Origin of the sequence: Vibrio sp. D404a, from assembly GCF_030248535.1 — a bacterium.
GTDB lineage: Bacteria > Pseudomonadota > Gammaproteobacteria > Enterobacterales > Vibrionaceae > Vibrio.
The window spans coordinates 1-57671 of record NZ_JAHGAJ010000010.1; the positions used below are offsets into that span (position 1 = coordinate 1).

Genomic DNA, 57671 nt, shown 5'->3' on the forward strand with positions numbered 1-57671 from the left:
ACCCACATTCACCGTCAGTGTATCGGTACCACCTTGGCCGTCAGAAACGATGACCGTAAAGCTGTCGCTGCCGTTGTAGTCGTCATTTGGTGTGTAGGTCCAGTCGCCATTTTCATCGACAGTCACTGAACCATTAGACGGATCGCTGCCTTTTGAGAAGCTAAGCGAATCATTGTCACCGTCTGATGCAGAAAGTGAGCCGCTGACTGGTGTATCTTCGTCGGTCGTTACCGCTACACTGTCACCTAGTGGGTCACCGTTACCATCAACAAGTGTTGGCGCATCGTTAACTGGGGTTACGCCGACGTTGACTGTCAGTGTATCGGTTCCACCTTGGCCGTCAGAAACGATAACGGTAAAGCTATCGCTGCCGTTGTAGTCTTCATTTGGTGTGTAGGTCCAGTCGCCATTTTCATCGACGGTGACAGAACCATTAGACGGATCGCTGCCTTTGGAGAAGCTTAGTGAATCATTGTCGCCATCGGAAGCAGACAGAGAGCCGCTGACTGGGGTATCTTCATCGGTCGTTACGGCAACACTGTCACCTAGTGGGTCATCATTTTCATCTACCAGTGTGGGTGCATCGTTGATTGGATTCACGCCCACATTCACTGTCAATGTATCGGTACCGCCTTGACCATCAGAAACGATAACCGTGAAGCTATCGGTGCCGTTGTAATCTGCGTTTGGCGTGTAAGTCCAGTCGCCGTTTTCATCGACAGTGACAGAACCATTAGAAGGATCGCTACCTTTTGAGAAGCTGAGAGAATCGTTGTCGCCATCAGATGCAGAAAGAGAACCGCTGACTGGCGTATCTTCATCGGTCGTGACCGCAACGCTGTCACCAAGTGGATCACCATTACCATCTACTAATGCTGGTGCGTCGTTAACGGGAGTTACACCGACATTGACTGTCAGTGTATCTGTGCCACCTTGGCCGTCAGAGACAATAACCGTGAAGCTATCGCTGCCGTTGTAATCTGCGTTTGGTGTGTAAGTCCAGTCGCCATTTTCATCGACAGTCACTGAACCATTAGACGGATCGCTGCCTTTTGAGAAGCTAAGCGAATCATTGTCACCGTCTGATGCAGAAAGTGAACCGCTGACTGGGGTATCCTCATCAGTTGTAACGGCAACGCTGTCACCTAGAGGGTCGCCATTGCCATCGACAAGCGTTGGTGCGTCATTAATTGGGGTCACACCGACATTGACGGTCAGTGTGTCTGTACCCCCTTGACCATCAGAAACGATAACTGTAAAGCTATCACTGCCGTTGTAATCTGCGTTTGGTGTGTAGGTCCAGTCGCCATTTTCATCGACAGTCACTGAACCATTAGACGGATCGCTGCCTTTTGCAAAGCTAAGCGAATCATTGTCACCGTCAGATGCAGAAAGAGAGCCGCTAACAGGGGTATCTTCGTCGGTCGTTACAGCAACACTGTCTCCTAATGGATCACCATTCCCATCGACAAGTGTTGGCGCATCGTTAACCGGGGTTACACCCACATTCACCGTCAACGTGTCTGTGCCACCTTGGCCATCAGAGACGATAACCGTGAAGCTATCGCTGCCGTTGTAATCTGCGTTTGGTGTGTAAGTCCAGTCGCCGCTTTCATCGACAGTGACAGAACCATTAGACGGATCGCTGCCTTTTGAGAAGCTAAGCGAGTCATTGTCACCGTCAGATGCAGAAAGTGAGCCGCTGACTGGTGTATCTTCATCGGTCGTTACGGCTACACTGTCACCCAGTGGATCATCATTTTCGTCGACGAGTGTTGGCGGATCGTTAACTGGCGTCATACCCACATTCACCGTCAGTGTATCGGTGCCACCCTGGCCATCAGAAACGATAACGGTAAAGCTGTCGCTGCCGTTGTAATTATTATTTGGTGTATAAGTCCACTCACCGTTTTCATCGACGGTGACAGAGCCGTTAGATGGATCGCTTCCTTTTGAGAAGCTAAGAGAATCATTGTCGTCATCGGACGCAGAAAGAGAGCCACTGATTGGGGTATCTTCGTCGGTCGTTACGGCAACACTATCACCTAGTGGATCACCATTACCATCGACAAGTGTTGGCGCGTCGTTGACCGGGGTAACGTCAACATTAACCGTAATTGTGTCTGTACCGCCTTGTCCATCAGAGACAATGACAGTAAAGCTATCGCTGCCGTTGTAGTCAGCATTCGGTGTGTAAGTCCAACTGCCGTCTTCTTCGAGAACCAGTTGACCGTTCGAAGGAGCTTGACCTTCTGTAAATGTGACCGCGTCACCATCAGCATCTGTTGCTTCTAGTTGGCCACCAACTGACGTATCTTCATCTGTTGTAATTGAAAGACTATCACCAATCAATGAGCCGTCAGATTCAGTAAAGGTAGGCGAGTTGTTTTCAGAGGTAAGTGTACGGTATGCATCTAACAGAGTAAGGCTTTGCGTTTCAGATAGACCGAGAGATTGGAATCCTGTCGTAATGAATTCTGTCTCAGGGATGGTTTCTTCGCCATCACGTTCAACTGTACCGCTGTTTACTAGGCTAGATCCACTTTCACCGGCAGCCGTTGCGAACTCATCGCCCAGCTGAGTCGGGTCAGCACCTTCTTCTAATGCTGCAAAGATATTCGCAATATCAGGGTCGAGCTCTACTTCAACGTCATCTTCGAAACGCTTAGCTGATAAACTTGGTTCTGTAGACTCATTTTGGCTTTCTAAAATCAGATCGCCCGGTTGTAATGCTTCACCGGCTTCTAAAACGCGTACGTTGCCATCTAGGCCTATAACAATACGTTGTCCAGCACCTAGTGCGCCTACTAGGCTTAAAATTGTCATATCCATATTTACCCCTAAACCCACTTTTAAGTGGCGTGTCAAAAAAGCGACACGTAAAAAATGCTAATTAGATAAAATATAACACCTAACCCAATGCAATTCATAGTTCACACTCATTCATTTAACAAAAACATATACAGACTAATGACAAAGATCACACCAAATGATAGTCTTCACACCCTAAACAGCGACATAAGTTATTGTGTTTCTTGAAGATAAAGAATATGGCAACTGGTAAGATTTGTTAAAACAATCGACAAACGGTTTACCAAAATGCTCGCCCAAAATCTTTGCTTCTTGTGGTCAAAGCTAGGCTGAGATCGTTAATTTTTTGGCGCTACATTTATAAACTTGCTGAGCGTTATTGGTTTGCAATTTGGACAGAACGGAGATGTCAGTGAATAGGATTAAAACAGCAACATTAGGGCTTGCTGCACTCATGAGTTTACCTTCAAATGGTCAAACCCTTGAGCAGGCGGTTGCGTTTACTCTTGAGAACAACCCTGAGATAAAAAGCGCGTATAACGAGTACATAAGTAAGCGATATCTCAACGATGCTTCAGGAGGCGCCTACAGGCCCAGTATCGATATCGATGCGGGTATTGGCTATGAACACACTGATCTCGCATCTAACTCAGGTCCAACCGATCTTACTCGAAAAGAAGCTACCTTGACTCTGACTCAATTGATTTGGGATGGCTCGAATACACTGAATGACATCGACCGCACCGCTGCCGATGCCGAATCTGTTCGTTACCAACTTTTGGCCACAGCGCAAGACACAGCTTTAGAGGTGACGAAAGTCTATTTGGATGCAGTAAAGGCCTATGAAGTCCTATCTCTTTCAGAAAGCAACCTTGCGACTCATAAAGACATTTATCGTGACATTAAGAAGCGTGTCGATTCAGGAATAGGCTCTACGGCAGACATGTCCCAAGTCGAAGCTCGTATCGCAAAGGCGCATGGTAATCTGTTGGCTGCACAAAATAATCTCTTCGACACGCACACTCAATTTAAACGTCTGGTTGGGCAAAATCCGTTAGCTTTAACCTTTCCTAGAGCCGATGCCGCAGCGATCCCATATACCATTGATGGCGCACTTGAACTCGCACTTCAAAGTCACCCAGTTATTCAAATTGCCCGTGCTGACGTCGATTCAGCCAAGTTTCAATACAAGCAATCGAAAAGTACGAATTACCCAACCTTATCAGTTGAAGCAGCACAAACATGGCGTGATGACGCAGGCGGTACTGAAGGTAGCAGCGATGAATTCTCGGCAATGCTTCGTTTAAGATACAACCTCTATAACGGCGGTGCCGATCAAGACAGAGCAGAAAGTGCTGCGTACCAACTCAACAAAGCCAAAGACCTAAGAGAAAGCGCATACAGAAATGTAGAAGAGAGTCTAAAGCTGTCTTGGAGTGCACTTGACCTAACAGTTCAACAGAAAGAGTTTTTATCGGATCACGTTGATTCTGCCTCTGACACAGTGATTTCTTATGAGAAGCAGTACCGCATTGGCAAACGTACCCTACTCGATCTGCTCAATACCGAAAACGAGCTGTTCGAAGCAAGAAAGGGATATCTCGATGCTAAATATGACGAGCAATACGCCAAATACCGTGTGATGAACGCCACTGGCAATCTACTAGCAGCATTACGAGTACAAACGCCCGAAGAGTGGCGCGAAGAAGTGGAGTACTAGACCATGAAGACACCAATGATCCTCTCTACCTGTCTATTGGTTATGTCATCTTCGGCTGCCGCTAATCAATTTGACGATGAATACGCTTATCGAGCGACACCAAAACCAGAACAGATTTACGACCTGTTAGACGAAGACAACGATGGCGTGATCAATGCGCGAGACCTATGCCCCGGAACACCTGTTGGTGCAGAGATCGATAATGATGGCTGCGGCTCATATTTCGAATCTTCGGAGCAAAAACAGCTGCATATCTTGTTTGCCAACAATTCGACAGAGATTAATCCAGCCTTCTTAAACCAAATTCGTCAAATGGCGGCATTTTTGAAGCGTTATGAAACCACGACCATTCAATTACAAGGCTATGCAAGTAAGACTGGCAACACTGAGCACAACTTGATGTTGTCTAAAGAACGGGCTGCAAATGTACGAAGAGCGCTGATCAGCAATGGCATTGTTCCCTCTCGAATAAACATTGTTGGCTATGGTGACTCCGCATCTGGTGGAGTTAACCAAGACAACATAAGCCACGCACTTAATCGTAAAGTCGTCGCCTCCGTGGCCGGCTTCAAAGGGCACATCAAAGAAGAGTGGCACATTTTCACTAAGATAGAAAAGTAGCCTTAATATTCCGGTAACTTGAAGGTTAAATACTCTGAAATAAACCATTAAAGAGATAGGTTATCCCATTTCAGCCATGTACCTAAGGCGACGTTAATGGTAACCTTGCCACGTTATCAATATAGAGAACTATTTCATGAGCAAACTAACAGCTGATACTCAAGCAAACCTTGATCTATTCGTTTCTGAATCAAAAGAAACCAAACTTGTATGGGGCCTTCGCAACGAAGAAGGTTGGCTAGCATGTGACTCTACAGAATTTGAAAATAGTGAAGTAATGCCGTTCTGGTCTTCAAAAGAAGATGCTCAGACGCACAACGTGGAAGAGTGGGCTGATTTCGAAGTTCTAGAAATCCCTCTTGATATCTTCGTTGAAGATTGGCTGCTAACACTAGCTGAAGATGGTGTACTAGTGGGCGTTAACTGGAATGCTTCTCTAGAAGGCAAAGAGCTAGAGCCTTCTGACCTAGCTAAGCTGTACATCTAACTAGCTAAGCTAAACATTTAAATCTTAAAGAATGGTCGCTAAATAGCGGCCATTTTTTTATCTGTTACTAGGCAAGCTCCCTCAAGACAGAGAGTTCACTCACACATTTTTAGCACGTTGCCACAGATTATTTGAACCAAGATCAAACTAATTCTAGAATGCTGTTCTTTATCTGAATTAGACCATTCCCAGTGATTCGCCTACTTTCTTTTTTCTTAATGATATTCATTAGTTTACCCTCTCAATCAGGCATTGACGGGGTGAATAGTAATGCTCTAATCAACCATGGCGAAACACCCAATTTAAGTTGGAACAACTTGTACCTTTCGACACTTAGCTCCTCTCCCTCTCGTGCATTAAACATGCTCAAAGCCCGATATGCGAGTGCAGAAAGTGATGGCGAGAAACTCTATATCTCAGCTCTACTCTATGCCTATATGAATCAGCATAACCAACCTTTCTATGGCGGTAGCTCTGGAGATGCGCACTATCAAAAGTTAGAGACACAATTTATTGAAGCTCTGACTTTAGATGGACAAGGTCAGTATCAAGTTGCACAGCAAAGTTTCATCCAATTGCTCAAGCAGATGAAAAAGCAGAACGATGAAACGGGTCGACTGCTGCTCAAATACCAGTTATGTCGCTCTCTCAACGAGCAATCGCGTTACCATCAAGCTAACTACTACTGCTCTATCCTTGAAGCGGAGATTAATGATATCGCCGACCCAGTAGTGCCAAAATCTATCGCTTATCGAGTGATTGCTAACAACCAGTACTTTAGAAGTGATTACCAAGCAGCATTGAATACCTATATGATCTTGGTTGAATCCTTCCCTAAAGGGCAAAACATATCCGGCATCTACAATGATTTAGGCAACCTTTTCAAAGAGATGAAACAGTTTGAAAAGTCGGAACATTACCTAAAGATGGCGCTCGAGTTACGCTCTGAGTCTTCCGAACTGCAACAGGCTCAAGTTCGTCACAGCTTAGCCAAGCTATACATGGCACAAGCTAAGCACGATCTGGCCATTTCTCAATTTCTACAAGCTAAAACGCTACTCCAATCATCCAAACACACATATGGAACGGCAATAACGACACTCGGTTTAGGGCGAGCTTACACTGCAACGAAGCAGTACGATTTAGCTCGGACTTACTTAACCGAATCTTTAAGTGTAGCCACTACTCTCAATAACCAAGTGATGCGCATTCACGCTTATCTTGCCATCAGTGACATGTTCGAAGATCAGCAACTGTTAACAGAGGCACTCGATTATGCTGAGCGCGCATTACAGATCGCACAAAAGGTGAAACGTGAGAGTTACACCGCAGATGCACTCAAACAGTTGTCTGAGTTATATCGCTCTCAACGAGATTACCAAACCGCACTCTCATATTATGAGCAGTATGCTGAGCTACAAATCTCGACTCGCAATACAGATAACCGCTTGGCACTGGAAGCGTTAAGCTTAGCGCACAGCCAATATGAACAAGAATTAGAGAGCTCTGAGTTGCGCAGCCAACTTCATCTCGACCAGCTACAAATAGAGAAAATGCAGCATCAAAAAATGATGTATAACATCATAGTCCTACTGCTTATTGTCGCGGCCAGTTTCACCTTTTACTCAAACAGGAAGATACGTCGCAAAGCCTCTATTGATGCGATGACCCAGGCATACAGCCGTGCTGAGACAATCAAACGAGTTAAAGAGACAAAAGCATCGACACAACCTGACAAGCAGCACATCTTAATTCTTCTCGATCTCGACAACTTTAAGTCCGTCAATGACGAGCATGGTCATCCTACCGGTGATCGCGCATTGGTCCATGTCAGTCATCAAATATCTAAACACCTTAACCGAGGTGAACTATTTGGTCGTCTAGGGGGCGAGGAGTTTCTGGTTCTGCTTAAAGAGACTGATATTGAAGATGTTCGTGAGCGAGTGGAAGAGATTCATTACGCCATCTCGTCGAGCGAATTTCTCTCAGAAACAAAAAAGCCACTCACGATTACTGCAAGTTTCGCCTATTTAGCGACTCAGAAATCATTGAGTGACTTTGATATTCTCTATTCAGTTCTCGACCAAGCGCTCTATCAAGCTAAGAGCAATGGCCGAAACTGCATCATCGATGCGTATAACGACCCTATCGATGCAAGTAGCGCTAGCAATTCACCGATTGTTTACGAACTAACTCAGCCATGATCTGTTCGCGGTTGCCTAGGTAATCATTAAGACCCACTTTACGCAGTTCACACGCTGGACAATCGCCACAACCATCACCAATGACGCCGTTGTAGCAAGTCAGTGTCTTACCACGAACCAACTCAAGTGCATCATACTGGTCAGCCAGAGCCCAAGTTTCCGCTTTGTTTAGCCACATCAGTGGAGTCTTGATATCCAGCTTTTTATCCATGCCCTGCTCTAGTGCAGAATTCATCGCTTTTACAAAGTCATTACGGCAATCTGGGTAGCCAGAGAAATCTGTCTCACATACGCCTGTAATCACCGTTTCCGCACCAATTTGGTACGCGTAAATGCCTGCAAGCGTTAAGAACAAGATATTACGGCCTGGTACAAATGAATTCGGAAGTCCGTTTTCTTGCAGTTCATGCGACACAGGAATGTCATCACGCGTAAGCGAGCTAATTGCAAGCTCATTAAGTAAGGTTACATCCATAACCTTGTGCGCTTTGACCCCAAGCTCTTTTGCTAGGCTCTGCGCAACTTCGATTTCTAATCTATGACGCTGACCATAATCAAAGGTGATTGCATGAACTTCATCATACTCTTTAAGTGCTTGAACCAAACAAGTAGTTGAATCTTGTCCACCACTAAATACAACAACGGCTTTTTTCATTTTTAATCCTTTTCAACAATGTTGATTCTGTGCTTAAGCAATACTCAAATACTTATGCGTTTGAATAGATAAACGCCAATTACGTTCAATACAAGTATCAATACAGAGTTGAGTTGCTCGATCTTTCTGGCTAATCGGTTGCAGCGCAATCACCGTTTGTTCAGAGACATCCGCGCGCTCTAGTAGGTGATCCAATTGGTCAATGTCTTTAGACGTGCCTACCGGATGTTTAATTTCATCGGCACGATGCAGAGCACTGTCTAGAATCTCTAGCTTCGCCTTCATTGCCACTTTAGGTGACACTGTCACCCATGTGTTAGGCGTTGCTTTGATTTCTGATGTACCACTGGTCTCAATCTGACAGCGGCAACCCATTTTTTCAAAGGCTTCAGTTAATGGTACAAGATCATAGATGCACGGCTCACCACCAGTGATGACAATATGTTTAGCATTAAAGCCCTGCTTTACATACTGATCAACAATACCTTGGGCATCAACGGCTGACCAAGTTGGCGAGTCTTCTGTTTTCACCATAATATCGCCAAGAGAGGTTTCATCTTCAGCGAGTGCTTCCCATGTCTGTTTAGTGTCGCACCAAGAGCAACCTACCGGACAGATTTGCAGGCGAACAAACACCGCTGGAACACCAGTAAAGACACCTTCACCCTGAATGGTTTCAAACATTTCATTAATCTTGTACAACTTTCCCTCAGCTCGAATCATTTCGTAAAACAAATTAGGCGGAGACGATAAAGCACTTAAAGGCTTGGGTCAAACAAATGAGTATTACAAAATCCGTTGATCAAATCCCTAGCTTGCTTTTTCGACTTGCCTTATCCTTGCCACAGATATTTTTGTTAGCTTTTTATTTTTAGTAAGTAAGGAACCCCATGTACAAACTGATTGCTCTGGATATGGATGGCACACTATTAAACAGTGAAAAAGTCATCTCACAAGAGAACAAAGATGCGATTGCCAGAGCACGAGCTGCTGGTGTAAAGGTCGTACTTGCGTCAGGTCGCCCTCTAGAAGGAATGCAGAGTAAGCTAGACGAGCTCAACATTAATGGTGAAGATGACTTCGTACTCTTCTACAACGGCTCGATGGTACAGAACGTTTCAAGCAAAGAAGTGATTCATAGCGAGATTAGCCACGGCAAAGCCGCAAAAGAAATCGCGAATATCGCGAACGAGCTTGGTGGCTATGTTCATGCGTTCAGTAAGGTTCATGGTCTAATCACGCCTGAAAACAATGAGTACACAGGCATTGAAGCACGTATCAACGGTCTAGACATTACCGAATACGACTTTGCTCAACTTGAAGATGAGCACGAGATCATCAAAACCATGATTGTTGCAGAGCCAAGCAAACTAACAGAGATCATCGGTAAGCTACCAGAACAATTGAAGTCACAATTTACCATTGTTCAGAGTGCGCCATTCTTCCTTGAGTTCTTGAACCCAAAATCTAACAAGGGTGTGGGCATTGAGGCTATCGCTAACCACTTAGGTATTCATGCAGAGGAAGTGATTTGTATGGGTGACGCTGAAAACGACCACCACATGTTAGAATACGCTGGCCTTGGTATCGCAATGGAAAATGCGATGGATGAGACGAAAAAAATTGCTAGCTACATTACCGCTAGCAATGATGATCACGGCGTAGCAAAAGCAATCGACAAGTTTATCTTCGACAAGTAATCGCTTTGACGTGTTAGAGAAACTCTAAACAACAAAAACGAAAAAGGCTGTCATCACAGCCTTTTCTTTTATCTAAACTCTCTTCCAAGGTAATCGAAACCCGACCACACCAAGTAAGATGAGCAATGGAAAGCGCAAGGTTTCGACAATCAATGACCCGATACCGCTGAACGACACAAAACTACCAGCCCAACTGATCAAACCGTTTGTCATCAATAGCAAGGCGATAACTCCGACAACAATCTTAAAAGAGAACTGCCCTGTTAGTGGCTTAGCGTGAGTGAGTGTCACCAAACAAGCAATGGTCATCAGAACCGCCACCCAAAAACTGAACGTCGGCAGTGGCCAAATTACGGTCAAAACAATCGAAATCACCACCAGCCCCCACCACACCGATCTTGAGCTAAGCAGCTCACTAATATTCACGTCTGGTTTAGCATCCAGTCTCACAATATGCCAAGTGGCTAACCCGCCAAGTACGGCACCCATCATCACATCACTGAAGAAAGCACTACCAGAATAAGCTTTGAACAAGGTAATCCATAACAAACCAATACCAATCCACATCCAAGCTTTCTGATCATCCAGCTTCTTCAGTTTCCACACAGCTAGGCTCGTCAAGCTCACCCAAATTCCAGCTAGCATACTTGGGAAGCTATAACCACTGCTCTCCACCAGCTTTAACGTCGGGAGATAAGCGTGTGGACGCGGCAGGCCAAAACCTTGGTGAGCAATGAGAGTAAGCAAGGTCACAGAGATCAGCGTGAAGCCAAATTTTAACGCGAAGTTACGACCAAAGTGCCACGCAACCAAAGGTAGGATAATGATAAATATCCACGGCTGAGCAAATAGATTCGTCGCCAAAATCGTATTACCGATTAGGCTAGGTAGTGAATTGATTCCATTTTGCAGCATCGTAATTGCACTAAGTTCAGCTTGGTGAATCGCAGGGGCCGCTCCAACCAACTCTGATACATAGGTCACTGGTTGATCTGAGGCACGGCCAAACATCTCGACTATCATTCCCCACTGTTCAGGGTAGCGATATTCACTCGCGTCCAATGTTTGTGGCGCCAACAACATAGCGCGACTCACCTCGACACCGTAATGAGGTGCAAACCAAATCGGTAATTCGAATCCGCCAAGTTCATTCTTGGTATCGTAGCTAATGATCTCTGAATCGGAGATACAATCAAAAATGACTGCCCCATCTGTGTAACCCAGAACGTCACCAACCGTTACAGCTAAGCCAGCCTCTTCCCATGTCTCTCGTTGAGCGGCGACATAGGCAGGCTCACCAGAAACAATCGTACCGCCCGGAAGTGACAGTTGCCCTGTAATGAGTTCATCAACCAAAACGATTTGGTCATCAGCACGGACTAGGCAAAGCGCACCCGCTAAGTTGTCCGGCAATTGCTCTTGTGCGGACGCATTGGTCACACCTAAAATAGAAACCAATAAAACGAGAAAGAATCGATATAACAACGAAAGTACCTACAAAACCAAAAACAGATAAAAATAGTAACGAAATGAACGCAGTGTAATAGAGTGGCTCTTTAAGCGCAGCCTAGCTTTTAACCAATGACTTTCTCCACCATTGAATGTGCGGTATGAACCCCATTTTTTGATAGAAGTGCTTGGCATTGCCGTTGAAATCCCATACCTCGACGAACACCTGTTGCACTCCGTAATCGTCAAACGTGCTCTCTAGCTTATTGAAGAGCTTCTCTGCGATTGACTGGTTACGGTAATCAGGCAACACAAACAGCTCATCGATACTACCCATCTGCACAGGTTTACTCACCGTAGACACCAACTCACAGAAGTGTCCCGTGACAAAGCCAACAATCAACTGCCCTTTGACGGCGACGTAAACCAAGCATTGAGGGTCATCAAGATACCGAGCGATACTCTTTTCCTGTTCAATTTCTTGTGCCGTTTTAAAGTGCTCAGGGCTAGCCAGATGATGAAAATGGTGGAGGTCGAACATCATCTCGTTCAGCTGCTCAAGGTCAGAATTTTGCGCAGCTCTCAATGTTAGGCTCATGGTGTAGCGTCTTCTTTTATTTCACAAAATATCACTATAGCCTAGTTTACTTGCGCCGGGCATCGTTACAAGCCCAGATCCTCACTTAGAGTACGATATTCAACATTGCACTCGTGCTTTTTCATCGGTGAAGGGATTGAAATAGACAACTAAAAAGAAAACCGCCTAATGTTTATTATTAGACGGTTTAGTTTGAAGCGGGATCTCATCATGACGGTAAAGCTATGTCTCCTTAGAGAGTCGCGTCTCGATCTCTTTTAAGCTGGATGGATCATCGATAGTTGAAGGCACCACATACTGCTCACCATCAGCTATCTGGCGTATCGTTTTACGCAAGATCTTACCCGAACGAGTTTTCGGTAAGCGCTCAACCACCAGCGCTTGTTTAAAGCAAGCTACCGCACCGATTTCGTCACGCACCTTACCGACCAGCTCACCTTGAAGCTCAATATCGTCGACTCTCACGCCATCTTTGAGTACCACTAATCCAAGCGGAAGCTGCCCTTTCAAGTCATCGTGAATTCCCACAACCGCACATTCAGCAATAGCAGGATGACCACCGACAATTTCTTCCATTTCACCGGTCGACAATCTATGACCTGCAACGTTAATCACATCGTCGATACGTCCCATAATGAACAGGTAACCTTCTTCATCTAGGTACCCTCCATCGCCCGACACGTAATAACCGGGAAACTGACTCAAATAGCCCGTTTCGAAGCGATCATGGTTGCGCCAAACCGTAGGCAAGCAACCGGGAGGCAGAGGACGCTTAATCGCAACAAAGCCTTGTTGGTTTGGTTGAGTCCTTTCTCCTAACTCATCAAGGATCTCGACTTGATAACCCGGAACAGGTTTAGTCGCTGAACCAGCTTTCACAGGCATCAGCTCTAAACCGGTCGGATTACCCGCTATCGCCCAGCCTGTCTCGGTCTGCCACCAATGATCGACAACCGGTTTAGCCGTTTTACTTTCAACCCATTCTAGGGTTGGTGGGTCTAAACGCTCACCGGCCATAAAAATGGTATCGAGCTTTGATAGGTCATATTGCTTGAGACATCCACCCTCTGGGTCTTCCTTCTTGATAGCGCGAAATGCCGTGGGAGCAGAAAACAGAACATTCACTGAATACTCTTCACAGACTCGCCAAAATGCACCCGGATCGGGCGTGCGAACTGGCTTGCCTTCAAACAAAATCGTTGTACAGCCGTGAATCAAAGGGGCATAGACAATGTAAGAGTGACCAACGACCCAACCAACATCCGATGCTGCCCAGAAAACACCATCTTGAGGCATGTTGTAGATAGTGCTCATCGAGTACTTCATCGCAACCGCATGCCCACCATTATCACGCACAACCCCTTTCGGTTTGCCCGTGGTGCCTGAGGTATACAAGATATAAAGTGGGTCAGTCGCTAACACAGGTACACATGCATGCGGCAACGCCTGTTCCATCTGCTGTTGCCAATCAAGATCGCGCTCGTTATTCAGATCAGCGGGACATTCAGGTCTCTGAAGCACCAGTACATTTTGTGGTTTCCAGCGACTATCCATGATTGCTCTATCAACCAGTGGCTTGTACGGAATAACTTTATTGATTTCGATACCACAGGAAGCCGTGATCAACACTTTGGGCTCTGCATCCTCGATACGCACCGCCAGCTCATGAGGAGCAAAACCACCAAATACCACTGAGTGAATCGCACCGAGTCTCGCACAAGCAAGCATCGCCATTGCTGCTTCCGGAATCATTGGCATGTAGATAACCACACGGTCGCCTTTCTCAACGCCTTGCGCCGCGAGTAACCCAGCCACTTTTGCGACTTGGTCGCGTAACTCCACATAGCTGTAGCGCTGTTTTATGCCAGTTACAGGTGAATCATATATCAATGCAGTGGTGTCACCTCGCCCTTGCTCACAATGATAATCAAGTGCAAGCCAGCAGGTATTCATCACGCCATCCGCAAACCAGCGCTCGATACCATTGTCATCTTTCTCTAAAATTCGGGTAGGTTCTTCAAACCAGTCAATACATTGAGCTTGGCTCTGCCAGTATTGCTCAGGGTTACGCGTCGCAAAATCATAAGCAGCTTGGTAAGCACCTGTTTGCGTCGCGCTTTGGTTTGAAGTTTCAATTGATTGCTTTTTTTGCTCTAGTGTAGAAGACATAACGCCTCCTCCTTGAATTCGTCAGAAAACGATCAGCCGTATACTCGGCTTGTTGACCTTTTGTCCTTACGTGTTATTTCCCGTATTGAATAGCCTATTCGGGTCTAAGCACAGCCAATGTAGTAATAAACAGATCGTGCCATGACCCAAGCATTTACAATGGGCAAGGCACGCGCACTAACCCTTCCATCAGGATCCGAGCGCTTCTGCTCATCATGGCTTTCTCTACCGCCCACCCTTTAGGGGTTAACGAAGCACCAGCTCCCACTTTTAATGTTCCAGAAGGGTGTCCAAAGGTCGTAAAATCGCGTTCACCACCGCCTGCAGCGCGATTAACCAGTGTTCCGGATATCGCAGCGGCCGACGCAATGGCAACGGCTGCCGTTCCCATCATGGCGTGGTGCAGTTTGCCCATGGACAGCGCTCGAACCAAGACGTCAATCTCAGCCTCTTCCACCATCTTCCCACTCGATGTTTTATACGGTTTTGGTGGCGATACAAACGCTACCTTCGGCGTGTGCTGACGCGTTTGCGCCTCACTGATATCCTCAATCAAGCCCATGGCAACAGCGCCATGTGCTCGAATCGACTCGAATAGTGCCAACGCTTTCGCATCAGAATTTATATCATCTTGCAGTTCAGTACCCGTGTAACCCAGTACCGAAGCGTCGACGAAAATGGTTGGGATCCCCGCGTTGATCAAACTCACTTCAATGCAACCTAACTCGGGTACATCAAGCCAATCGACCGCTTGTCCCGTTGGTAATACACTGCCAGCCTCACCAGCAGGCTCCATGAAATCGACTTGGATCTCTGCAGCAGGAAAAGTCACGCCATCCAACTCAAAATCACCGACCTCTTGAACTTGACCATCAATCATTGGTACATGGACAATAATCGTCTTCTCGATATTGGCTTGCCAAACCCGAACTTCAACAACGCCATTCATTGGGACTCGTTCAGGATCAATAAGACCAGCATGAATAGCATAAGGCCCGATAGCAGCTGATAAGTTTCCACAGTTACCGCTCCAATCGACAAAGGGTTTATCAATTGCAACCTGACCAAATAGATAATCGACATCGTGACCGGGTTGCTCACTCTTAGATGCAATCACAATCTTACTGGTACTGGATGTCGCTCCTCCCATACCGTCTGTCTGTTTGCCATAAGGATCTGGGCTACCAATAACGCGCATCAGTAACTTGTCTCGATACTCACCGGGCGTTTGCGCACGCTCTGGCAGGTCAACAAGATTAAAGAAAACACCTTTACTAGTGCCGCCTCGCATGTAGGTGGCCGCAATTTTCAATTGATGAATACTCATAATGCCTCCCTACTGAGCCAAAAAGTCTTTGGCAAAGCGTTGAAGTACGCCGCCAGCTTGATAGACATGCACTTCGTCTTCGGTATCCAGACGACAAGTCACTGCCACATCCATTCGGCTACTATCCTGACGTGTAATAACCAACGCGAGATCAGCGCCTGGTGTGATATCTCCATGGACATCAAACAGTTCTGTGCCATCTAGCTTGAGCGTATTGCGATTTTCCCCTGCTTTAAATTGCAGTGGCAGCACGCCCATGCCGACTAGGTTGGTGCGGTGGATACGCTCAAAACCTTCAGCAACAATCGCTTCTACACCCGCCAAGCGAACACCTTTAGCAGCCCAATCTCGAGAAGAGCCTTGACCATAGTCGGCCCCAGCAATCACGACCAGCGGTTGCTTTCTGTCCATGTAGGTTTCGATTGCTTCCCACATGCGCGTTACCTTGCCTTCAGGTTCGACACGAGCAAGTGAGCCTTGTACCACTTTGCCATTTTCTTGGACCATCTCATTAAAGAGCTTAGGGTTAGCAAAGGTGGCACGTTGAGCGGTTAAGTGATCGCCTCGGTGAGTCGCGTAAGAGTTAAAGTCCTCTTCTGGCACATCCATTTTGGCTAGGTATTCACCGGCTGCGCTGCTCGCAAGAATCGCATTAGACGGAGAAAGGTGATCCGTGGTGATGTTGTCACCCAGAATTGCCAGTGGTCGCATTCCTTTCAGCGAACGCTCCCCTGCCAAAGCCCCTTCCCAATAAGGAGGGCGGCGGATGTAGGTACTCTTCGGGCGCCAATCGTAAAGAGGCTCACTGGCAGACAGCCCTTCATCCAACTTAAACATTTGAATGTAGATGTCGTTAAACTGCTGTGGTTTCACATGCTGCGCTACAACTGCATCGATCTCTTCGTCACTTGGCCATAAGTCGCTCAAATAGATCGGATTGCCCGACGCGTCATTGCCGAGGCTGTGCTTCTCAATATCAAAGCGCATTGTCCCTGCAAGCGCATAAGCCACAACAAGTGGAGGAGATGCAAGAAACGCTTGCTTGGCATAAGGGTGGATGCGACCATCGAAGTTTCGATTTCCAGATAGCACCGCTGTGGTATACAGATCTCTGTCGATGATTTCTTGTTGAATCTTAGGATCTAGCGCGCCACTCATACCATTACAGGTAGTACAGGCATAGCCGACAATACCGAAACCCAGCGTTTCAAGTTCATCTAAGAGGCCTGCCGATTCAAGGTAAAGCTTGGCCACTTTCGACCCCGGAGCAAACGAGGTTTTCACCCACGGTTTACGAACAAGCCCCAACTGATTGGCTTTTTTAGCGACTAAGCCCGCTGCAACCACATTTCTTGGGTTACTGGTATTGGTACAAGACGTAATAGCAGCAATAATCACTGCGCCATCTGGCATTTGACCGTCATCCCTCGCATTCAGCTCTTCATGGCTGATTCCTTGTTGCTGTAACTCAGAAGTAGGTAGTCGACGATGAGGGTTAGACGGGCCAGCAAGATTTCGCTCAACCTGAGACAAATCAAACTCAAGCACACGCTCATATTTCGCTGAAGTCATATCATCAGCCCAAAGCCCAACTTGCTTAGCATAGCGCTCTACCAAATCGACTTGCTCTGGCTCACGACCCGTTAGCTTGAGATACTGAATGGTCTGCTCATCGATGTAGAACATACCCGCAGTGGCGCCATATTCCGGTGTCATGTTAGAGATCGTGGCACGGTCGCCAATAGAAAGAGCACGAGCACCTTCGCCAAAGAACTCTAGGTAACTAGAAACAACGCGCTCTTGACGCAAGAACTCGGTAATTGCCAACACAATATCGGTGGCGGTGATCCCCTCTTGGCGCTGACCAGTGAGCTTAACACCCACAATATCAGGCAAACGCATCATTGATGGTCGACCCAGCATCACGGTTTCAGCTTCTAGTCCGCCAACGCCAATCGCGATAACGCCCAGAGCATCAACGTGAGGAGTATGGCTATCGGTACCGACACACGTATCTGGATACGCAAGCCCGTTTTTGTTTTGAATAACTGGCGACATCTTCTCAAGGTTGATCTGGTGCATGATCCCGTTACCTGCGGGAATTACATTGACGTTTTTAAAGGCCGTTTTACACCACTCGATAAAATGGAAGCGGTCTTCATTACGGCGCTCCTCAATTGCACGGTTTTTATCAAAAGCGTTATTTTCAAAGCCAGCGTGTTCAACAGCCAATGAGTGGTCAACAATCAGTTGTGTCTCAACTACAGGGTTTACTTTGGCTGGATCGCCGCCCTGATCCGCAATTGCATCTCTCAAGCCGGCGAGATCAACCAATGCGGTTTGGCCAAGGATGTCGTGACAAACAACGCGAGCAGGATACCAAGGGAAATCACGCTCTCGTTTTCTTTCGATGATCTGCTCTAGGCTGGCTTGTAGTGAATCGATATCACAACGTCTTAGAATCTGCTCGGCCAGCACTTTAGAGGTGTAAGGTAAGGTATCGTAACTACCGGGAGCAAGTTGCTCAACCGCGTCACGTACGTCATAAAATTCAAGGTTAGTTCCCGGCAACACTTTTCGAAACTGATTTCGATACTGCTCACGGTCTTGGGTATATTCGGTCATAATCGCCCCTCCATATTGGGCGTAACTTCACTGCTCGATAAAGGTGGATGACGCCTAGATAGAACCAAACGACATCCATTACCGACAGAGCAATCACTCTGTCTATCGTCACAGTTAACGCAAATGGATAGGCAACCACTCTTGGTGCTCAGGGCCAGTGTAGTCAGCACTTGGGCGAATAATTCGGTTGTTGGCTCTCTGCTCAAACACATGTGCAGCCCAGCCAGTTAAACGGCTCATCACAAAGATCGGAGTGAACAGCTTAGTTGGGATATCCATGAAGTGATACGCCGAAGCATGGAAGAAGTCCGCATTACAGAATAAGCCTTTCTCGCGCTTCATGACTGACTCTACGCGCTCAGACACGGTATAGAGTTTTGTGTCACCTACTTCTTCAGAGAGCGCTTTAGACCATTGTTTAATCAGAGCATTACGTGGGTCGCTTTCGCGGTAGATAGCGTGACCAAAACCCATGATTTTGTCTTTATTGGCAAGCATCTGCATGATATTGGATTCAGCTTCCTCTGGTGTCTGCCAATCTTGAATCATCTCCATCGCAGCTTCATTCGCACCACCATGCAGAGGCCCTCGCAACGTACCAATCGCTGCGGTCACACAAGAGTGAATATCGGACAAGGTCGAAGCACAAACACGTGCCGCAAATGTTGAAGCATTAAACTCATGCTCAGCGTAAAGGATAAGTGAACAATGCATCACCTGCTTATGTAGCTCAGTTGGAGTTTCGTCGGTTAGCATTTTCAAGAAGTAACCGCCGATACACGCCTCGCTGTGATCTTCAGTATCCACTCTTACGCCATCGTGACTAAAGCGATACCAGTAACAAATGATGGCTGGGAACAACGCAAGCATTCGCTCTGTAGCATTAAGCTGTTGAGTAAAATCTGTCTCTTGTTCGATATTTCCCAGCATGGAACAACCCGTGCGCATCACATCCATTGGGTGGGCATCCGCAGGGATCAGCTCTAGCGCTGCTTTTAATGAATCAGGTAAGCCGCGTAAGCCAACAAGCTTAGTCTTGTAATCATCAAGCTCTTTCGCATTCGGTAGGTGACCTCTAAGCAGCAGGTACGCCACTTCTTCAAACTGGGCATTATTGGCAAGGTCTGTAATGTCGTAACCGCGGTAAGTCAGGCCTGTACCCGATTTACCTACAGTACACAAAGCGGTCTCGCCTGCACTTTGGCCTCGAAGACCCGCGCCGCCGAGCGGTGCCTTAGCTGGTGCTTTCTCTTCGACACTTGCTTTGTTGCTCAATGTAGTGGTCATGATGAACTCCTTCTCTGTGTTAGCTGCCTGCACTCTTTGGTGCGTTTTTGATTCAGTCCTAAGCGCATATTTCATCCAAAATATAGAGTCACTTGGCTGTTAAAGGTCGAACTAACCGTTTCACGTTATTGGATTAAGTATTCTTAATTTTTCTTTAAATTCGTTATTTCTAATTACGTTACTGAGCCGCTCTATTAGCTCTCGTCACTCGCAAACAGCTGATCGAGCTTATTCTCGTAATCGTGGTAATTTAGGTGCTGGTAAAGCTCTTTACGTGTCTGCATTGAATCAAGCAGCGCCTCTTGATTGCCTTCGACTAACAAGTGCTTGTAGACGTTTTCTGCCGCTTTATTCATCGCTCTAAAGGCGCTCAACGGGTAAAGAACCATGTCGACATGAGCCTCTGCCAGTTCTTTGCAGTTGTATAAGGGTGTCTGACCAAACTCAGTAATATTGGCCAAGATCGGAATATGGCGGCCTATTGCCGATTGCAGCGCTGTTGAGAACTTCACGTATTGATCAAGCTGATTCATCGCTTCAGGGAAGATCATGTCTGCACCTGCTTCAACACATGCAATCGCGCGTTCAATAGCACTATCGATGCCTTCAACGGCCAAAGCGTCTGTTCTCGCCATGATCACAAAGTCACTGTCTACCCTTGCATCGGCCGCTGCTTTTACTCGGTCGACCATCTCAGCTTGGCTCACAATGGCTTTGTTTGGGCGGTGACCACAGCGCTTCTGCGCCACTTGATCTTCCATGTGAACCGCCGCGGCTCCTGCTTTTTCCATCGCTTTGATAGTACGAGCGATATTGAATGCCCCGCCAAAACCAGTATCAATGTCGACCAACAGTGGCAGGTCACAGGCGTTTGTAATACGCTCTACATCCACCAGCACGTCGTGTAATGTAGTGATACCTAAATCTGGTAGTCCGTAAGACGCATTGGCAATACCACCTCCTGACAAATAGATAGCCTGATGCCCTAGGTTTTTCGCCATCATGGCGCAATAAGGGTTAATGGTTCCGACGATCTGCAGCGGATGGTTGTTTGCAACCGCTTCACGAAACTTAGCTCCTGGCGATAGATTCATGATTTCTCTCCCTGATGTGTTCGATTTCTGTTGGTGTTACTGCGAACTGGTGCAGTCACCACGATTTAATTAGTCACTCTAGGTTCGCTCTATTTATTGAGCGTCCTGTTTAACTTGCAATCGCTGCTCGATAAGGCGGCGACTGCCTGATATATGTCGTCTCATCAACATTTCTGCTAACTCTTCATCTCGCTGACTGATTGCTTGCAGAATAAACTTGTGTTCGTTGAGTGCTTCAATAGGGCGTGATTGAGCGCGAGGAGATTGGTAACGATACATGCGTAATAGATGGTACAGCTCGTCACACAACAGAGACTCTAGCTTGCTGTTGCGGCTGGCTTTAATGATTCGATAGTGGAAATCAAAGTCGCCATGCTGATGGAAGTAGGAAGCACCATCGACTTGGTCAATGTGCTTTGAGTGGGTCAGTAGCAGCCCTTCTAAACCCATCAACTCTTCGGCTGTGATGTATCGAGCCGCCAATCTCGCTGCCATACCCTCAAGCGCTTCTCGCACGGAATAGAGCTCGATAAGCTTCTCTTCGCAAAGAGTAATTACGCGAGCACCAACATGAGGAATACGTTCAATCAGCCCAAGCCCTTCCACTCTCATCATCGCTTCACGCAATGGCCCTCGGCTGACCTCAAATCGCTTAGCCAACTCCGGCTCGGAGATTTTTGCGCCCGGCTCAAGTTCACCACTGACAATTGCTTCTATCAGATACTCGGTCAGGCTGGCTGACTTAGTATGCTCTTTGTCGCCCCCTTTTAACTTAGGGTCATCATTAAACAAGGTATTTACTGCTATCGTTGCCATCTTCTTTCCACCCTAATTCTTTGTTCTTTCTTTGATGATTTCACTTCAACCTAGGCTTATGTGTTAACAATCATTCAACATTGATGACAAAATAACCTGCAAAGCTGTCAACAATCAAGCATATTGTCGACAATTTAGACTAAGGTATAGGTTCATCGATAATGAACAACCACCTATAAAAACCAACCAGAACATAGTTAAAATGTTGATTATTAATAATTAATTTTGATAAACCATTAGATTTAGCGATTAACGGCAACAAATTACAGTGTCGACAATGTTGTAAGGATGCCATTTTAAGGAATCGGACTGTCAACAAAAGCAATCATTGAACGGCCTGAGAAGAATATGAATGGGTAAAATAGGAAAACGAAAACAAAAAGGCGCACCCTTGGGTTCGCCTTTCGTTCTAAAGTCTGAACTAATTCATCTGAAGTTTTACACCGCTTTTAGCAGCGCCTCCTTCTCTAAGTACTTAGAGATATCAACCTCATCGTTCTGCTCAGGTTTGAGATACTCTTGAGCGTATCGAACATGGGTACCACTGGTTAAGAACAACCTAAACAGATCCAGATCTAAGTGCTCGTCTAACGCCATCTTATACATGATATCCACCGCTACACTGATAGGCTTGGCCTTCTTATAGGGTCTATCTGCGGCCGTGAGCGCTTCAAAAATATCTGAGATCACTAGGATGCGTTCTGGTATTGAAAGATCATCAGCAGTCAGCTTGCGCGGGTAGCCTGTTCCTTTTAGAGTTTCATGGTGCGTTGACGCATAGCGTGGCACACGGCTGAGCTCTTCAGGGAACGGTAGGTTCTCTAGCATCTTAATGGTGCTGATCATGTGTTCATTAATCTTGAAGCGGTCTTCTGCCGTCAGCGTGCCACGCGCAATGCTGAGGTTATATACCTCTCCTTGATTGTACAGATGCTCTGGCACATCCATATTAATGCCATGCTGCGGGTCAAACTCAATAGGGCGATCGCGTTTAACAATGTGCTCCGGTTTATCCGACAACAGTTTTTCTGTCGCAGGTAAGCTGCTACTGCTCTGTTTGTTCAGCTCTTCAACCGGTGAAAGACCAAGGTTGTCATCGAAATGACGTGTCCAAGTAATTTCAGCTATTTGTTTAATGCGTTCGACCTTGTCTGAACTCATGAACTCGCCACCAACATTAGAAGTCGCAATGAACGTGAAATCATCTTGCAGTTGAGCCTGAGCCGCTTTGAGCTTAGCGTCAATTTCTTCTCTGCTCAGTTGACCTTCCAATTGCTGCGTTAGCGCCTCTATCTGAGCATCACGCCACAGAACTTCGAATCGCGTTCTTACTTCGTGGATACGGTTATAGTTCGCTTCTAGCTTAGAGCCTTTGTCGACAATGTGCTCTGGTGTTGTGATCTTACCGCAATCATGAAGCCAAGCTGCGATTCTGAACTCTCGGCGTTCATCATCGTTATTAAACTTGAACGACTTGAATTGCCCACTCTGACACTGTTCTGCCGCCTCCGCCAACATCAGCCCTAGCTCAGGTACACGATTACAGTGCCCTGCCGTATAAGCAGACTTATCATCGATTGCTTGTGCAATAAGCTTAATAAAGGCTTCGACAAACGCTTCTTGTGCTTCTTCATGACGTTTTATCTCTTTCGACATATCAACAATCGCCGTTGATAGTTCGTCGATCTCTGAGATGCGTGTGTTAACCGATTTCACATCATCATAGTGACGCTCTTTAATCAGATCCGTTTGTGCTATCAGCGTGGTGATTGGATTAACAATCGGAGAGCCAAAACGCCATGCCAATGGTAATAGGCCGAACAGGAAAACACCGGTGATCAAGACAGATTTGGTCACCTTATCCATCACCTGTGCTAACACCACGCTTTCAGGAATTAGAACCGCGAAGTATTCACCATCGCCTTGAGAGCGCGTTGGCGTAATGTAGATGTATTTGTCGATACCTGAAACGTTGCGTTTCACTAGCTGTCCATGAAGTGCGTCGGTATGAGCAAATTCATACAACTCTAGGTAAGGAACTCGGCGCATATCCTCTTTGGCAATTTTTCTGTTTGGGTTTAACCATTTATTATCAAGGTAGCTGCGCTGCTCCTCACTAATATTCGCTATACCTAAGTTAATGATCTCAACGACATCTTGGTCACCTTTCTGCATCAAAATATGATAATTAGATGGGAAGTGCTCCACCAGCTCAGAGATCTCCTCATTAAGCTTCATATCGACTAAGAAATACTGTTGAATTGCGGACTTCAAAATCGCAGAGCTATCCAAGAAACCATCCACTTCGCCTGCCTTTAAAGCATTAACACTGTCGTTGATATTGGAAAACTCAACCAAATCAATTTGTGGGAATCGAGCTCTAAATTCAGGGATGATCGACCAACCCGATAGAATCGCCAAACGCTTGCCATTGAACTCATTCAAAGATTCAACTTTCCCAAAACCTTTGTTGGCTACGATAGCGAAAGGCAGTTGGTAAATTGGATCACTAAACGCCCCTGTCGCGTAACCTTGATTATTGTTCTGCAGTGAATGAAGCACATCGAGAGATCCATCCGTGTACTGCTGCAATAACTCATTCCAAGTAAAGCCGTTAATGAACTCGAATTTTAAACCCGTAGAGCGAGACAGCTCTTTAAGTAGGTCAATTGCGTAGCCTCTTGGCTCGCCCGAAATAGCGTAATCCATTGGGCCCCAAGCGGTTTGGTTAGAGACTTTTAATGAGCGTGTGTTCTCAACAAGCTGATGCTGCTCCGCTGTCAATTCTAACTTTGCTGCGGGTGGCATTTCGTCTGAAAAATCGGGCGCTAAGTTGGTCGCGGTAACTTCCCCATTGCGACGGAACACAAACGCTTCCACTCCGGTGCTGGCTCCTGAACTGGCCAATATGCCTTTCATTTTGTCTGACAGAGACGACAGTAAGACATCAACACCTAAAACAAGTTGGTGGTCCGGTAACTCTACCGAGAATGTTTGACCGGTGATTTTTAGGTGTTGGAAAAGATAAGGTTCCGTTTTGCTGACACTTTCTGTCGCACTCTCAAACCAAGGGCGTTGCGTAGGAAAGTAGTTACTGTTTTCAGAAATTTGATGACGAAGGTTGAAGTTTTCATCCAAGAAATGAGTTTGTTTAACACGCTTCTCGCCTTGGTCGAAAATTCGAATTAACACCCAACGGTCTTGAGGCGCTGCATTGATTTTTTCGCGAACAATTGGAGAAGACTCAAGGTTAATCAGCTGGAAAAAGTTATCGTCTTGTTGCCCTAAGTAGACACTGTAGATTTGTGCGTTATTTGAAAGTACATCCGCAAAGATCTTCTTTAACGTCTCTTCATCAAGCTGCTCATCGGTCGCCCTTAATATCGACGCCAACAACCCTGTGGTATAGCTGCTCTCCCCATCCGAGCTTTTAACATAATCACTAATGTTATTTGCGATGATGGAATACTTGGTTAACGTATTCTCGGTAGCGAGTTTATTGTTGAAGTAATACTGCAAAGAGATCGCCAATATTGCGGTAATGATAGTAGCCAAGATAAACATGCCACCCACCGTAAACCGAATAGAGAACTTCTTCTCCGCCCTGTAGACTTTATCCATATAGTCTGACATCCGTGTTGATAATTATAATTAAAATACCGCCCTAGCAGAATTCCATACGATATATACCTATCAGCTCAATTACAATCCTTCAATTGAGTTTTTTCACAATAACAATCAGGTCTCCGTTAACACCTCAACTCCACACTACTTTTCAATTCATATATTGTTCGATATCAACATGATCTATTTGTTCTGGTTTCAAATGCATATTCGCGTATTTAAGATGCGTACCACTGGTCAAAAATAGGCGGAATAATTCAATATCGATATGCTCATCAAGCGCCATTTTGTGCATGATGTTTACCGCTACGCTGATAGGCTTCGCCTTACGATAAGGACGGTCTGAAGCTGTAAGCGCTTCAAAAATATCGGAGATAACAAGAACACGCTCCGGTATTGATAGATCATCAGCGGTCAATTGACGCGGATACCCTGTTCCCTTCAACGTTTCATGATGCGTCGATGCGTAGCGCGGGACACGACTCAGCTCTTTAGGGAAAGGAAGGTTCTCGAGCATCTTAATGGTGCTGATCATGTGCTCATTAATCTTAAAGCGATCTTCTGTCGTCAATGTACCTCTCGCAATCGACAGGTTATAAACCTCACCAAGATTATATTGATGTTCAGGAACCGACATCCGAATCCCTAGTTTAGGATCGTACTCCGTCGTTCTCTCCCTTGGGATGATATGTTCAGGTTTATCCGACAGCAGTTTCTCTTGAGCTGGCAGCGTTGTTGTCGTATTGCTTAGAGCAAGCTCTTCAACTGGAGACAATCCCAGTCGATCGTCAAAATGGCGATACCAGACTTTATCGGCAATCTGACGAATGCGCTCAACCTTTTCGTCACTCATGAATTCACCGCCGACATTCGATGTTGCAATGAATTCAAAGTCTTCGATGAGTGTTTTCTGGATTAAAGATAGCTCTTTATCACTCTCTTGTTTGGTTTGCTGTTTAGAGAGCTGTTTCTCTAGTGCTTGAATCTCCGCATCACGCCATAGCACCTCAAAGCGCATTCTAATTTCGTGGATACGGTTATAATTCGCTTCAAGCTTGGTGCCCTTGTCTACAATGTGTTCAGGCGTGGTGATCTTTCCGCAATCATGCAGCCAAGCCGCAATTCTGAACTCACGTCTTTCATCATTGTTAGCAAATTTGAAGTCTTTGAATAATGGCTCTTGTGACGCTTCAACAGCCTCAGCTAGCATCATGCCTAGCTCTGGTACTCGATTACAGTGACCCGCGGTGTATGGAGACTTATCATCGATCGCTTGTGCAATGAGTTTAATGAAGGCTTCAACAAACTCTTCTTGAGTCTTCTCGTGATCCTTTATCTCTCGCGCCATATCCTTCACAGACAGAGAAAGATCCCACACCTCTTTAATTCGAGTTTCGACCAGTGCTACGTCATCATAATTACGCTGTTTAATCTTAAGCGTCTCTTTTCTTAGCTGATGAATCGGCCTTACGATTGGCGCACCAAATATCCACGCAGCAGGCAGCGTCAGTCCCATCAATAAAACCGTAATGCCAATCGAGGTTAACACTCGTTCATGAACCGTTTGGTAAATCTCTTGCTCAGGAATGACCACGGCAAAATATTCTGAGTAGTGTTCCCCTGTTTCTATCTTTCGCAGATAGAGATGCTTGTACTCGCCATCAAGCTGTATTCGCTTCATTTCCCCTTGCAAAGTTGCCGCAGGTATTAACTCATAAAGCTCGGTATAGGGAACCGTTGTGTCGCTCTCTATTGCATCATGATGAAACCACTTCGCTTCCAGTGCCGACTTCTGCTCTGGCGTAATGTTATTTAGCGCCATATTGATGATCGGTAGTAACGCTTGGTGTTCATCGCTCAAAACCAGGTGAAAGTCGCTGGCATAATCTTGTTGGAGATCCACTAACTCAATGCTGTTATGCAGTCCGGAATGGAAGAATCTCTCTAATGCGAAATCTAATACGGGTTTAACGTCTAATACGGCATCACACTGGTTGCTCTCGACACAATCAAACGCCAGTTTTAGGCTAGAGAAAGGAACCAGATCGATATTCGGGTATTGTTGCTTGAGTTTCTCAATGATCGACCAGCCCGAGAGAATGGCGACTTTTTTACCCGTCAGCGCCTCATAGGTACTGATATTAGAATCGTCAGCTCGTGTGACTACAGAGAAAGGCAATTGATATAGCGGTGCACTGAAATGCCCATTCAAACCGTTTGTGTCAGATTTTAATGTCGAGTGCAGCGCATCTAGCTCACCGTTTCGAAACTTTTCCGTCAGCTCGCGCCACGAAAAACCATTCACATACATGAACTTAATCCCGGTTTGCTGACTGATTAAGCTAAGAAGATCAATCGCATAACCGTTTGGTTGCCCTGAAACGGAAAAGTCCATTGGGCCCCAATCATTCTGATTGGATATTTTGATTGCGCCGGAATCAGCAATCAGAGACTTTTGAGCATTGGTTAAATAAATCGGTTTAACTTCAAGCACTGCCTCTTGTGGCTCACGCTCACGGTTGGTCGCAATAATATTGCCCGATTTTGAATAGAGGAAGGATTCCACTTGGCTATCTTTTTCTAACCCAAGCGCTGAAGCAGACAGTTTATTTGCCAAAGACGACAACACGATATCAATACCAATCACGTGCTGACTGTTTCGATCGTCCTTGGATTGAAAAGCGAGCGAATATGTTTGCCCAGTAATTTGTAGATGCTGGAACAGATATGGTTGAGTCTTCCCGACTGTATCCATCGATGCCGAGATATACCAAGGGCGTGTCGTAGGAAAATAGTTACTCGACTCTGTGACCACGTCACGCAGACGGAATGCCTCATCATAATAACTGGTATAACGAAGTCGTCCGTTGGCACTATTACCGATTTCAATCACTACCCATCGGTCGGTGTTGGAAGCACCGATCTTCTCTCGCACAATTGGCGATGATTCAAGATTAATGATTTGGAAGAAATTGTCGTTCGAAGAGCCGATATAGATGCTGTAAAAAAGTGGATTGTCTTTGATTGCTTCAGCAAGGATGTTGCGCGCTTCTTGTTTAGAGATTTGACTGCTTATCGAGCGGTTCACCGACGATAGCAGTTGTGCGGTATTGATTGCATCTGAATCGATGGCTTCAACATAGTCACTAAGCTCTTGAGATACCATTGTCAGTTTCGACAGGGTGTGCTCGGTAGCCATGGTTTTACTAAAATAGTATTGAAGAGAAACAGCCACCGTCGCTGTTAAAATGGTTGCAAGTAAAAACATTCCACCCACGGTAAACCGCAACGAAATTTTTGCATCTTTCATTTATCTTCTGTCCTTGAACAATTTCTCTCAATTCCATGAGGATTTTCGAAGCAATTTCGCCAAGTACTCAGTACATTTTTGCGAAATTATCGACAAGCAGTTGAAAAGCTGTCATCACATTATGTTAATGACTATTCTCAATATCAATACAATATTCTATATATTTAGAGTTTTTACGTTATAACTCTCAAGTTTTATTCCTATAAGATTACAAATCCATCATCCCATATATCTCACATCATTTTTCCCTTTCTAATCCTAGGGTTAAATTATAACTCACCCCTTATTATTAGCACATTTTGTAAAGTCAAACAGCTTAACTCATGGGGTTGCAACTCGAAAATGCGAGCCATGAACTTTATGCACTTTATTATTTCAATGCACTTTATCCTCAATATCACCACATTAATGACAATTAATTAACACAACCTTAACCTTTGAACATCCACTGGGTATTTGAGATGTATCCGGTAGCTAATACACCAATAAGTTTCTCGGTTAGATAAGAGAACACGACATAAGGAACGTGAAACATGTTCAAGGCAATGAAACCCTCTATCGCAGCGACTGTGATCGCCGCTACCTTTTCATTCAACACTTTTGCGGCAGACGTAGAGAAAATCCACTTTCTAATCCCTGGCGGCGCAGGTGGCGGTTGGGATATGACGGCACGTGGTACTGGTGATGTGCTGGTAAAATCTGACATCGTTGAAAACGTCTCTTTCCAAAACCTTTCTGGTGGCGGCGGCGGTAAAGCGATTGCTCACCTGATTGAAACAGCCAAGCGTCAAGAAGATACGCTGATGGTAAATTCAACGCCGATTGTTGTTCGCTCTCTAACCGGTATTTTCCCTCAGTCTTTCCGTGACCTTACTCCAGTAGCCGCAACCATTGCGGACTATGGCGCAATCGTAACGTCGGCAGACTCTAAGTACGATACTTGGGAAGATGTAGTCAAAGAGTTCGAATCAAACCCGCGTAAAGTGAAAATTGCTGGTGGTTCAGCACGTGGCAGCATGGATCATCTAGTCGTCGCGGCAGCATTTAAAGGCGAAGGCTTCGATGCTCGTAAAGTTCGCTACATTGCTTACGATGCAGGCGGAAAAGCAATGGCTGCGCTTCTATCGGGTGAAACTCAGCTACTTTCAACAGGCCTTGGTGAAGTGTTGGAAATGTCAAAATCTGGCCAAGTAAAAGTACTAGCTGTGACAGCGCCTAAACGTCTAGATGCAGCACCAGACATCCCAACGCTAACTGAGTACGGCAATGAAACTGTGTTTGCTAACTGGCGTGGTTTCTTTGCTGCACCTGGCACAAGCCAAGCGAAAATTGATGAGTGGAACCAAGCGCTTAACAAAATGTACACCACTGATGAGTGGCAAGTAGTTCGCGACCGTAATGGTTGGATCGACAACTACAAAGCCGACAAAGAGTTCTACTCCTTCCTAGAAGACCAAGAGAAGCAAATGGGCGACTTAATGCGCGAGCTTGGCTTCCTCAAGTAACAAAACTATTCAGGGGGAACCGACAGCTCCCCCTTCCTTATTCTCTGTTTTGCCATGCATGAGTTCACTCAATCTCCTTTGTAATTTGTAGGCAGTTGAGCACTACTCTCTTCCTACATTCCGTTAGTGATCCTAGACATTCTTCATTAACCCGCTCATGCATGGCTTTTTTATTTTTATGGAGTTGGATATGTCGGAACAATCGAACACGTTCTTATCCAAAGAGAACCTACTCACTCGCGATCGAATCGGTGCCCTAGTGTTCCTATTGGTTTGCTTGTGCTACGGCTACCAGACAACCCTTATCCCACTATTCCCCGGTGATGAATACGAACCTTTTACAGCACGAACACTACCAACCCTACTCACCTTCGCGGGTATTGGGTTGGCGCTGATCTTACTCGTAACCGGAAAACAAGAACCGAAGAAATCCTGCGATACAACACCGCTAAATTGGAAGCTGTTGATCGGTTTCTTAGTTCTAATGGCACTGTATGGTGTTGGACTTACCTATCTAGGCTTTGTACTGGCAACCGGCTTCTTCTTATTAGCAGGCTTTTACCTACTGGGTGAGCGCAGAAAACCAATCTTAATTGGTGCTTCATTCCCGTTTGTCATCGTTTTTTATCTTCTATTAACTCAGGGGTTAGATATCTATCTAGAACCTGGGCTTATCTACACACTTTGGTAGGAACCGCATTATGTTAGATGGAATTTTACAAGGACTCTCCACCGCGGTAATGCCGATGAACATCATGATGGTGATCGTGGGCTGTTTCGTTGGTACCTTTATCGGGATGCTACCGGGCTTAGGGCCTATCTCTGCGATCGCGCTAATGATCCCAATCACTTACGGTTTAGAGCCTTCTTCAGGTTTAATCCTAATGGCTGGTGTTTATTATGGTGCGGTATTTGGCGGCTCCACTTCGTCGATTCTCATCAATGCGCCGGGATGTTCATCAACCGTGGTAACTGCATTTGATGGCTACCCAATGGCGCAAAAAGGCCAAGCAGGTAAAGCACTTGCACTGGCGGCTTACTCTTCATTTACTGGTGGTACGCTATCAGCAATCATGCTTCTTATCGCGGCACCAGCGCTTGCAAGCGTATCGCTAAGCTTCCAATCGTCAGACTACTTTGCGCTGATGCTACTTGGCTTGTCGGCAGTTGCAGCCTTTGCTGGACAGGGACAAGTTATCAAAGCATGGATGATGACCATTCTTGGTTTAATGCTTTCAACGGTAGGTATCGATAAAGGTGTCGGTGTTGAACGATTCACTTTCGGCTTAACCGATTTAATGGATGGCTTTAGCTTCTTACTACTCGCGATGGCAACATTCGCGCTTGGTGAAACTCTGATGGGTGTGCTTAAACCTCAGAAAGACACCAGTGAAGAAGAAAGCCGTAAGATGTCCGACATCGGCAGCATGAAAGTGACTAAAGAAGAAGTTAAAGACGTAGCCCCTGTATCGATTCGTTCTTCTATTCTTGGTTTCTTTACTGGCGTACTACCGGGTGCTGGTGCCACTATCGCAGCTTTCCTTAGCTATGGTATGGAACGTAGTCTGGCACCAAAAGAGAAGCAGAAAGAGTTTGGTAAAGGCAGTATCCGTGGTCTTGTTGCGCCAGAATCGGCAAACAACGCAGCTTCTAGTGGTTCGTTTGTTCCTCTATTAACACTTGGTATCCCAGGTTCAGGTACGACGGCGATTATGCTTGGTGCTTTGATTGCCTACGGTATTCAGCCAGGTCCGCGTCTGTTCGTTGAGCACCCTGATGTATTCTGGTCAGTTATCATATCGATGTACTTCGGTAACATCGTACTGGTGATTTTAAACCTACCGCTGATCCCATACATCTCTAAGCTACTCGCTGTGCCAAGAACCGTGTTACTACCTATGATTCTGTTCTTCTCAATTACTGGTGTTTACTTGGTGTCGTTTAACACTATGGATGTCTTTATCATGTTGCTTGTAGCAATGGCAGCAATAGGATTGAGATTGGCCGACTTCCCATTAGCGCCTCTATTGCTAGGCTTCATCCTAGGCGGGTTAATGGAAGAGAACTTAAGACGTGCACTTATGATCAGTGACGGCGAATTAAGTTTCCTTTGGGAGCGCCCGATTACTATGAGCTTTACCATCCTTGCGGTGTTGGTTCTATTCAGCCCTCTATTTATGAAGCTGTTTAAGAGCCTTAAAGCTAAGCCTGTGGAAGCGTAATCAAACCGCACTTTACCTAGGGAGCCTTCGGCTCCCTTTTTTTATTGATGGTCTAAGCATCCATTGCAACAAATCACAAACTTGTTCATAACATTCTGATAAGACTGGTTTTAGATTCAAAATGCAGTAAGTTAGTTATTCGTCTCTCAATTAGGAACTGTGCCATGGAATGGCTGATACTCTTTCTCGCTGGTGTGCTTGGTGGCATATTAAACTCCATTGCAGGAGGAGGCAGTTTTGTTACGTTCCCCGCTCTACTATTTGTAGGCGTTCCTCCGGTCGCTGCCAACGCAACCAATACCTTTGCGTCTTGTGCAGGCTACGTCAGCGGCGCTTATGCATTAAAACAAGAGATCCTATCTGGTACAAAACAACTCAAATTGACTTTGATTCTGAGTGTCTTAGGTGGTGCAATCGGTGCTTTCTTGCTATTGCACACTCCAGAAGCACTCTTTACTCAATCTGTTCCTTGGCTACTGTTATTCGCGGCACTGCTTTTTACCTTTGGTGGCAAGATCAACAGCTTCATTAAAAAAGCCGCATCGAAGCACAAACACGTGGGGAGCGCAGGCGCATTCTTCTCGGCGCTTCTGTTACTTTTGGTGTGTGTCTATGGCGGGTACTTTAATGCTGGGCTCGGTATCGTAACACTGAGTTATTTGGCGCTTGCCGGTTACACCAATATCAATGTTATGAACGGGATTAAACTTTTGGTTTCCGCGAGTGCATCAATGGCTGCAATTGTGCTGTTTGTGATTGATGGTTCGATTGATTGGAGTTCAGGACTTGCGGTATTGCTCGGCACATTGGTCGGCGGCTACTACTCTGCTCAGGTATCACGCAACATCCCACAAAATTACGTCCGCAACACCGTGATTGTGGCAAGCTTCTTAATCACCGCGTACTTTTTCTACGCCAATTGACCGTTATTAAAAATCGCCAGATATATCTTTTGGCTATACAGCTGATGCGACTTGGGAGCGTTATTTCCACTCATTAAAATAGCGTTCGCTAAATTTGTGAAGAGAGCCTGATAATCACCTTGTTTGATATTAATTTAGATTAATTTTTATCCAATAGTGAGATAATTACTCCGTAAAAGAAGCAAGCATATTAGGGGGCATTATGAACATCAAACTCGGTCATGTTATGTCATCAAGCAGACTTATCTGCTTTATTGCGTTCTTAGCAGCAACCTTTGCGTGGATACTACATATGCCCGCTCTGTTTTCGGTTTCTGCTCTGTTTCTTGTCTTCAGTGCGGCGATCTATGTCGGTGATTATCTTAAGAACCAAAAGAAAAATCGCGAAGCCTGAAACGCACTAGCTTTTATTGGCCTTCGCTTAAACTTAGGTTACCGCTTAAGCCGGATTACCAGTTAACCTGAGACCAATAAAGAAAAAAGGAGCATCATGCTCCTTTTTGTATCTACTCTACTTACGCAGCCGCTTATATTCATACAACCGCTTAGCGGCGGAAGTTTCGACCTTTACCGCCAGAGCGACGCGCTTTAAATGACGACGCGGCCTTGGCTTGTGAAGCAAGGATTGACTCGACTGTCAGTTCCATCGGCTCTTTTGGCTCTAGACCATGGCGGAATGTACGTGAACGCGGTGGCATTTGGTATTCAAGATCCGATGCTTTTGGCATACGCTTGAAGCGATACAGGTAAAAGTTCTCCACCTTTTCACGCGCCCATTGAGTCTTCTTCAAGTACTTTACAGCGCTTGCAACAGATGGCTTGGTGTTAAAACAGTTCATGCGCATTGCTGCATCAAGGATTTCCCAACCGTAATGATCCACCAGCTCAGTGATCATAGTTTCTAACTTCAAGCCATGCAGCGGATTGTTTTGCTGCAGCTCAATTCTTTCTTCATCAGTCATTGTCGTACCTTTAAGCAGAGCGATTGACTCACTCCGCGTGCGTTGGTTCACCATCATCAATAACGGTTATTTGCTTAGGTCTGCATCCTGCACGCCTGTTATTGAGAGTAATGATGGCACAAAGCCTGTCACTCTCCTAATGATCATCCGTTTATATTGAAAATTATGGCTTAACTGCGCGAGATATAGTCATTCCAATTGTCAGACTTTCAACAAAAAGCAAGCACTAAGCAAATGCCTAAATTTTGTCAGCATCCTCGCCACTGTTAACCAGTTCACCGCACATCAGCCCTCCTATTCCATCGCTAGCTATTAATAGGCGCCACAGTTATAGGCATTACTTTTTGGAACGAGAATCGCTGTAAATACCTAAAATGGATAAGAAACTCTGATCTAGATAACAAAAACCCAACCCAGTTAACAAAATGGATGAGTCCTAAATGTAATAACCACATTTTTAGTGATGCGATTAGGATTTATAAGATGATGCAATTACATTTCGTTAACAGGACTGGTATGTTCATATTCTTAAATATGAGAAATCAATAAGTCAAAGAAAAACAATTATATAACTATAAATAAAGGTCAGCTCAGCTCATGTTTGACTACTCCCAACTCAGTAAAGTCGCGGCTAAAGATCAAGACATCACAGCCACGTTAGACGACCTGTTTCAGCTTGTTCGTGCTTGCTACCCCACGCTATCACGTCTGTCCATCGCCTTAACGAGCGAGAATAAGGCCACCAATTACTTTGTCTCCGACGCGCTGTGCCAAGAGGCAAGCCATAACTATGTCGAGTACAATATTAGGCCGGAATCTTCATTACGTAAGATGTCTGAGCTACCTTCAGTTCGTGTTATCAATGACTTATCGACGATGAATCCAACACGGCAAATTTGTCGCTTGATCGATATTGGGCATCAAAGTAGCTACACCTCCCCTATATACTATCGTGATAAAAACCTTGGCTTTATCTTTATCAACGCCACCGCGATTGGGTTCTTTAATCAGAAAAGCATACAAGCTGACATTGCGTATCTATCGCAGCTCATTGCGAGTCTGTTTACGCGACTGCATGAGAACCAAAAACACTTTCAAACCTCTCTCGCGATTGCTCTAAATATGGGCCATGCAAGAGATCCAGAAACCAAAGAGCATTTAATCCGCATGGGACGCTACAGCGAGATCTTGGCTCGAGCGATGTCTGAGCAAAAGCCGGAAATCACCTATCAATTCATTCATCGAATTCGTGTTTATGCACCTTTTCATGATATCGGTAAGTATCGAATCCCCGACCATGTACTTTTTAGCACCAAGCGATTCAGCGATGAAGACCGCGCCATCATGAATAAACACACGCTCTATGGTGAGGCCATGATTGAGGACGTGGTGTCTATCTCTGACAATCACTCTATCTCTCAAGATGAAGTACAGTTTCTGAAGAACATTATTCGCCATCATCATGAGCGCTATGATGGAACTGGCTTACCAGACAGACTGTGTGGCACTCAAATTCCATTGGAAGCACGTATCGTTACCTTAGCAGATGTGTTTGATGCCCTGCTGAGTAAGAGAGCCTATAAATCTGAATGGGAGCTTGATGATGTGCTGGAGTACATCGAAGAAAACGTTGGCATTATGTTCGACCCAAACTGTGTCGAAGCGCTTAAGCAGAACTTAGATACCTGTATGGCAGTAAGGGAGCAGTTTTCTGACAAAGAAGAAGTGACCAGCTTCCAGGCTTAATGTTGGTTAGGTATCTAACTAGAAATCACTAGGGTGTGTTGACAGAAACAAAAAAGGATGCCAGTTAGCATCCTTTTTCATTTTTAAAACAACTAATTACGATTATACGTCGTAAGTTGTTGAAGCAGTGTCGCCGCCTGTACCGGTCCAGTTCGTGTGGAAGAACTCACCACGTGGACGGTCAGTACGCTCGTAAGTGTGAGCACCGAAGTAGTCACGCTGAGCTTGAAGCAGGTTAGCTGGTAGACGAGCTGTTGTGTAACCGTCTAGGAAAGATAGCGCAGAAATCGTACATGGCATTGGGATACCAGACTCTAGAGATTTCGCTGCTACTTTACGCCATGCCGCTAGGCTGCCTTGTAGGATGTTTTTGAAGTACTCATCAGAACCTAGGAACGCGATGTCTGGGTTTGCTTCGTACGCATCACGGATGTTGCCTAGGAATGCAGAACGGATGATACAACCACCACGCCACATTAGTGCTACGTTACCGTAGTTTAGATCCCAACCGTTCTCGTTAGACGCTTCGCGCATTAGCATGAAGCCTTGAGCGTAAGAGATGATCTTAGAAGCTAGTAGCGCTTGACGTAGTGCGTCAACCCACTCTTGCTTATCCCCTTCAACTGGCGTGATTGTCTTACCGAATAGAGATTCAGCTTCAACACGTTGGTCTTTCAGTGCAGATAGGCAACGAGAGAATACAGACTCAGAGATAAGCGTTAGAGGAATACCTAGGTCTAGTGCGTTAATACCCGTCCATTTACCAGTACCTTTTTGACCAGCAGTGTCTAGGATCTTCTCAACTAGAGGCTCACCGTCTTCATCTTTGTAGCCAAGGATGTCGGCAGTGATTTCTACTAGGTAGCTGTCTAGCTCAGTCTTGTTCCAGTCAGCGAATACTGCTTGCATTTCATCTGCAGACATACCAAGACCATCTTTCATGAACTGGTAAGCTTCAGTGATAAGCTGCATGTCGCCGTATTCGATGCCGTTGTGTACCATCTTAACGAAGTGACCAGCACCGTCGTTACCAACCCAGTCACAACATGGCTCGCCAGCGTCAGTTTTTGCAGAGATACCTTGGAAGATTGGCTTAACCGCTTCCCAAGCTTCAGCCGCACCGCCTGGCATGATTGAAGGACCGAAACGAGCACCTTCTTCACCACCAGATACACCAGTACCGATGAAGTTGATGCCTTTCTCACGACAATGCGCTACACGACGGTTCGTATCAGGGTAGTTAGTGTTACCACCGTCAATGATGATGTCGCCTTCATCTAGAAGTGGGATTAGGTTGTCGATGAACGTATCAACAACGTCACCAGCACGAACCATAAGCATCACTTTACGTGGTGATTCTAGTTTCTCAACTAGCTCTTCTAGAGAGTAAGCACCAACAATGTTAGTACCTTTAGCTGGACCTTCTAGAAACTCGTCTACTTTCGCAGCAGTACGGTTGTGAGCCACAACTTTGAAGCCGTGGTCGTTCATGTTTAGGATAAGGTTCTGACCCATTACTGCTAGGCCAATTACACCGATATCACCTTTCATTATTTATATCTCCTTGCGGCTATTCGCACTTACGCGATAGCACTTGCTGCATTTGAATCTAGGAACCACTCTGTTTCGCCAGTTTTAGACTGGATTTTCGCTGCCGGGTAAGGCAGTTCTGAAGCAGGAGTTGTATGAATTTCTTTAACGATCTCAACTTTACCTGCACCCAGTACTAGGTAGCTGATTCGTTTTGCTGCCTCTAAAACTTTTGCTGTTTTAGAAACACGGATTTGACCAGACTCAGGGTGAGAAGCCAGTACAGATAGGTTCTCATCTTGGTAGTTCGTTGCACCCGGGAACAGTGATGCAGTGTGGCCATCTGCGCCAACACCTAAAAGAATCCAATCAAAAACAGGTGTGCCGTTTTCACAAGGAATCACATCAGCCATCTCTTTTGCAAAGCGCTCTGCTTCTGCTTTAGGCTCATCTTCGCCGCGAATACGGTGGATGTTCTCAGCAGGAAGGTTTACTTGAGAGAATAGAAGCGCGTTTGCTTCACCGAAGTTGCTTTCTGCATCATCCGGAGCCACACAACGCTCATCGCCCCACCAGAAGTGAAGGTTGTTCCACTGAATGCCTTCTGCGTATGGCGCTTGCGCCAACAATTTGAAAAGCATTTTTGGTGTGCTACCGCCAGACAGTGAAATGTGAACAGGTTTGCCCTGCTCGCTGTACGCTTTCATTTCGTTTGCTAGGTTTTCTACAACTAGCTCTGGCGTTTCAAAGATCTTGTGGTTGATCATAGTTCGCAGTAATCCGTGTCTGTTAGGTTTTTACATGGGAAGCGCCATGCACGGCCATCTCTTTGCAGAAGCTCATCTGCTTCTTGAGGACCCCAAGTGCCACAAGCATAACCAAATAGTGCCTGAGGATCTTGTTTGAAATCTAAGATAGGTTGAACGTACTTCCAACATGCTTCTACTGCATCGGTACGAGCGAATAGCGTCGCGTCGCCGTTCAGTGCATCAAGAAGTAGACGCTCATACGCTGTTAGCATTTGAGTCTCTTGCAGGTCAGAGTAAGAGAAGTTCATTTTCACTTCTTTCGCTTTGAAGCCTGCACCCGGCTCTTTCAAGCCAAAGCTCATCTGAATGCCTTCATCCGGTTGGATACGGATGATTAGCTTGTTCTCTGGTGCATCTTGACCAAACACTGGGTGTGGCGTGTTCTTAAAGTGAATCACAACCTCAGTAACACGTGTTGGTAGTCGTTTACCGGTACGCACGTAGAAAGGTACACCATTCCAACGCCAGTTATTGATGTAAGCTTTTAGACCAATGTATGTCTCTGTACGAGAATCATCAGCAACACCGTTCTCTTCGCGGTAACCCAATAAGTGTTGACCACGAACGTCCGATGCAGTGTATTGACCTAGCACTAGATCTTTACGCAGATCTTCATCTTCTAGAGGTTTCAGACATTGAAGAACCTTCACCACTTCATCACGCATTGAGTCTGCATTGATTTGTGCTGGTGGCTCCATACCAACCATCGCCAGTACTTGCAGTAGGTGGTTTTGGAACATGTCACGTACTGCGCCTGAACCGTCGTAGTAACCGCCACGCTCTTCAACACCTAAGAACTCAGCACCAGTGATTTCAACGTATTCGATGAAGTTGCGGTTCCAAAGTGGTTCAAACATCGCGTTCGAGAAACGAAGAACCAATAGGTTTTGAACTGTCTCTTTACCTAAGTAGTGGTCGATACGGTAGATTTGGTGCTCTTGGAAGTGATGGTGAATCTCTTTATCCAGCTTCTGCGCAGACTCTAGGTCGTAGCCGAATGGTTTTTCGATGATAAGACGACGCCAGCCGTTCGATTCATCGTTTAGGCCATGTGCCGCAAGGTTTGCTGGAATCACACCGTAAAGGCTTGGCGGGGTTGCCAAGTAGAACAGAGTGTTGTGATTTTCGAATTGATAATCTTGTTCTAGCTTGTCTAGACGCTGTGCTAGACGAGCATAATCTTCTGTGTCAGAGGTATTAATCGCCTGGTAATGCAGATGATTGATGAACGCGTTTAGCGTCTCTGGCTCAGTTTCTTCCATTTCCTGAAGAGATTTCTTCAGTTTTTCACGGTAAGACTCGTCGCTGTACTCAGTACGGCTCACTCCAAGAATCGCAAAGGATTCTGGTAGTTGATTGCTAGCATACAGGTGGTATAGAGCAGGGATCAGCTTACGGTAAGTAAGATCGCCCGACGCACCAAAAATAACGATGCTGCTGTTTTCAGGTATTACCATCATCTTTCCTATAAAAACAAGGTTTTCAGTATTCGCCAACGGTATCAGCGACATACAAAAATAGATAATAGGTCTTGGCTATTAGTTCAATAGCGAGTGCCTATCACACTAGAGAATGCGTTTGGTAAACGAGGGTGATATAGATCACCTCAATTCGGGTCAGTATTGTCTATGACTATTTGATTTACATCAACCACTGTGAGGGCAATCGATTAAATTATGACTCATTTCATTCAAATAAATTGCCATTAGTTAGAACAAAATCGATTAAAGACAACGGAACTCGCATTCCAAATCATTGTAGTGAAAAATAAATGGTATCTGGTCGGTGGAGTAGCACGAAAAACGAGTTGGACATATTAGTAGGGAGTTATTGGTGGTGAGTCGGGAGTTATTGGTGAATGATTACCAAACTGGTTTTATAAAACCATCGTTAGGTTAGGCGTTAATGCTATAGATAGCACCAACGTATTAACATGCGGAGATAAAGAGGAATAACAGCGCCTGTTTTTACCGACGCCGATTGGAGACTATCGGACGGCTTTGTTGTAACAACGCTCCGGCCGACCCACGGTACCGTAATTCAAATCCGCGTTGAGTTCTCCAGTTGTAATCAAATACTCTAAGTATCGACGAGCTGTAGTACGGCTTGCCCCTATACGCTCCCCTGCCTCATCGGCTGTTAGATCTTTTGTCTCCGAACTCTCAAACAGCGCGCGAATCTTATCTAAGGTTACACCATCAATCCCCTTAGGAAGGGTTGCCACTGGTTTTGAATCCGCCTGATTCGCTGCTTGCATCATCTTATCAACTAAGCCTTGGTTTAGATCGGAAACACTCTCAAGCTCTTGTTGCTGCGAACGGTACTTTTTGAGTGAAGCTTCTAGACGTGGAAACATTACTGGCTTTAGCAAATAGTCAACAACACCACCACGCATTGCCTGCTGAAGCGTATCAACATCGCGTGCCGCTGTGATTAAGATGACATCACAGCCTTGGTTGTTGCCTCTTACATGATTCAAAATATCTAGCCCACAGCCGTCAGGCAGATAGACATCAAGCAGTACAAGATCAGGCTTGAGTATATCGAGCTGCATCAAGGCTTCAGACTGCGATGTCGCAATCCCAACAACCTCGAAGCCACCCATCTGCTCCAAGTATCGATGATGCAACTCTGCAATCGCAATATCATCTTCAATAACCATGACTTTAGTGACTGCATTCATTTAGTGCTCTTCCTTAAACGGTGTGTTTTTCTGTGCATGTACATCTGGTGGTAAAATCTGTTCTTCTTTGGGTAGATAGACGGTCATCCTAGTACCAAAATCTCTGTTCTCTACCATATCAAGTTGGCCTTGGTAGCGGTCTGCCAGTTGTTTCACAAGGTACAAACCTACGCCTCGATTCTGCTTAGCCTTGCTTGAAACTCCTTTTTGAGTCAGCTCGTTAATCGCCAAGCCTTGAGGTAAGCCACACCCTTTGTCATCGACCTCAAGGATAACCTCGTTTCCATAATCACTCACAGAGACCTCAATAATGCGTCTTGCAGGTGGAAAAGGATCGTCTTGGCTAATCGCCATGCGTGTTGCGTCAAAGGCGTTATCAATCAGGTTCCCCAAAATCGTCACTACGTCGTCGGCATTCAGCCACGTCGGTAATGTCTCCAGCCTTGAGCCCTCTTCAACCATCAGCTCTAAGCCAATTTCACGGGCACGCTCTGTCTTACCAAGCAGCATGCCTGCAACAAGTGGCTCTTTGACTGTCTCTCGCAAGAACTCAATAAGGCTTTGATAATGTGCGGTTTCTTGACCAATAAGGTGCTGAACGGCTTCAAGTTCTCCCATCTGTAACATGCCACTGATGGTGTTGAGCTTATTGCGATGCTCATGGGTTTGTGAGCGCAGTAAATCAGCATACTCTTTGGTCTGTGAAAGTTGCTCGGTTAGGTCGTTAATCTCATCACGAAGCCTAAAACTGGACACAGCACCCACCACCTCACCAGCGACAATGATCGGGCTGCGGTTAGCAATAATTCGTTTGTTGTTGAGATAAAGCTCAATGTCGTGGTCCGATTGCCCGCTCGATAATAGTTGTTCAAGGTCGCTGTTTGGCACCACCTGAGAGAATGGTTTGTTTAAAGATGCTTCTCGGTCAATAGACAGGATATCGCAGGCACTCTTGTTGATTGAACGAAGAACGCCATGATTATCGATACTGAGTATCCCCTCTTTCACGGTACTCATAGTCACATCTAACTCAACGTATAAACGACCAATCTCTTCCGGCTCAAAACCCAATATCGCTCGTTGGAAACGTCTCGATACGTAACTCGAAATCAGCGCGTTTACTGCCACAACTAAAAGCGCCATGATAATTAAGAAGGCTAAATAGGGTTCAATTCTATCTTGCAACGAATCAAGCAGATAACCGACAGAGACAACACCGATAATCGTCCCATTGTGATCTTTCACCGCAGATTTGCCGCGAACCGAGAGACCTAACGACCCTTTGGCTGTGGAGACATAAGACTCCCCATGAACCAGTGCTTTTTGGTTATCACCGCCTCGCATTGGTTTACCCAACCTTTCATCGACAGGGTGTACTAGCCGCATGCCCTTATCATCGCCTATTACGATAAAAGCAGCGCCAATCAGATGAGTTAGGTTACGAAAACGTTGTTGGTGGTCGGCGTCTGGCTGGGGCAATATTAGCGGATCACTTGAGTGGGCATTGATCAGCTCGATAACACGAGGAGATTCAGACAGAAACTCAGCAACACCTAACGCTTTTAGCCCCATTTCTTCTTCTTGAGAATGTTTGATGTAGGCAAAACCAGCTGCGCTAAGAATCAACAACTCGACTAACCCTGTCACTGTCATAATAATCAGCAATCTTTTTCTAAAGCTGATACTGCTCCACTTCATCGACACCTACTCCCTATGCGATCTAGCAATGTTAACACCAAGTTAATTACGAGAGATTTCAAAGGTTCAGATTTGTGACTAAAGCGCATGTTATTAACAGAGTTTTTAGTCTAAAACCGACTCGCTTCAGATTTAGACAAAGCCTCAAAATCGTTTTTTAGAATTTCTTAGCTCTTGCACTCAGTTACCTGATTAATTATTGACCTAGATCACTCCGATTTTAGCTGTTTTTTAGGTTGGTTATAAAAAATACAATTATACTAGTTGCACATAACAAATTAGATATAAAGCTATCAATTAAGAGACGCCGTTTCTCTTGAGCGTAGACACAACGAAACTAGTAACACATTGGTAACAATTAGCGATTATCGTATGTGTCACAAGAGCACGTAGGAAATGAGCCCTCCTACGTAAAATGTGAAGAACCACCCTATTGATAAAGGTCGATTCTCCACCAAAATCACAACAACAAAAGAGGTAGTCTTTAGTTCTCAGACACTCCAATAATAAATGCTGATTGGCAAAAGTGACGCAGTCGATTTCAAAAACGGATTAAAAACATAACGTAATAACATTGTTGAAAAGGAAACCAGGCAATGAAACGCGATTCTTTTGGAATTTGCCTTACTAAGGCTATGCTGTTCAAAAACTTACAATCGACATTTACGCACGTCAGAGCTTATGAAAAAGATGCTACTTCGCCACTTGATCTCAAAGTACTGTTGGCGTTCCCTCAAATGTCCGGAAGAGATTTGCTTCAAACAATGCAAGGTTCACGTCATCTAGTTTGGCGTGCAGATCACCACTGCCCAGGCTTTGATTAGAGCATTTTCATTTTAAAACAATCACTTCTATATTTAGGGCGTGTTGATCTTTCGAGCTGATTTTTGCAGCGAGTTGCTGGGTGTTTCTACAAGGCAGAGGTTTTGATGTGTAGCTAGCCTACATGAAAAGCCGATAACGCAGTAGAAATGACCAGCAAACGCTGCCCGAAGGGTTCGGCTAAAAGCGTTTTACTCTTTGTTGAGGGGGATTTGTTTAGAATGACTAGACTACTTCCCCCTCGCCGCGATTAAAACGCTTTTATCTCGAACAAAACTTAACCACGAAAGGTCAACACGCCCTAGTTAAAGAGCACGCTCTAGCGTGCTCTTTCTATTTCTAATGAAACACCGCATCTAAACTGAACGTAATACCCATCGCATTTAATAATTGCTCAATCAGTTCAAGACAAATTCGGATCGGCCTGTTAACATTAGAGTTATTACTCTAATTTGGTAAGTATGAAGATGACAACACCAAAATTCAGACCAAAGTTTTCATTGGCCGCTCTGCTAATTAGCTGCGTAAGTTCGGCCAGTTTTGCTGCGCCTCTCTCCTTTCCAGAAGCATGGGGATTACTGCAACAAAACAATAATTCGTTAGCAGCGCAGCAAGCCAATGTTGAACGTTACCAGCATTTACAAAACGCGACCGGTAACCTCAACCTGCCATCGGTTACACTAGGCGCAAACTACACCCACCTCGACAGCGATGTAACCATCAATGGTGAGCAGTTTGCCGACAGTTTAAGTGGTGTAAACCCAACGGTATCTGCAATCTTACGACCTTTAATTGGTGGAGTGACATCTACCATCACTGAGCAAGATATCTTCAGCTCTTCTATTCGTGCAGTATGGCCTATTTTTACAGGTGGTCGAATTACCGCAGCACAAACGGCTGCTGAAGGTAAAAGCGAAGAAGCACAAAGCCAGCTGTTGATGGAGAAACAGGCACGCTACGAAGATCTTACCAAATACTACTTCTCGGTGATCCTCGCTCAAGATGTGGTTCAAACCCGTCTAGCAGTGGAAGCCGGCTTAACTCAACACCGAGATTTCGCGATTAAACTTGAAGAGCAAGGACAAATCGCGCGTGTGGAGCGATTACAAGCAGACGCATCATTAGACAAAGCAGTGGTAGAGCGCACCAAAGCGCAAAACGATCTAAAAATCGCTCAACTCGCCCTTACTCAAATCCTCGGTCTATCTGACACAGCTGAGCCTTCCGAGTCACTTTTCATCAATAATAATTTGCCAAATATGGACACCTTTATTGATCAAACACTGACCACCTACCCCGGCTTACGAATCTTAGATGCGAAAGAGAAACAAGCGAGCAGCCTGATTAAAGCAGAGAAAGGCAAATACTACCCAGAAGTTTATCTATACGGTGACTACAGCCTTTACGAAGATGACTCACTGGCGAGCGAGATGAAACCAGATTGGCTAGTCGGTATTGGCGTCAACGTGCCACTGATCGATACTTCAGGTCGCTCTGATAAAGTAGCCGCTGCGCACAGTGCGGTTTCACAAGTTCAGTACCTAAAATCTCAAGCGAAACAAGACCTCACGGTATTGGTTCAGAAAACCTACCTCGAAGCGCAACAAGCTGTTGAAGAGGTGCAAGGTCTAAACTCAAGCTTGTCGCTAGCGCAAGAAAACCTACTACTACGCAAAAAAGCTTTTAACCAAGGTCTGTCTACATCACTTGAAGTCGTTGACGCCGAGCTGTACCTAGCTAGCATCAAAACTCAACAGTCCGTTGCCCGTTTCCAATACCTCGTTTCACTTAACAAGCTATTGGCACTCAGCAGCGAAATGAATGCGTTCCCAAGCTATTCAACGTCTGCCGTTTACCCTAGTTCTCACAATGCCAATACAAAAGGATGATTCATGAAATCAGTTAAACCACTTCTCGCTTCAATCATAGGTATTGGCATTGTTGGTTGGGTTGGCTATAGCTTCTATCAAGCTTACCTTCCTCAACCTATTAAAATTCAAGGTCAGATCGATGCTCAGCAATACAGTATCTCATCTAAGGTACCGGGCCGTGTCGACCAAGTCTTTGTCCGCAAAGGAGATACGGTTGAAAAGGGTCAACTCGTTTTCTCTCTACTTAGCCCTGAGATTGATGCCAAATTAGAGCAAGCGAAAGCAGGAGAAAAAGCCGCTGGAGCATTGGCTCAAGAGGCTGAGAAAGGCGCACGCGATCAGCAAATCCAAGCGGCGAAAGACCAATGGCTAAAAGCTAAAGCTGCAGCAGACTTAATGGAAAAGACCTACCAGCGTGTAAACAACCTCTATAAAGATGGCGTTGTTGCTGAGCAGAAACGCGACGAAGCGAAAACACAATGGCAAGCCGCGAAATACACCGAAAGCGCCGCGCTGCAAATGTATAAGCTGGCTCAAGAAGGCGCTCGTGACGAAACCAAATTCGCAGCAGCTCAAAAAGCACTAATGGCAGCGGGCGCAGTTGCTGAAGTTGAGGCTTATGCGAAAGATACGCAAATCCACAGCTGGTTCAATGGCGAAGTTGCCCAAGTGCTTCTAAGTAGTGGTGAGTTAGCACCTCAGGGCTTCCCTGTTGTCACTGTTATCGACACACAAGATGCGTGGGCCGTGCTCAACGTTCGTGAAGATCATCTCAAGTACTTTGAAAAAGGCACTCAATTCGAGGCTTACCTTCCTGCACTTGATAAGAACGTAACATTTGAAGTGAGCCATATCGCTGTGATGGGTGATTTTGCAACTTGGCGCTCTACGGATGCTGCTCAAGGCTTCGATCTAAGAACCTTTGAAATTGAAGCTCGACCTGTCGGTAACCAAGACACGTTGCGCATGGGCATGAGTTTAGTGGTAGAGCTGTAGGTCATTTATGTCCCAATCTTCCCAACCCATCAACACAAACGCCACTGAGAGCAATCTTGCGCTTCAGTGGCAAATTGTGCGTAAAGATAAATGGTTACTGTCGAGCCTGACCTGGATCCCGCTGATGTTGGCCGCCAGTATCTGGTTGATCTTCTCTCAAGGGATCGCCCGAGATCTCCCGGTTGCGGTAGTTAACTTAAATCATAGCCAGCTTTCACAGCAGTTTGTCCGCATGGTAGATGCCTCACCGACCCTAGCAGTGACGCAAAAGTACACTGATATCAATCAAGCTAAGCAAGCGATGATCACTCGTGATATCTATGGATACGTGATTATTCCCAAGCACTTTGAGCGAGATATCTACCTTGGCCTCAACCCGCAGGTGTCGGTGTTCTACAACAGTCAATTTATTCTGATCGGTAAGTTGGTCAATTCTGCTCTGCTGCAGGCGCAAGGAACATTTAACGCGCAAGTGGAAGTGCTTAAACAGTTATCAACTGGCGACAAAACGGTTAAGTCTGCGCTGGGTCAAGCCGTTACGGTTCAAAGTCAGATCACGCCACTGTTTAACAAGAACACCAGTTACGCTCAGTTTTTGGTTTCCGCGATCATCCCTGCCCTGTGGCAGATCATGATTGTGGTTGGCACCATCTTGGTTTTGGCCGCTAACTGTCGCGAGTTAGGCCTAAAAGCATGGTTAGGGAAATCACCTGCAAAAGCGCTCAGCTCCACCCTTCTGCCTTACTTCGCACTTTTCCTAGCATTTGGTGTCGGTTTTATAGGCTGGTTTTACGTGTTGTTGGATTGGCCTTATCACGGAAGCTTTGTTCCACTAGTGTTCGCGCAGATAATCACTATTGTTTGTTGCATGATCATGGGCAGCGCCTTCTTCTTTTTGACACTCGATCCCGCGAGAGCCATGAGCTTTGCAGGTGCATTTACCGCACCAAGCTTTGCCTTCATGGGAATTACCTTCCCGGTAACAGACATGAACGCTGCCGCACAAGCATGGCGTAGCCTTCTGCCAATTAGCCACTATATTGAGGCTCAAACCGCACTTTCAAGCTACGGTGCTGACGCAGCACAAACCATTATTCAGTTGTTACCAACGCTAGGGTATTTTGTACCGGCATTGATTACTTTACTGCTGATTCGTAAACACTTAAACGCTCAACCAGTCAATGGAGTGGCACAATGAAATCCTTCAGCTTCATAGAACTCCTTAAGCACGAGCTATTAGCCGTTGTTCGAAATCCTGTAGTGTTATTGACCGTCTTTGGCGGCGTGATTTTCTACTCGTTTCTCTATCCTTTGCCTTACGCGCAGCAAACCCCTGAACAATTAAAAGCGTCAGTGGTGAATTTGGATCGCAGCCAGAGCAGTTATCAGCTAGAGCGAATGGTGGATGCAACACCGCAAATAGATATCACTCGTCGTGATTTTGGTCTCGCTGATGCCAAGCAAGCTTTGCTTAATCAGGAAATCGGTGGCTTTTTGGTGATCCCAGAGAACTTCTATAAAGATTTGCTGCTAGGTAAAAGTCCAACACTCTCCTACGCGGGCGATGCCTCTTTCTTTCTCGTCTACGGCACCATTGTGGAAGGGTTAGCCAAAGCAGGCGGAACACTGGCGGCACAAATTAAAGTCAGTCATTTATTGATTGACGGTGTACCACTAGAGAGCGCAGCCAATGGCTATAGTGCATTCAGTCTCAACTTGAAACCAACGTTTAATAGCCGAATGGGTTACATCGATTACGTTGTGCCAGCGGTGTTTGTTTTGATCCTTCAACAAACCTTGGCCATGGCGTCAGGCTTAATCAGTGCAACACAAAACAGCCAAGCGACACCGGGTTATTGGTCTCGTGTCTCAAGCATTAAGCTCATAATTGCGCGCTGCTGTGTACTTGTGGGTATCTATTACCTGTTATCGATGTACTATTTTGGCGCGAGTTTTGATCTGTATGGCATCAATTCAATGGCCACACACGGTCAATTGCTGACTCTATTGCTCCCTTTCCTTTTGGGCAGCTGTTTAGTTGGTCTATTGATTGGTGAAGTCGTACCAAGAAGAGAATGGGTCACCGTTGTCGTGTTGATCAGTTCAATGCCTCTAATATTCTCGTCAGGCTTTATCTGGCCAATAGAGATGATGCCAGCTTGGTTGGTTGGACTGTCACAGCTTTTCCCAAGTACTCCTGCGATACAAGGCTTCCTTGGGATTAATCAAATGGGTGCCACTTGGCAAGATATTGCACCACAATGGACTTTATTGTGGATACAAGTAGCGGTTTGGGGATCTCTATTAGCGATTAAGATGTTTTACAAATCGAAGAAGCTTGCTTCTGGTTATAGGTAATAACCATTGGAAATAAGCGTTAGAATCAAGCATTGCGGTTTATAAAAATAACGTACACTAACAGTTACTTTTCGAAAGGCCCTTTATTATAAAGGGCTTTTTTATTATCCAAATATAAGGTAACTCCGGTAAATAGTCCTCACTTTCCAACAGCCAAAATATACGACTAAGCCTTCAGTACTTGGTCAACTCTATCAGCAGTTTTTTACCGCACTAAGATATATCCCCAGAAGCTCAAAACACTCCCTTTGGCAACATGACCAACACAAATTGATACGTTTGGCCCGACAAGCAAACGGAAGTCCACTCTAAATGGCCAATAATCGCGATTTCAAAACAATGACTTACAAAAAACGATGACTGACCCCAAACAAATGTAAATTTTTTGTAAAAAAATCTTTGATGCTATTATTTTTATGTATAGGATTATCAACAAGGTCAGTTATATAAATAAAAATGACCTTACTCACACAGAGAAGCTATATCCATATAAAACTTGTTCAGTAATTATATCTATTTGAAGTATTGAGTTAGTTACAAGCCGTTTGTTGCTGACCAAATGAATAGATAACTTGTTGAAAATAAAAGTTAATAGAAAGCAAGCTCAACAGCAGTAAATAAAATTTAGTAAAAGACAGGGAAAACCATGAAAAACATAAAAGCATTATTTTTAGGGTTTATATTATTATTCAGTTCCACCGCATTTGCAGAAGAAGGGTCATTTAATCAAACAATCAGTAATTTAAGCCAAAGTGTTGATCGCTTTTTCAACGACTACACTGGGTGGTTCGTTGGGTTAATATTCAAAAGTGTACCGGTTGGCGAAGCCAACTTTCCTATTATCGTTGGTTGGTTATTACTAGCTGCTGTGATTTTTACTGTTTACTTTGGATTCGTTCAATTTAAACGAGTCGGTATGGCTGTAGATATCATTAGAGGCAAGTACACAGACCCTAACTCAAAAGAAGACGGCGAAGTTTCCCATTTTCAAGCTTTAGCTACTGCCCTTTCTGGAACCGTCGGTCTTGGTAACATCGCAGGTGTAGGTGCTGCACTCGCTATTGGTGGTCCTGGTGCAACATTCTGGATGATCTTGTGTGGCCTTCTTGGTATGGCTTCTAAGTTCTGTGAGTGTACTCTAGGTGTTAAATACCGCACTATCTTACCGTCTGGCGTTGTATCAGGTGGTCCAATGTACTACCTAAGCCAAGGTCTTGGTGAGCGTGGCATGGGTGGACTGGGTAAAGCACTCGCAATCGGCTTTGCTCTGATGTGTATCTTAGGTTCACTGGGTGGCGGTAACATGTTCCAAGCCAACCAAGCGCATGCAATGCTAACTTACGCATTTGATATTCCAAGCGAATACGGCATCATCACTGGCTTTGTACTAGCAGGTTTGGTTTTCTCTGTGATCGTTGGCGGTATGCCTTCTATCGCATCAGTAACTGAGCGTGTTGTACCTTGGATGGCTGCGCTATACATCGGTATGGCTCTGATTGTTATCGGTTCAAACCTTGATCAAGTAGGTCCTGCTTTTAATGCTATCTTTACTGGCGCATTTACTGGTGAAGGTGTTGTCGGTGGCTTCATTGGTGCCCTTATCCAAGGTCTAAAACGTGCAACCTTCTCGAACGAAGCCGGTGTAGGTTCAGCTGCAATTGCTCACTCTGCGGTTAAAACAAAAGAGCCAATCACTGAAGGTCTAGTATCTCTACTAGAACCGTTCGTTGATACCGTTGTTATCTGTACAATGACGGCACTGGTTATCACTATCGCAGGTCTAAACACAGGTCCATTCGATGGTTCAGGTCTAACAGGTGTAACACTAACAGCGGCTTCGTTTACTGAAACAGCAGGCTTCTTCAAGTACACCCTAGCACTAGCCGTTATCATGTTTGCATTCTCGACTATGATCTCTTGGTCATACTACGGTCTAAAAGCGTGGACTTACCTATTCGGTGAAGGCAAAACAACGGAGCTTATTTTCAAAGTGATGTTCTGTGTGTTTGTTGTAATCGGTGCGACAATTCAGTTCGGCGCGGTAATCGACTTCTCTGATGCTGCTATCTTCGCGATGTCTATCTTCAACATTCTTGGTCTTTACTTCTTGATGCCTGTTGTTAAGAAAGAACTTCACTCATTCGTTACACGAGTGAAATCAGGCGAGATCAAAGCATATAAATAAGTCTTGCTGAATGTTCATGCTCAATGGGTGGAGCCGTTCCAAATCCCATTAACATCAAAGCGATGAGCATAAGCGGATAAACAAACTAAAAGAGCCATTCGAATTAACGAGTGGCTCTTTCTTTTGTGGTATTGATTACGCCTCGGCGCGCTCTGGCATTTGCATGTATCGACGTCGATACGACATGAGCATGGTGATACTCATTAATGCCGTTAACGCTTCTGCAAAGACGATGCTTGCCCAAATTCCGTTCTCTGGAAACAAGTATGGAAGCAGCATTACACCCAACGCAACGAAGACAAACCCACGACCCAATGATATCAACGTCGCCTGTTTTGGCTTAGCAATCGCTTGGAATAAGTTCGCAATCACTAGGTTTAGCCCCATTAATGGAACACCTAAGAAGAATAGGCTTAGCGCCGTTGAAGAGAGCGCAATCAAGCCCGTCGCCTCACCGAGATACCACTGTGCAATCTGAGGAGAAAATACCCAAACCAGCACCAAGAATACTGCACCGCTACCAATGGCCGTTTTTAACCCTAGAGTCAGTGTTTGCTCAATACGTTGGATCTGATTCGCACCATGGTTGAAGCTCATGATTGGCTGACAAGCCTGTGCAATACCGACCATCACGAACAAGGCCAAAACCCCGACATTAGTCGTCAAACCGTAGGCTATGATGTGGCTCTCTCCAAACTGGGTCAATAACACATAGTTAAACAGCAGTATGGTCAGTGCAGACGTCAGTTCAATAAAAAACGTTGGCGCACCAATCGCGATTATCTCACGGCTTTTACTTAAACCAATGCCCTTGAAACTCAACTCTAACATACCCTTCTTGCGCACAAAGTGAGTCAGGAGAATTGAGATGATCACCACTTGAGCTATAGCCGTTGCCATCGCAGCCCCTTTCATACCCATACCCATCTCGATAATGAAAAGGTAATCAAACGCTAGGTTGGTAATCGCGCCAATCGACATCGCATAGGTCGCTAAGCGTGGATTGGTATCATTACGCACAAAACATGATAGAACCCAAGCGATTGAATAGATGACAAAAAATGGCAATAGCACGGCCAAATACTCATGAGCCAGTTCCGCCATGTAGCCTGTTGCACCCATCAAGGCAATCAGCTCATCGAGCCAGATAATCGCTGCCGTTACACTTATCGAGGACAGAATCGTCACCAAGAGCATCGATTGGCTAAACCACATCTGTCCCGAATCGGCATTGCCCTTGCCGATATCAATCGACATGCGTGCAGCACCACCGATACCGATCATCATCGCAATAGCGGTAAAAATGGAAAATGGAGGAATGATGAGTGCGATCGCCCCTAACCCATCAGGCCCTATCCCCTGACCAATAAACATCGCATCGCCCATAATAAATAGCGACTTGATGATCATGCCTGTCAGAGCTGGCCATAAATATTGGTAGAAGGATTTAGAAATCGGATCCGTTTTTAGATTAATTGCCATAGTCGTTATGAACACCCAGAACATCGAAATTGATGGCGGGTATTATCATCACACGAACGAGCTGATTAAAGGGATTATCTGCTTATAGTGTTGCACTATCTAAACATCTCACTCTAAATTGAGCAGGAGACTCTTTCATATGTTTACGGTAGAAGCGGCTAAAATAGGCCTGATCGGCAAAACCCAATTCATACGCCAACGTCTTGATTGTCTTATCTGAAAAAGCAAGATCGCGGTTTGCTTCAAGTATTACTCGATCATGGATTAACTGAGTGACCGTTTTACCGAGTTGGCCTTTCACGATCTCATTAATGCGCTTGGTGGTGAGAGCTAAAGCGTCTGCGTAGAACTGACTGTTTTTTTCGTTTCGGTAGTGAAGTTCAATCAATTCAATCACTTTACCAACTCGGGGATCACGCTCTTCCCCTTTTAGCGAAATGTTACTGGCAAAGCGCATCATGTAACGTAAGAAGCAGTTGATCAAAGACTCCACCAGCGGCCAGTCACAATCTTCTCGAGCACATTCTTCTTGAATCATTTTGAACACTGGCAACAGGTATTCATCAGCCTCTGGATCACAATCAATATAGGGAGGTCTGGCGTTTCTGGTCGCAAAGACAGTATCGACCAGTTGAGTGCTGCGTTTATTGGTTTCAACAAAACCGTGAGCAAAAACCAACAAACGGACCGCGCTACTTTGTTCATCCGAGCAATGAACTTGACCGGGCGCCACCGTGAACAAGCGCCCAACTTTGTTCTGATACTCCACGAAGTCAATCTGCTGTGTACCTTGATCATTCAGGCACCAAATCACCTCCCAATATTCATGGCGATGTGGCTCTATATAGGGTTCGCTTTGCTCAATAGGGCTATCAATGGCTTTGCAAGGCTCGCCCAAAATTAACTTAACCGACTTGATCGACTGCTTCATGGGTTACTCTTTTTCGATTACCTACATCAAAGGTAATTTCACTTAAAAAAAAGTCCATATCAAACAGAGATACGGACTTTTATATTCAATGTTGTTTATCACCAGACAAACGGATGTTTAGAATAAAGCTACAAACCAATCTCTTCCGTCAGGTCTTTGATCTGTTGAAGGTCCATTCTGTGAACTTCAATCATCTGTCTGATATCACTCAAGCGCGAGTTTGCCGCGTCGAGCTTGTCACACGCATCAGATTTAGCATCCCATGACGTACCTTCAAGAAAGGTATCACACTCTTTTTTAAGCGGCTTCAGGTTGGGCTCTAGCTTATCGCGTTCTGCTTCAAGCTTTTCCAACGACTGGGTAATTTGCAGCTCCTTACGAAACAGTTCACGAGAACGCTCGAACATAGTGGACTGCATATCCGCTTGACGATTAAGCTTTTGATTATTCTGTTCAGACTGGTCAAGCGCAACTTTCTGTTCGTTAAGTTGTTGTTCTAACGAGTAGTTCGCCTTTTCTAATACTGCAGTCTGCTTGGATAGCTCATCCAGCTCTTTTTGGTGTGCCTGTGCTTGCTCTTGAAGTGCAGCTTCAACCTGACTACCGATCTCTGAATCGACTTTCGCCACTTTCGCTTCAACTTGGGTCACAAGCTGCTGCTTGCTGCTATTCAATTCTTGGTAACGAGCTTCTAGAACTTGATAGGTCGATTCCCACTTAGACGCCGTCACTGAAGAGCCAATCAAGCCACCAAGGGCCAAGCCAATCACCGCCGCTATACCAATATATAACTGGCTTCGCTTATCGCGCTCTTCAATTACAACCACTTCATCTTGTTCATTTTGCCCAGAATGTTGGCTCACAAGGGTACTCCCATTCGTTTACGTTACGCCGTCACCACTAGTCTAGCAACAACAGGTGATAGATTTATTTCACTCATATACTTTGTTATCAAGCCCTATCCCTGAGTGTTAGCGCGTCAACTCCGAGAACATTAAGCTCGCGGTATACAACAAAAAACTACTTACGATGACAATCACTACGCTTTTCTGCACTTTTTCGTTGGTTCGATAACGAAACAGCACAAATGCCAAGGCTAATAAAAAAACAATCGCAATCAGTCGAGTCATAACTCCTCCTTGTTTCTCTATTTTATACCATTTAAATAAGCAAGTTACGTCAGAGTCGCGTTGTTTGATCATTTAGTTGAACAAGATTTGTGCAAACAGATATTTTGCTGCTGACATCACAGTTTTTCTGATCTAGGATACGCCTACAGATTACCTAATTAATTAGGTAATTGTTCCGATGAAGACTGCAGGAGAGTGGTTATTAACTAAATATTAACATTTAGTTAGATTGACCCGCCGAAGAAGTAAATCTTTCAGGTGCTTTATACTGATGAAAATCAGAAAAGCGAGGACTGTCGTTGGAGGAACCTCTGGAGAGAACCGTTAGATCGGTCGCCGAAGGAGCAAGCTTAGAGACCAAAACTTCTCAGTAAGTTTTTCGCTAAGTGAAACTCTCAGGCAAAAGGACAGAGGAGTGGAAAGCAACAACCTTAATTCAGAACACTAACTACAGTACTAATGTATTAAGTGGTGCGATCGTGATCGATTAGCACTGCCCTTTCACTCTTCTCCTTAAATTTTTATTTATTAAGGGGAATCTATGAACTACCTACAAGAAACATTACAAACCATCAACCAACTTGTTTGGGGACCACCGCTTCTTATTTTATTAGTCGGTACGGGTATCTACTTTACCTTTCGCTTAGGCCTACTCCAGTTTAGACACCTACCGACCGCACTGAAAATGGTGTTTTCCAAAGACAAATCAGGCAATGGTGATGTTTCTAGTTTCGCTGCTTTGTGTACTGCACTTTCTGCCACTATTGGTACGGGTAACATCGTCGGTGTTGCAACGGCCATTAAATTAGGTGGTCCGGGTGCCCTATTCTGGATGTGGCTCGCGGCTGTATTCGGCATGGCAACCAAATACGCAGAGTGTCTACTGGCGGTAAAATACCGTAAAACAGACAGCAAAGGCGAAATGGTCGGTGGACCAATGTACTACTTGCAATACGGTGTTGGCTCTCGAATTCTAGCAGTGCTGTTCGCTCTATTTGCTTTGGGTGTGGCGTGCTTCGGTATCGGTACCTTCCCGCAAGTAAATGCGATTCTAGACGCTACGGAAATCTCGTTTGGCGCATCACGTGAGTTATCAGCTGTTGTATTGACCTTGCTTGTTGCTGTGGTGACTTTAGGTGGTATCCAATCCATCGCTAAGGTTGCAGGAAAAGTCGTACCTACAATGGCGGTTATGTACATCGTCGCGTGTATGAGCGTGCTGGTGACAAATGCGGATCAACTGCTTGATGCGATTAGCTTAGTGATTACCTCAGCATTCACTAACACGGCTGCAACCGGTGGTTTCTTGGGTGCAAGCATCATGCTCGCTATTCAATCGGGTATTGCGCGTGGCGTATTCTCGAATGAATCAGGTCTAGGTAGTGCTCCAATGGCCGCCGCAGCAGCAAAGACTGACTCGTGTGTTAAGCAAGGTCTTATCTCTATGACAGGTACCTTCTTTGACACCATCATCATCTGTACCATGACAGGTCTTGCGTTAATCTTAACGGGTGCTTGGCAGACTGACCTATCAGGTGCTGCGATGACGACTCATGCGTTTGCCGTTGGCTTGAATGCAGACACGCTAGGTCCAATGCTGGTGTCGGTTGGTCTTATCTTCTTTGCCTTTACCACTATTTTAGGTTGGAACTACTACGGTGAGCGCTGTGTGGTGTTCTTGTTTGGCACCCAAGCGGTACTTCCATACAAGATCATCTTTATCGCACTTGTGGCTTCGGGCGCGTTCTTAAAACTGGATATGATTTGGTTACTGGCGGATATTGTGAATGGCTTAATGGCGATTCCAAACCTAATTGGTTTGATCCTTCTGCGTCACGTAGTGATTGAAGAGACCAAACAGTTCTTTAGCCAAATGACTTCTAAGGGACAATCAACAGAGACTCGCACCACATCGGTGGCTTGATCTTTGAAACGAACGTTGAAAGAGACAATCGTTGAAATAGACTAGCTTTGAATTGGACAGGTTTTGATAGAGCGAGCTTTATCAACCGCTAGATTTGACGTATAAAAAAGCCGAAGTGAAATACTTCGGCTTTCTTATATCTATACACTGTTAAACCAGACTAACTAAGCTGTCGGTGTTGGTGGCTCTTCTAACATTAGTTTGATACCTAACGAAATCAGCACGGCACCCGTTACGCCTTCCATCCAACCAATCACTTTAGGGCTTTTGAATAGCTGTTTGGCTGAGCCGACCGCACCCGCGATGCCACACTGCCAAACCATCGCGATCACAAAGTGAATACCCGCCATAAGCATCGACTGCATAAATGGTGAACCTTGTGGGTCAATAAACTGTGGCAAGAACGCAAGATAGAAAACCGCCGTTTTAGGGTTCAGCACATTGGAAAGAAACCCTTCTCTCAATGAGCGTGATGCTCGCAAGGTCTCATGTTTGGCGTCAGATACTTCAAAGCCAGCATTGCCTTTCCAAACACCATAAAGGCTCGATGCACCAAGCCAAATCAGGTAAGCGGCACCAATAAACTTCACCGTTTGAAACAGCTCCGCCGATTGAAGCAGAATCGCTGAGATACCGATGGCAGAAAATGTCGCGTGGACAAACAAGCCCAAGCACACGCCTAAACTCGTCACCGCACCGTCTCTCATTCCTGACCGCGTGGTATTTCGAATCACCAGTGCCGTGTCTAGCCCCGGGGTAAGCGTCAATATGGTGATCGCCACCAGAAAGGCTTCAAAATTAAGAATCATAACCGCATCCTTGCTCAATAAGGTCTTCGCATGCTCTAGGTAATCAAACCACCACCAAGCATCAATGTGTGGTGCAGATTAACTCAATTTACCTGTCGTTGTTAAGCTTTGTGTTATGGATCTATACCGTTTTATAAATACAAAGAACAGTGTTTCGAACGCTGACACCTCTTGCTGATTTACAATTTATTTACAACCAAGGTCGCTTTGTCGAACAAACCTATTGGTCACTGTGGCGTAGGTTGATAAACTATTTCTTTTATTCTCAGGGAATTATGATGAGCGCATTCAAAAAACTGGTTGAACATTCTCAAAAATGTTCACGCTTCCAACATTTATCTGCAATCTGTGGCTGGGACGCCGCATCAATGATGCCTTCTGGTGGTAACCAAGCTCGTAGTGAAGCAATGGCCGAGCTGTCGGTTCACATTCACGGTCTAATGACACAGCCACAACTTGCCGATTGGATCGCAGATGCTGAGAATGAAAATCTAAACACAGAACAGCAATCATCACTGCGTGAAATTAAAAGACAGTGGCAACAAGCTAACCTACTCCCTGAAAAACTGGTTCAAGCCAAATCTTTGG

Annotated in this window: 43 protein-coding genes and 1 riboswitch (1 of these 44 running past the window's edge); of the genes, 19 read left to right on the forward strand and 24 right to left on the reverse strand. The window is 45.4% G+C overall.

Annotated elements, in window-relative coordinates; all coding sequences use genetic code 11:
- Positions 1–2832 (reverse strand): Ig-like domain-containing protein (locus tag KI655_RS06810; protein WP_285402977.1); only part of this gene is annotated, 2832 nt, incomplete at its 3' end.
- Positions 2833–3217: 385 nt separating this feature from the next.
- On the opposite strand from KI655_RS06810, the gene KI655_RS06815 reads away from it, so the two are divergent.
- The 4 genes from KI655_RS06815 (at position 3218) to KI655_RS06830 (ending at position 7843) form a co-directional block, all read left to right on the forward strand.
- Complete coding sequence (locus tag KI655_RS06815; RefSeq protein ID WP_306416322.1) at positions 3218–4531, forward strand: TolC family outer membrane protein; 1314 nt, start codon at positions 3218–3220, stop codon at positions 4529–4531.
- 42 nt (positions 4532–4573) lie between these two features.
- Complete coding sequence (locus KI655_RS06820; protein WP_373417274.1) at positions 4574–5152, forward strand: OmpA family protein; 579 nt, start codon at positions 4574–4576, stop codon at positions 5150–5152.
- 136 nt (positions 5153–5288) lie between these two features.
- Positions 5289–5639, forward strand: a complete 351-nt coding sequence (locus KI655_RS06825) for a DUF2750 domain-containing protein (RefSeq protein ID WP_032549144.1) — start codon at positions 5289–5291, stop codon at positions 5637–5639.
- A 362-nt stretch (positions 5640–6001) separates the two neighbouring features.
- Positions 6002–7843: a diguanylate cyclase gene (locus KI655_RS06830; protein WP_306416323.1), complete on the forward strand. Its 1842-nt coding sequence runs from the start codon at positions 6002–6004 to the stop codon at positions 7841–7843.
- Here KI655_RS06830 and queC read toward each other — a convergent pair.
- Both queC and queE read right to left on the reverse strand, forming a co-directional pair.
- Entirely contained in the window at positions 7803–8498 is a 696-nt protein-coding gene (queC, locus tag KI655_RS06835; protein WP_285402984.1) for a 7-cyano-7-deazaguanine synthase QueC, read from the reverse strand. The genes KI655_RS06830 and queC overlap by 41 nt on opposite strands.
- Before the next feature lie 33 nt (positions 8499–8531).
- Positions 8532–9200, reverse strand: coding sequence for a 7-carboxy-7-deazaguanine synthase QueE (gene queE / locus KI655_RS06840; RefSeq protein WP_306416324.1), 669 nt, complete (start codon positions 9198–9200; stop codon positions 8532–8534).
- A 188-nt stretch (positions 9201–9388) separates the two neighbouring features.
- Between queE and KI655_RS06845 the strand changes: the two genes are divergently transcribed.
- On the forward strand, positions 9389–10198 hold the full coding sequence (locus KI655_RS06845) for a Cof-type HAD-IIB family hydrolase (RefSeq protein ID WP_285402987.1): 810 nt from the start codon (positions 9389–9391) through the stop codon (positions 10196–10198).
- 72 nt (positions 10199–10270) lie between these two features.
- Here KI655_RS06845 and KI655_RS06850 read toward each other — a convergent pair whose 3' ends face one another.
- The 10 genes from KI655_RS06850 to KI655_RS06895 all read right to left on the reverse strand — a co-directional run bounded on the left by KI655_RS06850 (position 10271) and on the right by KI655_RS06895 (position 28497).
- Positions 10271–11656: an NUDIX domain-containing protein gene (locus KI655_RS06850; protein WP_373417275.1), complete on the reverse strand. Its 1386-nt coding sequence runs from the start codon at positions 11654–11656 to the stop codon at positions 10271–10273.
- 109 nt (positions 11657–11765) lie between these two features.
- Positions 11766–12245 (reverse strand): N-acetyltransferase, encoded by a 480-nt coding sequence (locus KI655_RS06855; RefSeq protein WP_285402991.1) that lies wholly within the window; start codon positions 12243–12245, stop codon positions 11766–11768.
- 222 nt (positions 12246–12467) lie between these two features.
- Complete coding sequence (locus tag KI655_RS06860; protein ID WP_285402993.1) at positions 12468–14414, reverse strand: propionyl-CoA synthetase; 1947 nt, start codon at positions 14412–14414, stop codon at positions 12468–12470.
- Positions 14415–14568: 154 nt separating this feature from the next.
- Positions 14569–15741, reverse strand: a complete 1173-nt coding sequence (gene prpF / locus KI655_RS06865) for a 2-methylaconitate cis-trans isomerase PrpF (protein ID WP_285402995.1) — start codon at positions 15739–15741, stop codon at positions 14569–14571.
- Between the two features lie 9 nt (positions 15742–15750).
- Complete coding sequence (gene acnD, locus KI655_RS06870) at positions 15751–18366, reverse strand: Fe/S-dependent 2-methylisocitrate dehydratase AcnD (RefSeq protein ID WP_285402997.1); 2616 nt, start codon at positions 18364–18366, stop codon at positions 15751–15753.
- A gap of 114 nt (positions 18367–18480) precedes the next feature.
- Positions 18481–19653, reverse strand: coding sequence for a 2-methylcitrate synthase (prpC, locus tag KI655_RS06875; protein WP_285403000.1), 1173 nt, complete (start codon positions 19651–19653; stop codon positions 18481–18483).
- Positions 19654–19847: 194 nt separating this feature from the next.
- Complete coding sequence (prpB, locus tag KI655_RS06880; protein WP_285403002.1) at positions 19848–20747, reverse strand: methylisocitrate lyase; 900 nt, start codon at positions 20745–20747, stop codon at positions 19848–19850.
- Positions 20748–20840: 93 nt separating this feature from the next.
- Positions 20841–21563, reverse strand: a complete 723-nt coding sequence (locus tag KI655_RS06885; RefSeq protein ID WP_285403004.1) for a GntR family transcriptional regulator — start codon at positions 21561–21563, stop codon at positions 20841–20843.
- Positions 21564–22001: 438 nt separating this feature from the next.
- Positions 22002–25184, reverse strand: a complete 3183-nt coding sequence (locus tag KI655_RS06890) for an HD domain-containing phosphohydrolase (protein WP_285403005.1) — start codon at positions 25182–25184, stop codon at positions 22002–22004.
- 154 nt (positions 25185–25338) lie between these two features.
- On the reverse strand, positions 25339–28497 hold the full coding sequence (locus KI655_RS06895) for an HD domain-containing phosphohydrolase (protein WP_285403006.1): 3159 nt from the start codon (positions 28495–28497) through the stop codon (positions 25339–25341).
- Positions 28498–29030: 533 nt separating this feature from the next.
- On the opposite strand from KI655_RS06895, the gene KI655_RS06900 reads away from it, so the two are divergent.
- From KI655_RS06900 to KI655_RS06920, 5 genes are all read left to right on the forward strand, one after another.
- The gene (locus KI655_RS06900; protein ID WP_285403007.1) at positions 29031–30002 is read left to right on the forward strand and encodes a tripartite tricarboxylate transporter substrate binding protein; all 972 of its coding nucleotides are present in this window, start codon (positions 29031–29033) and stop codon (positions 30000–30002) included.
- A 190-nt stretch (positions 30003–30192) separates the two neighbouring features.
- Entirely contained in the window at positions 30193–30693 is a 501-nt protein-coding gene (locus KI655_RS06905; RefSeq protein ID WP_285403009.1) for a tripartite tricarboxylate transporter TctB family protein, read from the forward strand.
- Between the two features lie 10 nt (positions 30694–30703).
- Positions 30704–32224: a tripartite tricarboxylate transporter permease gene (locus KI655_RS06910; protein WP_285403011.1), complete on the forward strand. Its 1521-nt coding sequence runs from the start codon at positions 30704–30706 to the stop codon at positions 32222–32224.
- A 164-nt stretch (positions 32225–32388) separates the two neighbouring features.
- Complete coding sequence (locus tag KI655_RS06915; protein WP_285403013.1) at positions 32389–33147, forward strand: TSUP family transporter; 759 nt, start codon at positions 32389–32391, stop codon at positions 33145–33147.
- Positions 33148–33349: 202 nt separating this feature from the next.
- Positions 33350–33541 carry a hypothetical protein gene (locus KI655_RS06920; protein WP_285403014.1) on the forward strand — a complete coding sequence of 64 codons (192 nt, stop codon included), beginning with the start codon at positions 33350–33352 and terminating at the stop codon, positions 33539–33541.
- Between the two features lie 151 nt (positions 33542–33692).
- Here KI655_RS06920 and KI655_RS06925 read toward each other — a convergent pair whose 3' ends face one another.
- A complete protein-coding gene (locus KI655_RS06925; protein WP_285403016.1) occupies positions 33693–34109 on the reverse strand; it encodes a VF530 family DNA-binding protein in 417 nt (138 codons plus the stop codon).
- A 597-nt stretch (positions 34110–34706) separates the two neighbouring features.
- On the opposite strand from KI655_RS06925, the gene KI655_RS06930 reads away from it, so the two are divergent.
- Complete coding sequence (locus tag KI655_RS06930) at positions 34707–35855, forward strand: HD-GYP domain-containing protein (RefSeq protein ID WP_285403017.1); 1149 nt, start codon at positions 34707–34709, stop codon at positions 35853–35855.
- Positions 35856–35957: 102 nt separating this feature from the next.
- On the opposite strand, the gene gnd is transcribed toward KI655_RS06930, so the two are convergent.
- The 5 genes from gnd to KI655_RS06955 form a co-directional block, all read right to left on the reverse strand.
- Positions 35958–37406, reverse strand: coding sequence for a decarboxylating NADP(+)-dependent phosphogluconate dehydrogenase (gnd, locus tag KI655_RS06935; protein WP_285403019.1), 1449 nt, complete (start codon positions 37404–37406; stop codon positions 35958–35960).
- Positions 37407–37435: 29 nt separating this feature from the next.
- Positions 37436–38152, reverse strand: coding sequence for a 6-phosphogluconolactonase (gene pgl / locus KI655_RS06940; protein ID WP_285403021.1), 717 nt, complete (start codon positions 38150–38152; stop codon positions 37436–37438).
- On the reverse strand, positions 38149–39651 hold the full coding sequence (gene zwf, locus KI655_RS06945) for a glucose-6-phosphate dehydrogenase (protein WP_285403023.1): 1503 nt from the start codon (positions 39649–39651) through the stop codon (positions 38149–38151). The genes pgl and zwf overlap by 4 nt, the downstream gene beginning before the upstream one ends.
- Positions 39652–40181: 530 nt before the next feature.
- Positions 40182–40877 (reverse strand): response regulator, encoded by a 696-nt coding sequence (locus tag KI655_RS06950; protein ID WP_285403025.1) that lies wholly within the window; start codon positions 40875–40877, stop codon positions 40182–40184.
- Positions 40878–42416 (reverse strand): ATP-binding protein, encoded by a 1539-nt coding sequence (locus KI655_RS06955; RefSeq protein WP_373417276.1) that lies wholly within the window; start codon positions 42414–42416, stop codon positions 40878–40880. It lies immediately after the preceding gene.
- Positions 42417–43171: 755 nt separating this feature from the next.
- Here KI655_RS06955 and KI655_RS06960 point away from each other — a divergent pair.
- From KI655_RS06960 to KI655_RS06985, 6 genes are all read left to right on the forward strand, one after another.
- Positions 43172–43399, forward strand: a complete 228-nt coding sequence (locus tag KI655_RS06960; protein ID WP_032549176.1) for a hypothetical protein — start codon at positions 43172–43174, stop codon at positions 43397–43399.
- Positions 43400–43858: 459 nt separating this feature from the next.
- Entirely contained in the window at positions 43859–45286 is a 1428-nt protein-coding gene (locus KI655_RS06965) for a TolC family protein (protein WP_285403030.1), read from the forward strand.
- Positions 45287–45289: 3 nt separating this feature from the next.
- The gene (locus KI655_RS06970; RefSeq protein ID WP_285403032.1) at positions 45290–46264 is read left to right on the forward strand and encodes an HlyD family secretion protein; all 975 of its coding nucleotides are present in this window, start codon (positions 45290–45292) and stop codon (positions 46262–46264) included.
- Positions 46265–46271: 7 nt separating this feature from the next.
- On the forward strand, positions 46272–47462 hold the full coding sequence (locus KI655_RS06975) for an ABC transporter permease (protein WP_285403034.1): 1191 nt from the start codon (positions 46272–46274) through the stop codon (positions 47460–47462).
- Positions 47459–48622 carry an ABC transporter permease gene (locus tag KI655_RS06980; protein ID WP_285403036.1) on the forward strand — a complete coding sequence of 388 codons (1164 nt, stop codon included), beginning with the start codon at positions 47459–47461 and terminating at the stop codon, positions 48620–48622. The genes KI655_RS06975 and KI655_RS06980 overlap by 4 nt, the downstream gene beginning before the upstream one ends.
- Before the next feature lie 646 nt (positions 48623–49268).
- Positions 49269–50807 carry a sodium:alanine symporter family protein gene (locus KI655_RS06985; protein ID WP_285403038.1) on the forward strand — a complete coding sequence of 513 codons (1539 nt, stop codon included), beginning with the start codon at positions 49269–49271 and terminating at the stop codon, positions 50805–50807.
- A gap of 135 nt (positions 50808–50942) precedes the next feature.
- Here KI655_RS06985 and KI655_RS06990 read toward each other — a convergent pair whose 3' ends face one another.
- From KI655_RS06990 to KI655_RS07005, 4 genes are all read right to left on the reverse strand, one after another.
- The gene (locus KI655_RS06990; protein WP_285403040.1) at positions 50943–52289 is read right to left on the reverse strand and encodes an MATE family efflux transporter; all 1347 of its coding nucleotides are present in this window, start codon (positions 52287–52289) and stop codon (positions 50943–50945) included.
- Between the two features lie 82 nt (positions 52290–52371).
- Complete coding sequence (locus KI655_RS06995; protein WP_285403042.1) at positions 52372–53220, reverse strand: helix-turn-helix domain-containing protein; 849 nt, start codon at positions 53218–53220, stop codon at positions 52372–52374.
- 128 nt (positions 53221–53348) lie between these two features.
- Positions 53349–54083 (reverse strand): chromosome partitioning protein ParA, encoded by a 735-nt coding sequence (locus KI655_RS07000; protein ID WP_285403044.1) that lies wholly within the window; start codon positions 54081–54083, stop codon positions 53349–53351.
- Between the two features lie 108 nt (positions 54084–54191).
- The gene (locus KI655_RS07005) at positions 54192–54350 is read right to left on the reverse strand and encodes a hypothetical protein (protein ID WP_239840773.1); all 159 of its coding nucleotides are present in this window, start codon (positions 54348–54350) and stop codon (positions 54192–54194) included.
- Between the two features lie 301 nt (positions 54351–54651).
- A riboswitch (glycine riboswitch) is annotated at positions 54652–54771 on the forward strand.
- A 120-nt stretch (positions 54772–54891) separates the two neighbouring features.
- Here KI655_RS07005 and KI655_RS07010 point away from each other — a divergent pair.
- A complete protein-coding gene (locus tag KI655_RS07010) occupies positions 54892–56274 on the forward strand; it encodes a sodium:alanine symporter family protein (protein ID WP_285403047.1) in 1383 nt (460 codons plus the stop codon).
- 164 nt (positions 56275–56438) lie between these two features.
- Here KI655_RS07010 and KI655_RS07015 read toward each other — a convergent pair whose 3' ends face one another.
- Positions 56439–57083 (reverse strand): LysE family translocator, encoded by a 645-nt coding sequence (locus KI655_RS07015; RefSeq protein ID WP_285403048.1) that lies wholly within the window; start codon positions 57081–57083, stop codon positions 56439–56441.
- A gap of 278 nt (positions 57084–57361) precedes the next feature.
- On the opposite strand from KI655_RS07015, the gene KI655_RS07020 reads away from it, so the two are divergent.
- Positions 57362–57671, forward strand: partial view of a carboxypeptidase M32 gene (locus tag KI655_RS07020; RefSeq protein ID WP_285403050.1) — the 5' portion only. Its footprint extends 1163 nt past the window's final position; 310 of the gene's 1473 nt are visible here — the first part of the coding sequence; it begins with the start codon at positions 57362–57364; its stop codon lies beyond the right edge, outside the window.

Bases quoted from the DNA above. Each gene is read 5' to 3' on its own strand.
- KI655_RS06815 (WP_306416322.1), top strand. From the start codon at position 3,218: ATGTCAGTGAATAGGATTAAAACAGCAACATTAGGGCTTGCTGCACTC.
- KI655_RS06820 (WP_373417274.1), top strand. From the start codon at position 4,574: ATGTCATCTTCGGCTGCCGCTAATCAATTTGACGATGAATACGCTTAT.
- KI655_RS06825 (WP_032549144.1), top strand. From the start codon at position 5,289: ATGAGCAAACTAACAGCTGATACTCAAGCAAACCTTGATCTATTCGTT.
- KI655_RS06830 (WP_306416323.1), top strand. From the start codon at position 6,002: ATGCTCAAAGCCCGATATGCGAGTGCAGAAAGTGATGGCGAGAAACTC.
- queC (WP_285402984.1), bottom strand. From the start codon at position 8,498: ATGAAAAAAGCCGTTGTTGTATTTAGTGGTGGACAAGATTCAACTACT.
- KI655_RS06845 (WP_285402987.1), top strand. From the start codon at position 9,389: ATGTACAAACTGATTGCTCTGGATATGGATGGCACACTATTAAACAGT.
- KI655_RS06855 (WP_285402991.1), bottom strand. From the start codon at position 12,245: ATGAGCCTAACATTGAGAGCTGCGCAAAATTCTGACCTTGAGCAGCTG.
- KI655_RS06860 (WP_285402993.1), bottom strand. From the start codon at position 14,414: ATGTCTTCTACACTAGAGCAAAAAAAGCAATCAATTGAAACTTCAAAC.
- prpF (WP_285402995.1), bottom strand. From the start codon at position 15,741: ATGAGTATTCATCAATTGAAAATTGCGGCCACCTACATGCGAGGCGGC.
- acnD (WP_285402997.1), bottom strand. From the start codon at position 18,366: ATGACCGAATATACCCAAGACCGTGAGCAGTATCGAAATCAGTTTCGA.
- prpC (WP_285403000.1), bottom strand. From the start codon at position 19,653: ATGACCACTACATTGAGCAACAAAGCAAGTGTCGAAGAGAAAGCACCA.
- prpB (WP_285403002.1), bottom strand. From the start codon at position 20,747: ATGAATCTATCGCCAGGAGCTAAGTTTCGTGAAGCGGTTGCAAACAAC.
- KI655_RS06885 (WP_285403004.1), bottom strand. From the start codon at position 21,563: ATGGCAACGATAGCAGTAAATACCTTGTTTAATGATGACCCTAAGTTA.
- KI655_RS06890 (WP_285403005.1), bottom strand. From the start codon at position 25,184: ATGGATAAAGTCTACAGGGCGGAGAAGAAGTTCTCTATTCGGTTTACG.
- KI655_RS06895 (WP_285403006.1), bottom strand. From the start codon at position 28,497: ATGAAAGATGCAAAAATTTCGTTGCGGTTTACCGTGGGTGGAATGTTT.
- KI655_RS06900 (WP_285403007.1), top strand. From the start codon at position 29,031: ATGTTCAAGGCAATGAAACCCTCTATCGCAGCGACTGTGATCGCCGCT.
- KI655_RS06905 (WP_285403009.1), top strand. From the start codon at position 30,193: ATGTCGGAACAATCGAACACGTTCTTATCCAAAGAGAACCTACTCACT.
- KI655_RS06910 (WP_285403011.1), top strand. From the start codon at position 30,704: ATGTTAGATGGAATTTTACAAGGACTCTCCACCGCGGTAATGCCGATG.
- KI655_RS06915 (WP_285403013.1), top strand. From the start codon at position 32,389: ATGGAATGGCTGATACTCTTTCTCGCTGGTGTGCTTGGTGGCATATTA.
- KI655_RS06920 (WP_285403014.1), top strand. From the start codon at position 33,350: ATGAACATCAAACTCGGTCATGTTATGTCATCAAGCAGACTTATCTGC.
- KI655_RS06925 (WP_285403016.1), bottom strand. From the start codon at position 34,109: ATGACTGATGAAGAAAGAATTGAGCTGCAGCAAAACAATCCGCTGCAT.
- KI655_RS06930 (WP_285403017.1), top strand. From the start codon at position 34,707: ATGTTTGACTACTCCCAACTCAGTAAAGTCGCGGCTAAAGATCAAGAC.
- gnd (WP_285403019.1), bottom strand. From the start codon at position 37,406: ATGAAAGGTGATATCGGTGTAATTGGCCTAGCAGTAATGGGTCAGAAC.
- pgl (WP_285403021.1), bottom strand. From the start codon at position 38,152: ATGATCAACCACAAGATCTTTGAAACGCCAGAGCTAGTTGTAGAAAAC.
- zwf (WP_285403023.1), bottom strand. From the start codon at position 39,651: ATGGTAATACCTGAAAACAGCAGCATCGTTATTTTTGGTGCGTCGGGC.
- KI655_RS06950 (WP_285403025.1), bottom strand. From the start codon at position 40,877: ATGAATGCAGTCACTAAAGTCATGGTTATTGAAGATGATATTGCGATT.
- KI655_RS06960 (WP_032549176.1), top strand. From the start codon at position 43,172: ATGAAACGCGATTCTTTTGGAATTTGCCTTACTAAGGCTATGCTGTTC.
- KI655_RS06965 (WP_285403030.1), top strand. From the start codon at position 43,859: ATGAAGATGACAACACCAAAATTCAGACCAAAGTTTTCATTGGCCGCT.
- KI655_RS06970 (WP_285403032.1), top strand. From the start codon at position 45,290: ATGAAATCAGTTAAACCACTTCTCGCTTCAATCATAGGTATTGGCATT.
- KI655_RS06975 (WP_285403034.1), top strand. From the start codon at position 46,272: ATGTCCCAATCTTCCCAACCCATCAACACAAACGCCACTGAGAGCAAT.
- KI655_RS06980 (WP_285403036.1), top strand. From the start codon at position 47,459: ATGAAATCCTTCAGCTTCATAGAACTCCTTAAGCACGAGCTATTAGCC.
- KI655_RS06985 (WP_285403038.1), top strand. From the start codon at position 49,269: ATGAAAAACATAAAAGCATTATTTTTAGGGTTTATATTATTATTCAGT.
- KI655_RS06990 (WP_285403040.1), bottom strand. From the start codon at position 52,289: ATGGCAATTAATCTAAAAACGGATCCGATTTCTAAATCCTTCTACCAA.
- KI655_RS06995 (WP_285403042.1), bottom strand. From the start codon at position 53,220: ATGAAGCAGTCGATCAAGTCGGTTAAGTTAATTTTGGGCGAGCCTTGC.
- KI655_RS07005 (WP_239840773.1), bottom strand. From the start codon at position 54,350: ATGACTCGACTGATTGCGATTGTTTTTTTATTAGCCTTGGCATTTGTG.
- KI655_RS07010 (WP_285403047.1), top strand. From the start codon at position 54,892: ATGAACTACCTACAAGAAACATTACAAACCATCAACCAACTTGTTTGG.
- KI655_RS07015 (WP_285403048.1), bottom strand. From the start codon at position 57,083: ATGATTCTTAATTTTGAAGCCTTTCTGGTGGCGATCACCATATTGACG.